The sequence below is a fragment of the Patescibacteria group bacterium genome (genome assembly GCA_041667185.1).
GTDB lineage: Bacteria > Patescibacteriota > Patescibacteriia > SG8-24 > SG8-24 > JBAYFM01.
In genome coordinates this window covers 1-57,671 of the sequence record JBAYFM010000007.1, presented here as the reverse complement: position 1 = coordinate 57,671, position 57,671 = coordinate 1, and the positions used below count along the sequence as shown (strand labels likewise).

General features: G+C 58.2%; 42 protein-coding genes, 4 tRNA genes and 1 rRNA gene (1 of these 47 running past the window's edge). 19 read left to right on the top strand and 28 right to left on the bottom strand.

Annotated features, from left to right (window positions below; genetic code table 11):
* On the bottom strand, nucleotides 1-531 hold the 5' portion of the coding sequence (locus WCT10_03405; protein ID MFA6603863.1) for a hypothetical protein. 207 nt of this gene lie to the left of the window's left edge; the window shows 531 of its 738 coding nt (coding positions 1-531); the start codon lies at nucleotides 529-531; its stop codon lies off the left edge, out of view.
* A 690-nt stretch (nucleotides 532-1,221) separates the two neighbouring features.
* On the opposite strand from WCT10_03405, the gene WCT10_03400 reads away from it, so the two are divergent.
* The 6 genes from WCT10_03400 (at nucleotide 1,222) to WCT10_03375 (ending at nucleotide 13,069) form a co-directional block, all read left to right on the top strand.
* A complete protein-coding gene (locus WCT10_03400) occupies nucleotides 1,222-4,743 on the top strand; it encodes a DNA-directed RNA polymerase subunit beta (GenBank protein ID MFA6603862.1) in 3,522 nt (1,173 codons plus the stop codon).
* 24 nt (nucleotides 4,744-4,767) lie between these two features.
* Nucleotides 4,768-8,691 (top strand): DNA-directed RNA polymerase subunit beta', encoded by a 3,924-nt coding sequence (gene rpoC, locus WCT10_03395; protein ID MFA6603861.1) that lies wholly within the window; start codon nucleotides 4,768-4,770, stop codon nucleotides 8,689-8,691.
* Nucleotides 8,692-9,131: 440 nt separating this feature from the next.
* Complete coding sequence (locus WCT10_03390; protein MFA6603860.1) at nucleotides 9,132-9,854, top strand: YebC/PmpR family DNA-binding transcriptional regulator; 723 nt, start codon at nucleotides 9,132-9,134, stop codon at nucleotides 9,852-9,854.
* 1 nt (nucleotide 9,855) lies between these two features.
* Entirely contained in the window at nucleotides 9,856-10,371 is a 516-nt protein-coding gene (gene ruvC / locus WCT10_03385) for a crossover junction endodeoxyribonuclease RuvC (protein MFA6603859.1), read from the top strand.
* The gene (locus tag WCT10_03380) at nucleotides 10,368-11,615 is read left to right on the top strand and encodes a hypothetical protein (protein MFA6603858.1); all 1,248 of its coding nucleotides are present in this window, start codon (nucleotides 10,368-10,370) and stop codon (nucleotides 11,613-11,615) included. Before ruvC ends, WCT10_03380 begins: the two co-directional genes overlap by 4 nt.
* A 236-nt stretch (nucleotides 11,616-11,851) precedes the next feature.
* Nucleotides 11,852-13,069, top strand: coding sequence for an AAA family ATPase (locus tag WCT10_03375; protein ID MFA6603857.1), 1,218 nt, complete (start codon nucleotides 11,852-11,854; stop codon nucleotides 13,067-13,069).
* A 658-nt stretch (nucleotides 13,070-13,727) separates the two neighbouring features.
* Here WCT10_03375 and WCT10_03370 read toward each other — a convergent pair.
* From WCT10_03370 to WCT10_03350, 5 genes are all read right to left on the bottom strand, one after another.
* A tRNA-Gly gene (locus WCT10_03370) sits at nucleotides 13,728-13,801 on the bottom strand.
* Nucleotides 13,802-13,830: 29 nt separating this feature from the next.
* A tRNA-Pro gene (locus WCT10_03365) sits at nucleotides 13,831-13,906 on the bottom strand.
* A 33-nt stretch (nucleotides 13,907-13,939) separates the two neighbouring features.
* Nucleotides 13,940-14,014 (bottom strand) — tRNA-Phe (locus WCT10_03360).
* A 30-nt stretch (nucleotides 14,015-14,044) separates the two neighbouring features.
* Nucleotides 14,045-14,578, bottom strand: coding sequence for an MgtC/SapB family protein (locus tag WCT10_03355; protein ID MFA6603856.1), 534 nt, complete (start codon nucleotides 14,576-14,578; stop codon nucleotides 14,045-14,047).
* 118 nt (nucleotides 14,579-14,696) lie between these two features.
* Nucleotides 14,697-14,773: transfer RNA gene (locus WCT10_03350), tRNA-Ile, on the bottom strand.
* Nucleotides 14,774-15,072: 299 nt separating this feature from the next.
* Between WCT10_03350 and WCT10_03345 the strand changes: the two genes are divergently transcribed.
* The 3 genes from WCT10_03345 to WCT10_03335 all read left to right on the top strand — a co-directional run bounded on the left by WCT10_03345 (nucleotide 15,073) and on the right by WCT10_03335 (nucleotide 16,584).
* Nucleotides 15,073-15,807 carry a hypothetical protein gene (locus WCT10_03345; GenBank protein ID MFA6603855.1) on the top strand — a complete coding sequence of 245 codons (735 nt, stop codon included), beginning with the start codon at nucleotides 15,073-15,075 and terminating at the stop codon, nucleotides 15,805-15,807.
* Entirely contained in the window at nucleotides 15,794-16,045 is a 252-nt protein-coding gene (locus WCT10_03340; GenBank protein MFA6603854.1) for a hypothetical protein, read from the top strand. Before WCT10_03345 ends, WCT10_03340 begins: the two co-directional genes overlap by 14 nt.
* 110 nt (nucleotides 16,046-16,155) lie before the next feature.
* Nucleotides 16,156-16,584 (top strand): hypothetical protein, encoded by a 429-nt coding sequence (locus tag WCT10_03335; protein ID MFA6603853.1) that lies wholly within the window; start codon nucleotides 16,156-16,158, stop codon nucleotides 16,582-16,584.
* 337 nt (nucleotides 16,585-16,921) lie between these two features.
* Here WCT10_03335 and WCT10_03330 read toward each other — a convergent pair.
* The 8 genes from WCT10_03330 to WCT10_03295 form a co-directional block, all read right to left on the bottom strand.
* A 16S ribosomal RNA gene (locus WCT10_03330) occupies nucleotides 16,922-18,427 on the bottom strand.
* A gap of 594 nt (nucleotides 18,428-19,021) precedes the next feature.
* On the bottom strand, nucleotides 19,022-20,275 hold the full coding sequence (gene pncB / locus WCT10_03325) for a nicotinate phosphoribosyltransferase (GenBank protein ID MFA6603852.1): 1,254 nt from the start codon (nucleotides 20,273-20,275) through the stop codon (nucleotides 19,022-19,024).
* Nucleotides 20,276-20,373: 98 nt separating this feature from the next.
* Nucleotides 20,374-21,756, bottom strand: a complete 1,383-nt coding sequence (locus WCT10_03320) for an NAD(+)/NADH kinase (GenBank protein ID MFA6603851.1) — start codon at nucleotides 21,754-21,756, stop codon at nucleotides 20,374-20,376.
* Nucleotides 21,757-21,874: 118 nt separating this feature from the next.
* On the bottom strand, nucleotides 21,875-22,615 hold the full coding sequence (locus WCT10_03315) for an isochorismatase family protein (protein MFA6603850.1): 741 nt from the start codon (nucleotides 22,613-22,615) through the stop codon (nucleotides 21,875-21,877).
* Nucleotides 22,616-22,751: 136 nt separating this feature from the next.
* Entirely contained in the window at nucleotides 22,752-23,447 is a 696-nt protein-coding gene (gene trmD, locus WCT10_03310; protein ID MFA6603849.1) for a tRNA (guanosine(37)-N1)-methyltransferase TrmD, read from the bottom strand.
* Between the two features lie 105 nt (nucleotides 23,448-23,552).
* A complete protein-coding gene (locus WCT10_03305) occupies nucleotides 23,553-23,885 on the bottom strand; it encodes a sigma-70 family RNA polymerase sigma factor (protein MFA6603848.1) in 333 nt (110 codons plus the stop codon).
* A gap of 175 nt (nucleotides 23,886-24,060) precedes the next feature.
* Nucleotides 24,061-24,828, bottom strand: coding sequence for a sigma-70 family RNA polymerase sigma factor (locus WCT10_03300; protein MFA6603847.1), 768 nt, complete (start codon nucleotides 24,826-24,828; stop codon nucleotides 24,061-24,063).
* Nucleotides 24,829-25,110: 282 nt separating this feature from the next.
* Complete coding sequence (locus tag WCT10_03295) at nucleotides 25,111-25,887, bottom strand: sigma-70 family RNA polymerase sigma factor (protein ID MFA6603846.1); 777 nt, start codon at nucleotides 25,885-25,887, stop codon at nucleotides 25,111-25,113.
* Between the two features lie 160 nt (nucleotides 25,888-26,047).
* Here WCT10_03295 and WCT10_03290 point away from each other — a divergent pair, with 160 nt between their 5' ends.
* Nucleotides 26,048-26,803 carry a Rieske (2Fe-2S) protein gene (locus WCT10_03290; protein ID MFA6603845.1) on the top strand — a complete coding sequence of 252 codons (756 nt, stop codon included), beginning with the start codon at nucleotides 26,048-26,050 and terminating at the stop codon, nucleotides 26,801-26,803.
* Between the two features lie 107 nt (nucleotides 26,804-26,910).
* Here WCT10_03290 and WCT10_03285 read toward each other — a convergent pair whose 3' ends face one another.
* Together WCT10_03285 and WCT10_03280 are read right to left on the bottom strand one after the other, a co-directional pair.
* Nucleotides 26,911-27,795 (bottom strand): radical SAM protein, encoded by an 885-nt coding sequence (locus WCT10_03285; GenBank protein ID MFA6603844.1) that lies wholly within the window; start codon nucleotides 27,793-27,795, stop codon nucleotides 26,911-26,913.
* On the bottom strand, nucleotides 27,792-28,055 hold the full coding sequence (locus WCT10_03280) for an Ada metal-binding domain-containing protein (protein ID MFA6603843.1): 264 nt from the start codon (nucleotides 28,053-28,055) through the stop codon (nucleotides 27,792-27,794). Before WCT10_03280 ends, WCT10_03285 begins: the two co-directional genes overlap by 4 nt.
* Nucleotides 28,056-28,291: 236 nt before the next feature.
* Here WCT10_03280 and WCT10_03275 point away from each other — a divergent pair, with 236 nt between their 5' ends.
* Complete coding sequence (locus tag WCT10_03275) at nucleotides 28,292-32,269, top strand: PAS domain S-box protein (protein MFA6603842.1); 3,978 nt, start codon at nucleotides 28,292-28,294, stop codon at nucleotides 32,267-32,269.
* A 166-nt stretch (nucleotides 32,270-32,435) separates the two neighbouring features.
* Here WCT10_03275 and WCT10_03270 read toward each other — a convergent pair whose 3' ends face one another.
* Nucleotides 32,436-32,999 carry a PAS domain-containing protein gene (locus tag WCT10_03270; protein ID MFA6603841.1) on the bottom strand — a complete coding sequence of 188 codons (564 nt, stop codon included), beginning with the start codon at nucleotides 32,997-32,999 and terminating at the stop codon, nucleotides 32,436-32,438.
* 239 nt (nucleotides 33,000-33,238) lie between these two features.
* On the opposite strand from WCT10_03270, the gene WCT10_03265 reads away from it, so the two are divergent.
* Nucleotides 33,239-34,759 (top strand): PAS domain S-box protein, encoded by a 1,521-nt coding sequence (locus WCT10_03265; GenBank protein MFA6603840.1) that lies wholly within the window; start codon nucleotides 33,239-33,241, stop codon nucleotides 34,757-34,759.
* 63 nt (nucleotides 34,760-34,822) lie between these two features.
* On the opposite strand, the gene WCT10_03260 is transcribed toward WCT10_03265, so the two are convergent.
* Nucleotides 34,823-35,170, bottom strand: coding sequence for a KH domain-containing protein (locus WCT10_03260; GenBank protein MFA6603839.1), 348 nt, complete (start codon nucleotides 35,168-35,170; stop codon nucleotides 34,823-34,825).
* A gap of 330 nt (nucleotides 35,171-35,500) precedes the next feature.
* On the opposite strand from WCT10_03260, the gene WCT10_03255 reads away from it, so the two are divergent.
* Nucleotides 35,501-35,815 (top strand): hypothetical protein, encoded by a 315-nt coding sequence (locus tag WCT10_03255; GenBank protein MFA6603838.1) that lies wholly within the window; start codon nucleotides 35,501-35,503, stop codon nucleotides 35,813-35,815.
* Between the two features lie 129 nt (nucleotides 35,816-35,944).
* On the opposite strand, the gene rpsP is transcribed toward WCT10_03255, so the two are convergent.
* From rpsP to WCT10_03235, 4 genes are all read right to left on the bottom strand, one after another.
* The gene (gene rpsP / locus WCT10_03250; protein ID MFA6603837.1) at nucleotides 35,945-36,268 is read right to left on the bottom strand and encodes a 30S ribosomal protein S16; all 324 of its coding nucleotides are present in this window, start codon (nucleotides 36,266-36,268) and stop codon (nucleotides 35,945-35,947) included.
* Nucleotides 36,269-36,419: 151 nt separating this feature from the next.
* Nucleotides 36,420-42,578, bottom strand: coding sequence for a PAS domain S-box protein (locus tag WCT10_03245; protein MFA6603836.1), 6,159 nt, complete (start codon nucleotides 42,576-42,578; stop codon nucleotides 36,420-36,422).
* A 174-nt stretch (nucleotides 42,579-42,752) separates the two neighbouring features.
* The gene (locus WCT10_03240) at nucleotides 42,753-45,065 is read right to left on the bottom strand and encodes an AAA family ATPase (protein MFA6603835.1); all 2,313 of its coding nucleotides are present in this window, start codon (nucleotides 45,063-45,065) and stop codon (nucleotides 42,753-42,755) included.
* A gap of 289 nt (nucleotides 45,066-45,354) precedes the next feature.
* Entirely contained in the window at nucleotides 45,355-46,368 is a 1,014-nt protein-coding gene (locus WCT10_03235; protein ID MFA6603834.1) for a hypothetical protein, read from the bottom strand.
* 122 nt (nucleotides 46,369-46,490) lie between these two features.
* On the opposite strand from WCT10_03235, the gene WCT10_03230 reads away from it, so the two are divergent.
* Nucleotides 46,491-47,450 (top strand): bifunctional oligoribonuclease/PAP phosphatase NrnA, encoded by a 960-nt coding sequence (locus WCT10_03230; protein MFA6603833.1) that lies wholly within the window; start codon nucleotides 46,491-46,493, stop codon nucleotides 47,448-47,450.
* Nucleotides 47,451-47,620: 170 nt separating this feature from the next.
* Here the strand turns inward: WCT10_03230 and WCT10_03225 are convergent, their stop codons facing one another.
* Complete coding sequence (locus WCT10_03225; GenBank protein MFA6603832.1) at nucleotides 47,621-48,400, bottom strand: serine protease; 780 nt, start codon at nucleotides 48,398-48,400, stop codon at nucleotides 47,621-47,623.
* Between the two features lie 170 nt (nucleotides 48,401-48,570).
* On the opposite strand from WCT10_03225, the gene clpP reads away from it, so the two are divergent.
* Complete coding sequence (clpP, locus tag WCT10_03220) at nucleotides 48,571-49,173, top strand: ATP-dependent Clp endopeptidase proteolytic subunit ClpP (protein ID MFA6603831.1); 603 nt, start codon at nucleotides 48,571-48,573, stop codon at nucleotides 49,171-49,173.
* 65 nt (nucleotides 49,174-49,238) lie between these two features.
* Here clpP and WCT10_03215 read toward each other — a convergent pair whose 3' ends face one another.
* From WCT10_03215 to WCT10_03195, 5 genes are all read right to left on the bottom strand, one after another.
* The gene (locus WCT10_03215) at nucleotides 49,239-50,222 is read right to left on the bottom strand and encodes a cation diffusion facilitator family transporter (GenBank protein MFA6603830.1); all 984 of its coding nucleotides are present in this window, start codon (nucleotides 50,220-50,222) and stop codon (nucleotides 49,239-49,241) included.
* A gap of 159 nt (nucleotides 50,223-50,381) precedes the next feature.
* Nucleotides 50,382-50,801: a hypothetical protein gene (locus WCT10_03210; GenBank protein MFA6603829.1), complete on the bottom strand. Its 420-nt coding sequence runs from the start codon at nucleotides 50,799-50,801 to the stop codon at nucleotides 50,382-50,384.
* Between the two features lie 59 nt (nucleotides 50,802-50,860).
* Nucleotides 50,861-51,127 carry a hypothetical protein gene (locus WCT10_03205; GenBank protein MFA6603828.1) on the bottom strand — a complete coding sequence of 89 codons (267 nt, stop codon included), beginning with the start codon at nucleotides 51,125-51,127 and terminating at the stop codon, nucleotides 50,861-50,863.
* A gap of 875 nt (nucleotides 51,128-52,002) precedes the next feature.
* Nucleotides 52,003-53,940, bottom strand: coding sequence for a VanW family protein (locus WCT10_03200; GenBank protein MFA6603827.1), 1,938 nt, complete (start codon nucleotides 53,938-53,940; stop codon nucleotides 52,003-52,005).
* A gap of 65 nt (nucleotides 53,941-54,005) precedes the next feature.
* The gene (locus WCT10_03195; GenBank protein ID MFA6603826.1) at nucleotides 54,006-54,446 is read right to left on the bottom strand and encodes an Hsp20/alpha crystallin family protein; all 441 of its coding nucleotides are present in this window, start codon (nucleotides 54,444-54,446) and stop codon (nucleotides 54,006-54,008) included.
* 180 nt (nucleotides 54,447-54,626) lie between these two features.
* On the opposite strand from WCT10_03195, the gene WCT10_03190 reads away from it, so the two are divergent.
* The 4 genes from WCT10_03190 to WCT10_03175 all read left to right on the top strand — a co-directional run.
* The gene (locus tag WCT10_03190) at nucleotides 54,627-55,577 is read left to right on the top strand and encodes a hypothetical protein (GenBank protein MFA6603825.1); all 951 of its coding nucleotides are present in this window, start codon (nucleotides 54,627-54,629) and stop codon (nucleotides 55,575-55,577) included.
* A 142-nt stretch (nucleotides 55,578-55,719) separates the two neighbouring features.
* Nucleotides 55,720-56,487 carry a slipin family protein gene (locus WCT10_03185; GenBank protein MFA6603824.1) on the top strand — a complete coding sequence of 256 codons (768 nt, stop codon included), beginning with the start codon at nucleotides 55,720-55,722 and terminating at the stop codon, nucleotides 56,485-56,487.
* Between the two features lie 150 nt (nucleotides 56,488-56,637).
* On the top strand, nucleotides 56,638-57,165 hold the full coding sequence (locus WCT10_03180) for a DUF333 domain-containing protein (protein MFA6603823.1): 528 nt from the start codon (nucleotides 56,638-56,640) through the stop codon (nucleotides 57,163-57,165).
* Nucleotides 57,166-57,189: 24 nt separating this feature from the next.
* Nucleotides 57,190-57,671, top strand: a 482-nt coding sequence (locus tag WCT10_03175) for a hydrolase (protein ID MFA6603822.1), incomplete at its 3' end; no start/stop codon positions are given.

The following is a 57,671-nucleotide window of genomic DNA, read 5'->3' as shown; positions in this document are numbered from 1 at the left end:
ACAGTTGACTGGCAGTCCGCAGACCAGTTGGTCGTGGTGCTCGTTGTGTCTCGCGGCGGGGAACTGCGCCAGGTCGGCGTTGTACGCCATCTGGACGTAGTCCCGGGCGTAGCGGCGGATGATCTCCTCGCGGTTGAGGCGAGCATTCTCGATGCGCTGCTGGCGGTCCGCTGCGTGGCGGGCGGCTTCGCGCTCCTGCTTCTTGGCCTCGACCCACCGGATGGTATCCAGCCGCTGGGCGCTGATGGGATCATGACCCGTCAGCTTCGCGAGGGTCCGGACGAGCGGGTAGACGCCGCAGCCGGGCTCGCGCAAACGCTTGCCGCGCTCGGCGGAGATCTTTTCCGCGCAGTCCTGGCAGCGCACCTTCTTCGCGAGGATTTCCTCGCGGGTGGCGGCGGCCGGGTCGAGGGAGACGTTGAACATCTTTTCGGCGGTCCCGGTGTTCTCGCAGTTCACGGTGCAGCACTTGAACGTTTCGGTGGTCGCGGTGCCTTCACCCCGACCGGTGTTGCTGGACTCTCGGCTCATGGCCTTCCTCCTTGGTTGGGGATGAGACAAAAACGTCCTGCCCCTGATAATGGTTGCGTCACCTTTTGTAAAGAACAGATGACTGCTGAGTAGACCATATTTTGGCGTTCTTGTCAATCGTCGTTGACACTGTCCGGAGCTCGCCGTTGCCGGAAAAAATTACGGAAACGCATCAAAAATCGCTCTGGCTGGACAAAAGACCAGTGATGGTCGTGGAGGCGAAAAATAAAACTCAGCTTGTGGATAAATCAGGACCAGATATTTATATATGTAAAGCCTTTATTTTATTCATTTTTAGCCTAATTTATTATCAGGTCGATCTGTCAAGTTGACAAAATTATGCCTCTTGGCCTTGACGGATTGCCATAACTTTGCTATCTTCATTCGGAACACCGCTACCCTTTTTGGGGGTTGGTCGGCGCGCAATTCCGCGCAATCTGGCCAATAAATTCGCGGTCGAACAGTCCATGTTCGCCAACAAAAAATCGTGATCCAGCGGAAACAATAAACGCCCCTGTCGTGAAGTCAATTTCAAGCCCAAAGAATTGGCAGGGGGGTGTTTTTTTACTGCCGTCGAAAATTTGAGGCCCTGAAAATGGAAGTCAGGATCCGCCGGCGCGTCCGGTTTCCAAACTCAGGTTCTTAAACATTATTTCGAAAAAATTAGCCAGGTAACCCATCGCACTGCCTATGATCTTCAAACGCCAGAGGCCGAAGAGCGAGGTGCGCAAGATGTTCACGAACATCGTGGACGCCATGCCGCAACCGGATCTCATCGAGATCCAGAAGAAATCATACGACTGGCTTTTCAAAGAGGGTATTCGGGAATTGTTCGAGGAGGTCTCGCCGGTCAAGGATTTCATCGGCCGCGACCTGGAGCTGTACTTTTTGGATTACTATTTGGACGAGCCGAAATTCGAGGAGGTCGTGACCAAGGCCAAGAACCTCACTTTTGAGGCGCCGCTGCGCGTCAAAGCCCGGCTCATCAACAAGCGCACCGCGGAGACCAAGGAACAGGAGATCTACCTGGGTGATTTTCCGATCATGACCGACCGCGGCACTTTCATCATCAACGGCATCGAGCGCGTGGTCGTCTCGCAGCTCGTCCGCTCCGCCGGCGTCTTCTTCACCACCGAGAACAACCGCGGCCGCAAGTATTTCGGCGCCAAGATCATTCCGAACCGCGGCGCCTGGCTCGAGATGGAGACGGACAACTCGAACGTCATCTGGGTCAAGATCGATCGCAAGCGCAAAGTGGCCGTCACGTCGCTCTTGCGCGCTTTCGGTTACAGCACTGACGAGGAGATTCTCGGATTGTTCACCGACGTCGACAAACATCCGTCCATCAAATACATCCAGAACACCATCGACAAGGATTCCGCCAAGGATATGGACGAGGGCCTGCGCGAGGTTTACAAGCGCATCCGCCCGGGCGATCTGGCTACGGCCGACAACGCCAAGTCCCTCATCTACTCGATGTTCTTCAACTTTGACCGCTATGACCTGGGCAAGGTCGGCCGCTACAAGTTCGCCCAGCGTTTCGGCCTCACACAGACCGAGGCGGAGATCGAGAAGCCGGAGACCCGCATCCTCAAGAAAGAGGACATCGTGACCATCGTCAAGGAAGTCATCCGCCTGAACATCACTCAGGAGGATCCGGACGACGTGGACCATCTCGGCAACCGCCGCGTCCGCGCCGTGGGCGAGCTCGTCCAGAACCGCTTGCGCGTCGGTCTCTCCCGCATGGAGCGCATCATCAAGGACCGCATGTCCACGATGGACATCACGACGATCACGCCGTCGAAGCTCGTGAACGCGCGGCCGATCATCGGCGTCGTGCGCGAGTTCTTCATGTCTTCCCAGCTGTCGCAGTTCATGGACCAGGTGAATCCACTCGCCGAGCTCGAACACAAGCGCCGTCTCTCCGCGATGGGCCCCGGCGGCCTCTCCCGCGAGCGCGCCGGGTTCGACGTCCGCGACGTACACCCGACCCACTACGGCCGCATCTGTCCGATCGCGACGCCGGAAGGTCCGAACATCGGCCTCGTCGGCCATCTTGCGAGCTACGCGCGCGTCAACGAATACGGTTTCATCGAGACGCCTTATCGCGTCGTGTTGAAAGAGGTCAAGAACGACGGCAAGAAAGCCGCCGGCGAGATCGCGCGCGGCGACATCAAGGATCCGAAGAGCGGCAAGACCATCATCGCCGCCGGCACCGAGATCTCCAAGGACGACGCCGCTAAGCTGGCCAAGTTTTCGCTCGATACGATCCCGGTCAAGACCCGCGTGACCAAGGAGATCGAATATCTCAACGCTTTCGCGGAAGAGAAATCCATCACCACCACGGCCACGACTCCGATCGACAAGGATGGTTATTTCCTGGAACAGAAGGTCGCGGTCCGCAAATTCGGCGAACCGTCCGTCGACATCGTCGACAATCTCGACTACATGGACGTCTCCTCGAAGCAGATCGTCTCGGTCGCCACTTCGCTCGTGCCGTTCCTCGAACACGATGACGCTAACCGCGCCCTCATGGCGACGAACATGCAGCGCCAGGCGGTCCCTTGCATCAAGGCGGACGCGCCGATCGTCGGCACTGGCCAGGAATTCCGCGCGGCTTTCGATTCCGGCCACGTCGTCGTTTCTGATATCGACGGCGAGGTGACCGCGGTCCAGTCTGATTATGTCGAGATCACGGGCGATAACGGCGAGAAGCGCGATTACCGCCTGAACAAGTTCAGCCGCTCCAATTCCTCCACCTGCATCAACCAGCGCCCCGTCGTGTCGCGCGGCCAGAAGGTCGCGGCCGGCACCATCATCGCCGACGGCAGCGCCGTCGATCGTGGCGAACTTGCGCTCGGTCAGAACCTGCTCGTCGCCTTCCTGTCCTGGGAGGGTTACAACTACGAGGACGCCGTCATCTTGAATGAGCGCCTGGTCCAGAATGACCGCTATACTTCCATCCACATCGAGAACTACCTGATCGACGTGCGCGAGACTAAGCTCGGGCCGGAGGTTATCACGTCCGACATCCCGAACATCAGCGAGGAGAAACTGAAGAACCTCGACGAGAACGGCATCGTGCGCATCGGCGCCGAGGTCGTCTCAGGCGACATCCTCGTCGGCAAGATCACGCCGAAGGGCGAGACGGAACTGTCCGCGGAAGAGAAACTCCTCCGCGCTATCTTCGGCGAGAAAGCCCGCGACGTGCGCGACAGCTCCCTCTATCTTGAACATGGCGAACACGGCAAGGTCGTGGATATCAAGATCTTCTCGCGCGAGGCTGGCGACAAGCTGCCCCCGGGCGTCATCATGACCGTCCAGGTGGCCGTGGCCGATCTCCGCAAGATCCAGGTCGGCGACAAGGTCGCCGGACGCCATGGCAACAAGGGCGTCATCTCCAAGATCGTTCCGGTCGAGGACATGCCGTTCCTCGGAGACGGCACTTCGGTCGACATCATCCTGTCGCCTCTCGGCGTCGTGTCCCGCATGAACTTGGGCCAGATTCTTGAGACCCATCTCGGCCTCGCTGCGAACTCGCTCGGTTATCACGCCTGCACGCCGGTCCTGAACGGCATCACCGAGAACCAGATCCGCGAGGAACTGAAACGCGCCGGCTTCCCGGAGGACGGCCAGATGCAGCTGTACGACGGCCGCACCGGCGAAGCGTTCGATAACAAGGGCACGGTTGGCTACATCTACGTCATGAAGCTGAACCACATGGTCGAGGACAAGATCCATCAGCGCTCCATCGGCCCGTACTCGCTCATCACCCAGCAGCCGCTCGGCGGCAAGGCGCAGTTCGGCGGCCAGCGCTTCGGCGAAATGGAAGTTTGGGCCCTCGAAGCTTACGGCGCCGCGCACACCTTGCAGGAGATCCTGACCATCAAGTCCGACGACGTGCCCGGCCGCTCCAAAGCCTACGAGTCGATCATCAAGGGCGAGCCGATCAAGAAGATCAACGTGCCGGAATCTTTCAATGTCCTCGTGCGCGAACTCAAGGGCCTCGGCCTCGACGTCGAGCTCCTGAAGGGCAAGCAGCGCATGGACCTTGACGAGGTCGGCAAGTCGCGCGGCAACCTGCCCGGCAGCGAACGGCCGCAGACGTCGCTCGTCGAACCTGACGGCGTCGAAGAGGCTTTTAAGGAAGAAGCTCCGGTCCTGGCTGTCGCTCCCGAAGAAGAGAGTCGGCCCGCGGCCGACGAGATCTAATTCATTGCCTTGATCATCCCGCATATGAACATGAATTCTCTCGCCGACCAGACGACCAAGATCCAGGATTTCGACGCCGTGCGTCTGACCCTGGCTTCGCCTGAGACCATCAAGAAGTGGTCCTATGGCGAGATCCTGAATCCCGAAACCATCAATTACCGCACCCAGAAGCCGGAGAAAGGCGGCCTCTTCGCCGAAGAGATTTTCGGGCCGTCCAAGGATTGGGAGTGCTACTGCGGCAAATATAAGAAGGTCCGCTACAAGGGCATCATCTGCGACAAGTGCGGCGTCGAGGTAACGAACTCGCTCGTGCGCCGCGAGCGCATGGGCCACATCGAGCTGGCTTCGCCGGTCTCGCATATCTGGTTCCTGCGCGGCGTGCCGTCGAAGATCGGTCTGGTGCTCGATCTCTCGGTCCAGAACCTGGAGAAGGTCATCTACTTCGCCAACTTCATCGTCACCGAGGTGCGCGAGGACCTGAAGACCGAGCTCGTCGAGCAGATCCGCACCGAATACAAATCCAAGAAGAAGCAGATCGAGGCTGAGTACAAGCGCCTGGTCGAGATGACCAGTAAGAACACGGATGCGACCGACAAGGAGAAGAAGCTGGCCGCGGCGTTCGAGGCCAAAGCGCAGAAGCTCAAGGATCTCGACGAGGATTTCCGCAACGTCGACAAGGAACTCAAGGAACTGAAGCCATTGAAGATCATCCCGGAGAACGTCTATCAGGAGTGGTCGCTCAAGTACGGCCACCTGTTCGAGGCGAGCATCGGCGCCGAAGCCGTCCGCAAATTGCTCACCCGGATCGACATCGAGGCGTCAATCGCTCAGATGGACGCCGAGATCGCCGACGAGCCCCAGGGCGCCAAGTACGACAAGCTGGTGCGCCGCGTGAAGCTGTTCCGGTCGCTGAAACTCAACAACATCCGCCCCGAGTGGATGATCATGACGGTCGTTCCGGTCATTCCGCCGGATCTGCGCCCGATGGTGCCTTTGGACGGCGGCCGTTTTGCCGCGTCCGATCTGAACGATCTCTATCGCCGCGTCATCAATCGCAACAACCGCCTGAAGAAACTGCAGGAGTTGAACGCTCCGGAGGTCATCACCAGGAACGAGAAGCGCATGCTGCAGGAGGCTGTGGACGCGCTCATCGACAACTCCGCGCGCCAGTCCAAGACCGTGCTCGCCACGACCGGCAAGAAGCGCCAGCTGAAGTCCCTCGCCGACATTCTCAAGGGCAAGCAGGGTCGCTTCCGCCAGAACTTGCTCGGCAAGCGCATCGACTACTCCGGCCGCTCGGTCATCGTCGTCGGCCCGAGTCTCCATCTCTACCAGTGCGGCATTCCGAAAGGCATGGCCCGCGAGCTTTTCAAGCCGTTCGTCATCGCGAAGCTCATCGAGCGCGGCTTCTGCCACAATATCCGCAGCGCCAACCGCTTCATCGAAGCCGATCATAGCGAGGTCTGGGACATCCTCGAGGAGGTCACCAAGGACTCGCTCGTGATGCTGAACCGCGCTCCGACCCTGCATCGCCTCGGCATCCAGGCCTTCCAGCCGGTGCTCATCGAGGGTAAGGCCATCCAGGTCCATCCGATGGTCTGTCCGTCCTTCAACGCCGACTTCGACGGCGACCAGATGGCCGTTCATGTGCCGCTCACCGAGGAAGCCAAGGAAGAGGTCCGCACCCGCATGCTCTCGACCATGAACCTGCTGAAGCCTGCCACGGGCACTCCGATCATGCGTCCGGACAAGGATGTGGCTTGGGGTATTCATTACATGACGAATCTTCTGGCGCCGCAGCAGGGCCGCGAGACGCCGCGCGCTTTCGGCAATCCGTCCGAAGCCGTGCTGGCCTACCGCCTGCGCAAGATCGAGCTGCGCGAGAAGATCCTGGTCCGCCTCACGCCGGATACCAAACCGATCGAAACCAGCGTCGGCCGCATCTTCTTTAACCGCGTTTTGCCCGTTGATTACGGTTATTTGAACGACCAGCTCGACGCCAAGAAATTGACCGAGATCGTTCGCAAGTGCCTGGAGATCTATGGTCGCGATAAGACCGTCGAGGTGCTTGATGGTTTGAAAGAGATCGGTTTCCATTACATCACTCGCTCCGGTTATTCCTGGGGCATGGCTGATCTGCCGTTCATTCCTGAAAAGAAAGAATTGATCGCCGATGGCGACCGTCGCATCGAGGAGGTCGAGGGACAATATCAGGAAGGTTTGCTGACCCAGTCCGAACGACACTCCAAGATTGTCGCGGTTTGGACCGAGATCAAGGATCGCGTCACGAAACTCTCCAAGGAGAAGCTGCCTAAGCATGGTTCCGTCGCTTCGATGATCGATTCCGGCGCTCGCGGTTCCTGGGGCCAGCTGACGCAGATCATCGGTATGAAAGGTCCGGTCGCCAATCCGGCCGGCGACATCATCGAGCTGCCGGTCAAAGGCAACTTCAAGGACGGCATCGACGCCCTGGAATACTTCATCTCTACGCATGGCGCCCGCAAAGGTTTGTCCGATACCGCGCTTCGTACCGCTAACGCCGGCTACCTGACCCGCCGCCTCGTCGACGTTTCTCAAGATGTGGTCATCAAGGAGGATGATTGCGGCGACAAGGAAGGCATCATGATCAACGCCAAGGAATCGGAAGAGATGAACGAGAAGGTCGTTGCGCGTCTTTTGGGACGTATTGTCATCGAGGACCTCAAACATCCGAAGACTGGCGAAACCGTGGTCAAGGCTGGCGGACTTGTTGATGAGAAAGCCGCCGTGAAGCTCGCTGACGCCACGCTCGACAATATCCGCGTCCGCTCGGTGCTCACCTGCTTGCTTTCGAAAGGCGTTTGTAAGAAGTGCTACGGTTGGGACCTGGCTTATAACAAGGAAGTCGAGATCGGTGTAGCGGTCGGCATCATGGCTGCCCAGTCCATCGGCGAACCTGGCACGCAGCTCACCATGCGCACGTTCCATACGGGCGGCGTGGCCGGAGCCGATATCACCCAAGGTTTGCCGCGCGTTGAGGAACTTTTTGAAGCCCGGCCGCCGAAGCGCAAGGCTTTCATGAGTGATGTTGCCGGCAAAGTGACGGTCGAGGATATCGACCGCCGCATGATCGAGGGTCCGGAGGGCCAGAAATTGCTGGCGCCGTTCGTCGGCCACAAGATCGTTCGCGTGGGTTATTCTGAAGAGGATGGCGAGACTTACAAGCACAACACCCAGGACAAGCCGAGCGTCAAAGCCGGCGAGTCCGTTGAGGCCGGACAGGTCGTCATCGTCAAGGTTGATGGTCGCGAGATCGTGGCCAAGGCCGCCGGCACCGTCCGCTTGGAGAAGCGCGTCGTGAAAGTCGTCCGCGAGACTCAGAAGGTCAAGGAGTACATCATCCCGCCGGGCTATGTGTTGTATGTGAAGAACGGCGACACGGTCGAAGCCGGCCAGCAGCTCACCGAGGGCAACCTGGATCTGCACCAGCTCTACCGCCTGCGCGGCAAGGACGCCGTCATGAAGTACATCCTCAAGGACGTCCAGGCCATTTACACTTCGCAGGGCCAAAAGCTCAATGACAAGCACATCGAGATCATCGTCAAACAGATGTTCTCGCGCGTGCTCGTGAAGGACGCCGGCGACACCGACCTTTTGCCGGGCGAAATCATCGAAAAGTCCCAGCTCCTCGACGAGAACCGCGCCTGCGCGGAACGCAAGGGCAAGCTGGCCACGTTCGACGAGCTCTTCCTCGGCATCACCAAGGTGGCGCTCTCGACCCAGAGCTTCCTCTCGGCCGCTTCCTTCCAGGAGACCGCGCGCGTGCTCATCAATGCCGCCATCACCGGCAAGATCGATCCGCTCGAGGGCCTGAAGGAGAACGTCATCATTGGCCGCATGATCCCGGCCGGTACCGGTTACCGGAGCAAGAAGGATCTCGCCATTGATCCCGCTCCCGCAGCCGCCTGAGCCGAAGAGAAAATATCAAGGTTGGAAAAACCGCCGAACCCCGCCCTCACCAGGCGGGGTTTTGGTTATACTTCGGAGTGCTGGAGTGCTGGAGTGCTGGAGTGCTGGAGTGCTCCTGCACTTCCCAACTTCTTAGCCAGTCCGAGCTACCAAGCGGCTCCGTCTTCGGATGCTGCTTTAAAAAGAGCATTTTGTCGGGCTTGTATCGGGGCTATATTGAGCGAATTTAGGGCAAGTGGTAGACTCTTTAGGAGTTGGAGAGTGCGGAAGTGAGGGAGTTGGGTAGACAAGATGTCTTCGTCACTCCAGCACTCCCGCACTTCCCAACTCCTCAACTTTTTCTGAAGTGCAGAAGTTTTGAAGTACTGGAGTGCTGAAGCTTGATTTCAAATCTTCAGGACTCCCGCACTCCAGCACTTCCCAACTCCCCAACTTCTCATATGTCCAAACATTCCAAATGGGCCAAGGTCAAACATCAGAAAGGCACCACTGATTCCAAACGGGCCGCGGTTTTCACCAAGCTCGCCCGTGTCATCACGGTCGCGGCCCGCGAGGGCGGGAGCGATCCGAATTTCAATTTCAAACTGCGGACCGCCATCGAACTGGCGCAGGCCGGCAGCATGCCCAAAGACAATATCGAACGGGCCATCAAGCGCGGCAGCGGCGGCGCGGAGGGCGAGAATATCGAAGAGGTCACCTATGAAGGCTATGGTCCGGGCGGCGCGGCGGTCGTGGTCGAGGCTCTGACCAGCAACCGGAATCGCACCAGCTCCAACATCAAACATATCCTGTCGGTCCACGGCGGCAATCTCGGCAGCGCCGGATCGGTGCTGTGGATGTTCGTGCGGAAAAGTGTTTTGCGGATCGAGCGCGCTCAGCCGCTCGGCGAAGCCGAGGAGCTGGCGCTCATCGACGCCGGAGCCGAGGATATCGCGGCCGACGCCGAGGGGCTCGACGTCACTGGTCCGGTCGAGGCTTTGAATGGATTGCGCGAGGCGGCGGACAAACTCGGACTGAAGGTCGTCGGCGCCGGCCTGGAATGGCTGCCCAAAGAGATGCTGGCTGTGGCTGATCCCGAAGCGCAAGCCAAACTGGAAGGCTTGTTCGAAGCTTTGGACGACGACGAGGACGTGAACAATATCTATTATAACGTCGACATCTGATATGCCGGTCTCGGCCGAGTCTGTGACGCTCATCGGGATCGATCCAGGCATCGCTGATGCCGGTTTCGGCGTGATCGAACAGTCGGCCGGCCGACCGCGTTGTCTGGCTTACGGCAGCCTGAAGACGCCGGCCGGGATGCCGGGCGGCGAGCGGCTGCGGCGGCTGCACGAGAACTGCGGCGCGCTCCTGGATAAATATCGCCCGGCCGAGGTCGGCATCGAAAAACTTTTCTTTTCCAAGAATGTGAAGACCGCGATCGCCGTCGCCGAAGCGCGCGGCGTCATCAGGCTCTGCATCGAAGAGCGCGGTATACCGTGCCGCGAGTTCTCGCCCGGCGAGGTCAAGGACGCCGTGAGCGGTTACGGCGCGGCCGGCAAGAAACAGGTCCAGGCCATGGTCAAAGCCCTGCTCGGCCTCAAGGAAATACCGAAGCCCGACGACGCCGCCGACGCGCTTGCGCTTGCTATCACGCTCGCGAACACCAGTCGGTTGGCGGCCAAGATCTCGCGTCTATGATGAATGATCGCGCCGCGCTCGCCGCTCAGCTTCGTTATTGGGGCGCGGCGGCTTTTTTGTTCGCCCTCGTTTTTTCCCTGGTCGGACTACTGCTTCCGCCGGCGCTTTTTTCCGATGGCGAATTTTTTGATTCCGGTCTGCGGCTCTTGCGGGACGAGCAGGAGATGCGAGTTTATTTCGAACGCGGCCAATGGCTGGCTGACGGCGGCCGTCCGTACAGCGCGGCGTCGCCGCAGGAATATCCGCCGGCCGGCGTCTTATTCCTGGCCTTGCCGCGGCTGTTCACTTCCAACCCTTTCATCTATCAGGATATTTTCGCTCTGTTGACGAGTATTCTGTTCGGCTTGCTGGTCTGGCTCACGGGGAAGATCCTCATTTCGCTCGGACGGCCGCTTAAATACTTGTGGTTGTTTTTTCTCCCCGGGGTCATCTATTTTTCAGTCTGGCGTTTCGATATCCTGCCGGCGGTGCTCGTCGCCGCGGCGGCGCATGAAGTGATCAGGGGTCGTCGCGTCCTAGCGGCTCTCTGGCTGATCCTGGGCGGTCTGGTCAAATTTTATCCAGCTTTCTTTCTTTTGCCGCTGCTCATGCTGGCGGCGCAGAGCGCGGCCGGGTCCAGTTCGGAGCCTGGCCGCCGCCGCGTCCTGGTGGCGGCAGCGGCGGCGCCGGTCGTCCTCCTCGGCGGCATCCTGATCTGGGCTGGTCCGGACGCTTTCCTGTCGCCGATCCTGTTCCACCTGGGACGGACTTTTGAGATCGGTTCGCTCGGCGACATCAGCTTGTGGGCGGCCAGTTTCCTCGGCGGCGGTTCCGTTTGGTTCGCGGTCATCCTGGCCGGAATATTCTCCTTGTTGCAGTTCATTCCTTTCATTTTTCTGCTGGTCTTCGGTCGGATCGCTGACGCGAAGGCTTTCATCCGCGCCTGTCTGTTCCTGCTGCTGCCGTTCATGCTTTTCAACCGTTTTGTTTCGCCGCAGTGGGTCGTGTGGTTCATACCGCTCGCTGTCCTAGTCTCTGATAAGCGGGAAACGGTCGCGCTGGTCTTGTTGGGCCTGACAGCCTATCTGCAATTTCCGATCCTGTTCGGTCTGGATCCTTTCGCCTGGACCTACAAGTTCGCGAGTGGTCTTCTGCTGGCGGTGATTGCCTGGCTGGCCTGGCAGAATCTGATAGCCATGAAGAGAGATGGTGCGCTGGTATTCGCGGGCAATAGAAAGATACCGTTGATCCAGCCAGTCGGGTGAAAGTTGATCCGTGGCGTCGGCATGAAAGCGCGGATCGGTCCTTGCCGGCGGCCTAGTTTGATTGGCTATCGCAAGTGATATTTTCGCAGGGTTGGGCCAAAAAATCGTTGTCCGAGCGGATATTGACCTTTCTGCTCCTTTTTGTTTAGATGAGGCCAGCGGATAAATGTGTTCGTTGACATATAAAATCGGATCCGGTGTCCGGATTTCGCAACCGTCAGCTAGGGAGGCAGATCATGTCCACCAAACCTCTGCTCGCTCATGATGAAAGCCTGTTCACCGAGCACGTCTCGTCGGACGCTTTCGGTCCCAAGACGAAGCGGATCTACGACTTCCTGACGAGCCGAGTCATCGGCCAGGATCGCGCGGCTGAACGTCTGGCCCGCAGTTTTGCCATCTATCATGCCGGCCTCAAGGATCAGGTGAAGCCGATCAACGCGGTCATCTTCGCTGGTCCCACCGGCGTCGGCAAGACGCTCATGGCCCAGGAATTGGCTCGTGCGCTCATCGCCGATCAGGCGGATGCGCCGCTCACGTTCATCGACTGCACCACGTTCACCGAGCATCATCAGCTCGCCGAACTCATCGGTTCGCCTCCGGGTTACGTCGGTTTCGACGGCACGCCCAAGCTGGCTCAGATGAAGATCGATGATTTTCATTTCTGGATGAAGTGGCGCGAGCATGTGCGCGCCAATCTGAATGGCGTCGATCCGGACTTGGATGCGAAGAAGATGGAGCGTCTCCTCGCGGAATTCTACCAGCGGAACAAGCCCTACTTGTCCGTGGTATTGTTCGACGAGATCGAGAAAGCCCACCGGACGGTGCACAACGCGCTTTTGCGCATCATCGACGGCGGTCGCCTTTCGCTAGCGAACGGCGACATCACCGACTTCTCGAGTTCGGTCATCATGCTGACCTGCAACATCGGCGGCCAGCGTTCGAACGAGCTCTTGTCGGGAAACGACAAGACGATCGGTCTGCGTCCGCCGACGAGATCGGAAAAGGACAATGCCGATGAGATCGATGCCGCCATCTACACGGAGACGTCGAAGCTCATCTACAAGTTCTTCCCCGCGGAGTTCGTCGGCCGCATCCGGACCAACATCATCGTCTTCCGGTCGCTCGATCGAGAACAGAGTGCCAGGGTGCTCGAACTCATGCTCAAGAAGGAGCAGGATAAGCTCACCGGCGTCGCGGCGAATAATGTTCCGGTGCAGCTCCGCTTCAGCGACGGCTACAAGGAGTTCCTGCTCGACGAAGGCGTGAGCCGCGAGTACGGCTTGCGCGAACTGCAGCAGATCGTGAACAAGCATGTCGCGCTGCCGCTCGCCAACGCCATCGAAGGCGGAGAAGTCGAACCCGGTGACGAACTCATGTTTCGCGTGGATGAGTTCAACAAGCCCGGATTGTACCGCAAGCACCGTCCCGTTCTGCTGTCTCCTGGCAGCAAGTGAGTCCGGATCTTTATCAGACCGCAACGCGGCCCCTCCATGGAGGGGCCGCTTTTATAATTCTTATACAAAAAATCCTCATGCTAGGTGAGGATCTTTCATTTCTATTTACTGAGCGGGTGATGGGAATCGTCGACCTCGTCTAGGATCGGAAATGATTCGGTTGACCCTGGGCGGCCCTTGCCGCCCGTGCGTCGCTGCGCCGGCTCGCGGCGTACCCCACGTGGCCAGGTTGGAAACCTGGAGCTCTACGACGTCGGTCCGGCGCAGCCGGACCATTACGGATGCGCGGCTAAGGCCGCCACTTCTCGCCGCAAGCACGCATAACTTTTCCTTGGTGTATCAAGCGGGCTTACCATTGAGCTACAAAAAATCCTCACACCGGGTGAGGATTTTTTGTGGAGCGGGTGATGGGAATCCGGCTCACCCGGCGGCGCTGGAAAAGTTCTCATGTGCGCCGCCTCCTTCGGTTTCGCTCGTATTTAATCGGAATCACTCGCGAAACCCTGGGCGGGTGCGTCCCGCCCGTGCGGCGCGACGCCAGCTTGCGCCGCACCCCGGTTCCTCGGACGTGCCATACTAGGCACGTCCTCGGATACCCTTCGATTCCCATCACCCGTTTGGTATTGAAAAAGCTCCGCCTGTGGCGGAGCGTTTTCAGTGGAGCGGGTGATGGGAATCGAACCCACGTGGCCAGGTTGGAAACCTGGAGCTCTACCATTGAGCTACACCCGCGTAGATGAAACCGATATTCATATGAAATTTGGTCGGGGCGGAGAGACTCGAACTCTCAATCCCTTGCTCCCAAAGCAAGTGCCTTAGCCATTAGGCCACGCCCCGATGACGTCATCTTATCAAAAAATCGGCTTTCCGTGGTGCCGAGGGCCAGGATTGAACTGGCGACACGAGGATTTTCAGTCCTCTGCTCTACCACTGAGCTACCTCGGCGTCACGGAAAACCGATTTACTTCCGCTGTCTCATGATTCCCGTCCTGATGGATCCTCATTGTCATGGTTCGTCTTTTCATCCGCCTCTTCGTGAGCCTTGATGTCCGTCGGGTAGTTCTTGGAATGCCGGCGGATGTAAGTGACCATTCTGCCCAGGACGAAGAAAGTGAAGAAAACCAGGAGGGTTGCGAGCAGGGCTTCTAAATACAGACCCATACCCACAGCAATGCCTAGTCCACTCACCACCCACAAGGTCGCGGCGGTCGTGAGGCCGACGACATTGCTGACACCGCGGCCGGACGGTCGGAGGATCGCTCCAGCGCCGATGAAGCCGATGCCAGTGATGACCTGGCCGGCGATACGGGTCGGGTCGACGGGAGCGTTGACGAACAGATCAACGGCTCTGAGGCCGGCAATTGTCATGACGGTCGAACCAAGACCCACCATGATGTTGGTGCGGAGTCCGGCCGGCTTGGCGTGATACTCGCGTTCCAGGCCGATGAATCCGGAAATGGCCGTGATGACGACCAGACGAATCACAACGTCCAGTTCAGTGATGGGCATAATTTTGGACCGACACGCTCTCGAGAAATTATGGTCGCGTAAGCCTTTGAACAGGCGGCTTGCCAACCTGCGGTTTCCGCGCTTGCCTCGCAATAATCGGCAAACATTTTAATCTCTCTGGTGGGCGTAGATGGATTCGAACCATCGACCTTCACATTATCAGTGTGACGCTCTAACCAACTGAGCTATACGCCCATGAGAACGCCCACCAGAGAGATTATAATGAACTGCCGATTCTGTACTGGGTCAGTGCGGCGCTCTGATCAACTGCCTACCTCCGCAGCCTCCCGAGGGGCGAAAGGGGAAGCTATACGCCCAAAATAACGCAAAAACATCTTAACGATGCGGGAAAAATATAGCAAGAAGTCCGGAGTTTGGCAAGGCGGGGTCGACCTTATTTCAGCCGTCCGCCACCTTGACTTTTAGGCTGAATACTGCTAGTTTGAGCGGGCGTTCTTTTATAGCTGACGTCACGAAAGCGAGGAGTTTTACCCATGACCAACGTCGATTGGGCCCTGATCGAGAGGGTTTCGCAGCGTTTTAGCCAGATGCTGGGCATCGCGAACGTCGAGCAGATCCGACGGCTGCATGACAATTTTCACCTGATCCGCGCGGTCATGGATGGCCGGCTGGAACAGTGTCTGAAGGAGTTCGTGCCGATCCAGCCGCCAAACGAAACATCCGCGATGGCCGACTGGAGCCGGGTGTGCGAGCGTCTGCGGCAGTATTCCGTAAGAGCTATCGATGGCCTGGCCCTCGAATCGCTGCTTACCCCGGAACTCAGGTGTTCCGCCGAGCTTTTGGCCAGCGGATCATGGACGATGGCGGCCGGTTCGGAATCCGGATCGGTCGTGCGTCTCAAGTTGCTGCGTTTCGACCTGGAGACGAGTTTTCACGACGTGGAGAAGATGCTGCTAGCCAAAGAACTCGTTCCCGCGAGTCTGACGCAGCTCGTCGCTTTCGCCGCCGAGCACGCGGACGACTTGCCGGATCGGTTGATGGCCACGGGCACGCTCGCCACGATCAGCGCCGCGAGTGCCGCCGACGCCGCGGCCGATCAGATCGCTTGTCCGGTCATCCAAAGGCTCGCTGACGGCAGTGGTTTCGAGATCGGACTCGAGCGCCTGTCGGGTCTGTCGACACCCTCGTTCGAAGCCGGCCGCATCTTTCTCGCCGCTCGGTATCCCCGGGCCGCGATCAATAAGGGGTGCGGCCATGCCCAGGTCTGAACTTCAGCGCCGGGTCGATAACCTCTTGAAAAGTTTTCCTGGCGGTTCGGGGTGGCGGAGCTGGCACGGCCGGATCTGTCACGAGGTCATCGTCCGTTCCGATGCCGGCGACCTGTCGCTCACCAAGAAGGCTTATGCCGCGGCGGCTGCCCGTCTGCGGCAGGAAGGTTTCAACGCCCGGTATGAAGAGAACATCGAACGCAGCCATTATCGCATCGGCGTCGCCATCGGACGCTGAAACCGCCGCCGTCTCTTGTCAGGGACGGCTTTTTTATCGGTCAGCGCGCTTGACTGTCGGCCTGGTCCGTGTTGAGATGGCGGCAGATCTTTGGAAATAAGGAGGTTCAGATGGCCGACAAAAGACCTGTCGAGACTTTTAGGATAGAAGATCTCGAATTGATGGATATGTTGTTTGAGCAGGCGGAGAAGAAATCCCTGACCGTTCTGCTGGGCCTGCTCGCCGAGTTGAACCGCGATCAGATGGCGTCTCGGATGCCAGGCTTCAGACTCGAGATCAGGAAGACCAGCATCAGACGCAAAAAGATCAGCCGCCTCGATCAGGCGATCCTGCTCTGGTACGACGCGCTTTATGCCCTGTGCGTGAGCGCCACCCGCTACGGCCGCCGCGACGCCAGGTTGTACCTGTCCGTTCTTGGCCGATGTCCGTCGGATGCGATTGTCCAGGCCGTGGCCTATTGGCTTCGGGATTCTGGCTGCACCGTGCGGCTCAAGGATCGTTTGTCCGACTCCCGCCTCATCACCGTGAACTACAAGTAGTCTTGAGCCTCCGCGCCTGCGGAGGTTTTTTATTGTCGCCGAGCCGCTGTCGTTGTGCTGAAATCCCGCCTCGCGGTCGGGTGTACGATCATGGATCACCGCTTTCCTCCTTCGCCTACGGGCTACGGAGGACAGGTTGCGGGAACGAAAAAAGCCCCGCATGACGGGACTTTTTCGCTTTGGCGATCTGAACGAGATAGCAGAGGAATCTAACGTCTGAGATTGGCGCCCAGCAAGTAAACTTGCCAAGCGAACGACCTAGGAGCACCGCGTTTGTACAACGCGATGTTCTGTCGTCAAGGAGGCATATGCTCTCCTCGACGAAGTGTCTCCCTAGAAAGGAGGTGATCCATCCCCAGCTTCCGCTAGGGATGCCTTGTTACGACTTCGTCCCTATCGCTGGCCCTACCTTCGACATGCGATCGCATATCTTCGGGTATTACCAACTCTCTTGACGTGACGGGCGGTGAGTACAAGACCCGAGAACGTATTCAACGCGCCGTGGCTGATGCGCGTTTACTAGCGATTCCAGCTTCATGAGGTCGAGTTGCAGACCTCAATCCGAACTGAGAACGGTTTTGATGGGATTTGCTCCACCTTACGGTTTGGCGGCCCATTGTACCGTCCATTGTAACACGTGTGTCGCCCAAGGCGTAAGAGCCATGCTGATTTGACGTCATCCCCACCTTCCTCCTGGTTATCCCAGGCAGTCTGTCGTGAAAAACAACACGACACGAGGGTTGCGCTCGTTACCCCACTTAAGGGTACACCTCACGGCACGAGCTGACGACAACCATGCAGCACCTGTGCAACACCCTCGAAGGAGCCCTACTTTCATAGGGTTAGCAGTTGCATGTCAAGCCTTGGTGAGGTTCCTCGCTTACCGTCGAATTAAACCACATGTTCCACCGCTTGTGCGGGTCCCCGTCTATTCCTTTGAGTTTTAGCCTTGCGGCCGTACTCCCCAGGCGGAGTGCTTATCGCGTTAGCTTTTTTTGACGACACTGGGAGGGTCGATACTCCCAATATCCAGCACTCATAGTTTAGGGCATGGACTACGCGGGTATCTAATCCGCTTCGCTCCCCATGCTTTCGTCCCTTAGTGTCAGGAGTGTTCCAGTAAGCTGCCTTCGCCTTTGGTGTTCTTGCCGATATTAACGCATTTTACTACTACACCGGCAATTCCGCTTACCTCTCCCACCCTCGAGCTCGCCAGTTTCTCCCGCAGCCCCCAGGTTGAGCCTGAAGATTTGACGGAAGACTTAACGTGCCACCTGCGGACGCTTTACGCCCAATAAATCCGGATAACGCTTGAGGTCTCTGTATTACCGCTGCTGCTGGCACAGAGTTAGCAACCTCTTATTCCCAAAGTACCGTCAGCCGAAGCTTCGTCCCTTGGAAAAGCAGTTTACGAGCCAAAGCCCTTCATCCTGCACGCGGCGTCGCTCCATCAGGGTTTCCCCCATTGTGGAATATTCATGACTGCAGCCACCCGTAGGTGTCTGGGCAGTGTCTCAGTCCCAGTGAGGCGGGTCGTGCTCTCACACCCGCTACTCGTCATAGCCTTGGTGAGCTTTTACCTCACCAACTAGCTGATAAGACATAGGCCCCTCTCAAAGCGCCTTTTGGGCTTTATTCGTCCCCCTTGAAGGGGAAGACCACATCCAGTATTAGCCCCGCTTTCGCGGGGTTGTGCTGAACTTTGAGGTAGGTTACCAATGTGTTACTCACCCGTTTGCCACTATCAAGCCAAATCCTTGCGGAATCAACTTGACCGTTCGACTTGCATGCCTTAGTCACGCCGCCAGCGTTCATCCTGAGCCAGGATCAAACTCTCAGAAGAAGATCATAGACCTGGCAGGTACTATGCCTTCCATAGCTTCCGTAACCTTACGGTTCCCGAAAACTCAACTAAATAGACGTTAGGTTCCTCACCCGTCGCTATTCGCGACGAGTTTGCTATCTCGTTCAGATTGTCAAAGTTCTCTGTCCGGTCTCTCTTGACCGGTGCTGCGCATTTTAGGCCAAGTCGCGATATGCGTCAAGGGCCTGCGTGGCAGAAATAAAGAGAGCGCTTCGTTGACCTCTTTTTGAGGGGTTCGAATGCTCTGGGAGGAGTATAGGGTAAGAGGCGAAACATGTCAAGGGATATGCAAGGTGGTTGTGGGGATTAACTGGTGATAAATTTTTTGGCGGCATTAGGGGCGGAAGTGCGGGAGTGCTGAAGTGCGGGAGTGCTGAAGTGCGGGAGTGCTGAAGTGCGGGAGTGCTGAAGTGCGGGAGTTTGCGTCGGGTCTCCCCGACTCCTCCACTCCTGCACTCTCCCAAACTCCGTCTCCGTATCTCCCTGACTCCGTCACTTCGTTTGCGAGCGACGTGGCGGAGTAAAAAAAAGAGGCGCGGGGTGCGCGCCTCTGGTGGGTCGGGAGAGAAGATGTCAGTAGCGACATTCTTCGTTGGTGCCGCCTTCGTAACCGAAGATCCGTTTGAAATGTTCGACTTCGTCGGATGGCCCCATCGCCTTGGCGAGGTTGTCCGAGAGTTTCACGGTCGGGTAGCCGTTCACGCCAGTCACTTTGACCACGAGCGAGAGTGGATCGGGGCCGCAATCGTTCGTGAGGTTCGTACCCCAACCGAAGGCGGTCTTGATGCGGCTGCCGAAGACCGCTTGCAGCGACTCGATCAGATCGAGATCCAGTCCGTCGCTGAAGACGATCGTCTTGGTCCGGGGGTCGATCCCCAGGTTCCGATAGAACTCGATCGCGGTTTCACCGAAGACGAAGGGGTCGCCGGAGTCCTGCCGCAGGCCGCGCCACTTGGCTGCCTGTTCGGGAGTGAAATCGCGGAAGAAGAAACCGGTGCCGAACGTGTCGGTCAGCGCGATCGAGAGCGCCTCGCCGTAGTTGCGCCACCAGCATTGCAGGACGGCATTGTGCGACGAGCGGATGGCCTCGTCTTCATCCGCGAAGAAGCCGGAGTATCCCGCGCCGCGGTAGATGCCGGAGAAGACCATGAACATCTCGTGGGCGAAGGTGCCGATCGGCTGGAGGCCGAGACGGCGGGCCAGGTCCACGTTCGAGGTGCCGATCATCTGCTGCGGGATGCGCGTGGCGAGTTTGACCGCGGCCATTTCCTGCCAGGCGCGGCTGAAGCGGCGGCGCGTGCCGAACTCGATGAAACGGATGTCCGGATGCTGTTCGAGACGCCGGATCTTTTCGTCCAGTCGACGCCATCCTTCAAGATGCGCGAGGCACAGCCGACTGCGACCGCTCGTCGCGTCAGGACCGGTGGTCAGGCTGGCGTAGTACAGCTCGTTCACGATCGAGAGGATCAGTGTCTCCCAGAAGATGGCCTCGTGCCAGGGTCCGGAAACCTCGATCCGGAATTGCCCGTCCGTTAACGCGAGGTCGTAGGGCGGCAATGTGAACGTACGCAGGAATTGGAGGAAGTCCGGCTGGAAAGGTCCGAGTCTGGAGAGATAGCCGAGCTCTTTGGGCGTGAACCGCAGTTCGCGCGCGGCGTCGAGTTCGCGCCGCAGGTCGGCTTCGGCGATGTGGTCCGCCAAGCGGACTTTTTGGGTCCGGTTGGTGAAACTGTAGGTCACCGGAACGCGATGAAAGAAATGCCGCCAGGCCACCTGGGCCATGGTCAGTTTGTAGTAGTCGAGATCGAGTAGCGATTTGATGATCATCGCGGCCTCCTATGCTGGTGCGGATGCGTTGTCAAAGAACGGCTTAAATTAAATAAAAATCAGCGCTTTTGTCAAGCGCTGCCGGCCGGCTATCGTCGTCAGCTGGCCGAGGTGAAGAAGAAATCGGCCAATTTGGCGGCCATGTCGCGTTTGGGGGAGAAAGCCACTTCGACCGCAGCGATGCGGCTGACGCGGGTCTTCACCCGGGAGACGACGCCTTTTTCCAGGCCGTCGACGAAGGCGCGGATCGGACGTTTCTGCGGATTCAGGGATTCGAATTCGACCGCGGCGTCGAGCGGCAGCGAGGCGGATTTGAAACCGAAAGGCGCGGTCACGTTCGAGCCGACGAGTGTGATCTCCTGCGCGCCGACGAGCAGCGGCTTGCCGCCCATGGCTTTGGCGTAGGCTGTCGAGCCGGAAGCCGTGGCGACGAGCGCGCCATCAGCGACGAGTTTCGGGATCTTGATCTCGTTGTTCACTTTGACCTGGATCCAGGCCGCTTGGCCGCTCGCGCGTTCGACCCAGGTGTCGTTCACGGCGTAGCTGCTGTCGGCGAGCGCACCGTCCGCGTCGAAGACCTCGGAGTAGAGGAGCGGCAGCTGGTGGACGTGTTTCTCCGATTCCAGGACGTCGGGGACGCCGTTCTTGTCGAGGTCGTTCAGCAGGTGACCGCGGTGGCCGGCGTTCAGTCCGATGAACGGGAGCCGCAAGCGCCAGTGTCGGCGGATGGCGCGGATCATGGTGCCGTCGCCGCCGATCACGATGATGCAGTTGGGATTTGCCGCGTCTTCGAGGCGCTGGAGGGAGGTCGCGAGTTCGACCGCCACCGGATTGCGGTCGTCGGCGACGATGAGCGCGCGCGGGTCGAGCTTCAGGCTGACCGAACGCTGCGGCGTCGTGCCGCGGTACAGGTTGTAGCGGTTGATGTAGCTCTCGACCTCGGGCGTGACCAGATCGGAGATGGGCTGGCGCTTGAAGGTCCGTTCGCGGATCTCGGAGCTGGAACTGGAGTGTTCGGAACGGAAGAGCTGGCTGTGCGGCGGCAGGTCGGCCGGGTCGATGTCGTAGCCGGCGCGCTGGATGACGGCAAAATTGGCGTTGTCCCAAAGTTCCGGGCCGCGTTCCCAGTGGTGGATCTCGGAATTTTTGGCGCGGCCGCCTTTGACGAGGTCCGTGCCGACCACATGCCAGATCTCGCCTTCGCGGCTGAACATCCGGTCCAGGTCAATGGTGCGCGTATAAGTGTCGAGTTCCAGATCGAAAAGTTCCACGCGGACCTTCGGCAGGCCGCGGAAAGCCAGGTCGGCCATGACCGCGCGATGGACTGGTTCGATGTCCACCACGATCGGTTTGTCCGGGCGCGGGCCGCAAGGCACGACGATGATCTCGTCGAAGTGCTGGCTGAGCGCTTCCGCGACGGCGCGGTGGTGGCGGCCGGCGGGATTGAAGCTGCCGCCGAAGATGGCGATTTTTTTATTCATAAGATCCAGTTCAATCTGAATGTTACTCGGCCGCGGGCAGCGAGTAAAGAAAAGAAAAGCGGTCGAAGAAAAAGGACGGTCCCGGCAAGGGTCCGTCCTGGTAGAGATGGAGCGGTGGTCAGAAAGCGATGAGGTCTTCCGACTGGATGAGCCGGACGCCGGCTTTGAGAAAAGCCGCTCTCATGGCCTCGACGGTGCCCGGCAGCGCGACCGCGCGCGTGGCGTCCTCGATGACGAAGACCTCGAAGCCGTAGTCCCGGGCGTCGAGAGCGGTGAAGCCGACGCAGAAGTCGAGGGCCAGGCCGGTGAGGAAAATACGCTTCACTCCGTCCACGTGCAGCAGCTCGCCCAGTCCGGTCGGATGCCGCAGATTATCGCGCAGGCCGGAGTAGGAGTCGCACCTCGGGTTGGTCCCTTTGATCAGGACGAACCGGTAGTCGCGGCGGACCAGGTCGGGATGCAGTTCGGACTCAGGCGTGCCGATGAGGCCGTGGTCCGGCCAGAGCGTCTGGGTTTTGACCTGAGCCAGATAGCTCTGCAGATCGGGGAGACGGAAGTGGGCGCCGGCGGCGAACCGATTATCGGCTGCCGTCCAGCTCGCGACCTCGGCGGCTGTGAGCTGGGAATATGGAGCCAGGCCTTTGTACGAACTGGCGAGCGAGATGTGGCCTCGCGGATGCTTGTCGAGGGTCGCGTAGCGCTGTCTGGGCGGGAACAGCAGGTTGAGGCGTTGGACGAGCGGGATGATCTCGTCGCCGCCGGCAACCGGCAGTCCGCCGCCGGGCATGAAAGTCGGCTGGAGGTCGATGTTCACGATGGCGTCAGTGGCAAGGTCGATTCGAACGGCGCGGTCCGTCATGATTCGCTCCTTTGTTTTGGCAAGGAACTGCTTCTGGCCGCATCCTACTTAGCCGTCGGCGTCTTGGCAAGTCGGCCGGGCTTCCTGGCTGATTTCAGCAAAAAAAGGCGCAGATGCGCCTTTTTCATGTTTACGGTCATTTTTTGGCGCGGCTTTTCGCGGTACGCCACGCGGCGATCTTCTTATGGTCGCCGGAGAGCAATATCTTGGGAACTTTCCAGTTCACGCCTTTTTTCGGGGAGAAAATTTCCGGCCGGGTGTATTGCGGATATTCGGTGACGCCTTCTTCGGCGTGGGATTCTTGCACTAGGGATTCGGCTTTGCCCAAGACGCCGGGGACTTGGCGGGCTACCGCGTCGACTACGACCATGGCTGGCAGTTCGCCGCCGGTGAGCACGTAGTCACCGATCGAAATTTCCTCGTCGGCCAGTTCGGACGCGACACGTTCGTCCACGCCTTCATAGCGGCCGCAGAGCAGAATAAGCTGCTTGTATTTGGCGAGCCGGACGGCTTCTTTGTGGGTGAATTTTTTGCCCTTGGCGGACAACAGGACGACGCGCATCTTGTTCCGTTTCTTCGTATCTCCGTCTCTCCCTGACTTCCCAACTCTTAAAGCCCTCAACGCTTTGAAGAAAGGGCCGACCGCCATGACCATGCCTGGTCCGCCACCGAACGGTCGGTCGTCGACTTTGCGGTGTTTGTCCTCGGACCACTGGCGCAGGTCGTGCGCCCGGATATCCAAAAGGCCGCGCTCGACGGCGCGTTTGATGATCGACTCCGAGAAGTAGCTCTCGAACATCGAGGGGAAGATGGTGAGAAGGTCGAAGCGCATAGCAAATTTACGTTAACATGAAGCGCGGGAGTTGGGGAGTCCTGGGGAGACGGAGCGGCGAAGATAAAATGAAACGCGGCCGAGCTAGGCTCGACCGCGTTGGTCTCAGAAGAGGTCTCTCGAAAGATGCTGACGGAGTTTGTCGAACGCCTGGGCTTCGATCTTGTCGATGTTTGCGTACGTCATGCCGTAGATCTTGGAGATCTCGCGCTGGTCCAGGTCGCCCCAGAAGCGCTTGACGATGATGCTCTGTTCCCGAGGCGTGAGTCTGTTGAGCGCCTTGGTGACGATGACCTCAGCTTCAGAGCGGGCGACGGCGGTTTCGGGCGACGACGCGGCGTAGCGTTCGTCCGCGCCGGTATCGGCGAGCGCGCATTCGAGCTGGTAGGTGTTGTCGTCGAACGAAACCTCAAGCATTTCTTGTTCGTGATTGGACATGATGATCTCCTGGTTGGAAAAGAGCTTCATCCCGTTACTGGCGGGACCGTATAATATAGCTTATTTTACGTTTTTTGTCAAGCTTGGCGGCTGTGCGCCACTAGCCTTATTTGGAGCCTTAAATTACGGATTTTGATAAGAAAAAGCGGTCGAGCTGAGCTCGACCGCGTGCGGGTCAGAAGATGTCCTTGTTTTGGAGCAGACGCCGGAGTTTGCCGAGCGCCTTGGCTTCGATCTGGCGAATGCGCTCGCGTGACAGAGTGTGGGTTCCGGCGATATTGCGCAGGGTCAGCTCTTCGCGAAAACGTTTTACGATGACGTATTGTTCTCGGGGCGTGAGCTGGCTGATCGCCTCAGTGATGATGTCCGAGACCTCGGCGCGAGCGACGGCTGTTTCTGGCGACGCTGTTTTGCATTCGTCCGCGCAGGTATCGGCGAGCGTGCATCCGTTCTGGTTGGAATCGTCGCCGGACGACAGTTCCTGGTCGAGCGAGACGGGCGAGAAGTTGTCGAGGCCGGCCTTGGTGAGGCGGTTGTCGTTTTCTTCTGCCGATTCCTCGTCGCGCAGGTTCTTTTGGACTCTGATCGGTACGCGGATCGTGCGGCAATGATCATCCAGGTAGCGGGCGATCAGCTGCCGGATCCACCAGATGGCGTAGGTGCTGAGCCGATTACCGCTCGTGACGTCGAATTTCTTGATGGCTATCTGCAGGCCGATGGCGCCTTCGCTGAACAGATCCTCGAGTTCGACGCCGCGGCCGGCATAGCGCTTGGCGATGCTCATCACGAACTTGAGATTGTGGCGCACGAGCGAGTCGAGGGCCTGGCGGTCGCCTTGCTGAGACCGGCCGATGAGTCGGAGTTCCTCTTCCCGATCGAGCATGGAATGACGCAATAATTTGCTCAGCGATTCAGAGATCGGCGATCCTTGATGATCGGTCATGGCGTGTTCTCCTGATTGTAAAGGGCGAGGTCCTACATTGTTGAGAAGTCAGGGAGTAGCGAAGATACAAAGTCCGCTGATATTTCGCTGACTCCGGCCACGTCGCTCGCAAGCGACATGACTTCGTCTCTCCGTCTCTCCGTACGGCAGGACCGCATAATGTAGCGCGTTTCTCGTCTTTGGTCAAGCTGGGCGACTGTTTGTCATCAGTCCGTGGCGGGACCTTAAAATTGTGGCTTTTGATAAGAAAACGCGGTCGAGCTGGGCTCGGCCGCGTCAGATTCAGAAGATGTCCTTGTCTTGGAGCAGGCACCGGAGTTTGCCGAGCGCCTTGGCTTCGATCCAGCGGACGCGCATGCGCGTCAGGCCGCAGATATCCGAGACCTGGTTCTGGGACAGTTCATCACAAAAACGTTTTTTGATGATGTCCTGTTCTCGTGGCGTGAGCTGGCCGAATGCTTCGGCGAGGATGGCTGCAACTTCGGAGCGCGCGACAGCGGTTTCCGATGACGTCGTTTCACGTCCGTCTACGCAGATATCGGCGAGCGTGCAGCCGTTTTGGTTGCCGGCGTCGTTGGAGGAAATTTCCTGGTCGAGCGAGACGGCAGAGAAGTTGCGGAGGTCGGTTTTAGTGAGACCTTTTTTGCCGTTTCCCGCCTCCTCATCCCGCAGGTTCTGCTGAGCGTTGATCGGCACGCGGATCAGGTAGCGCTGGTTCGCCAGATAGCGGCCGATCACTTGTTTTATCCAGTAGTCGGCGTAGGTGTTCAGATTCGCGCCGCGAGCGGCATCGAATTTCATGATGGCCTTGTGCAGACCGATCACACCTTCGCTGAACAAGTCTTGCAGTTCGACGTTGTAGTCGGCGTAGCGTCGGGCATAGCGCCCGGCCACGCGCATCACTAATTTGAGGTTGTGGTGCACGAGCGAATCGAGCGCCTGGCGGTCGCCTTGCTGGGCCCGGCGGATGAGTCGAAGCTCCTCTTCTCGGTCGAGCAGGGAATGTTTCAAAAGTTTGCTCAGCGATTCAGGGAACGTCGATCTTTGAGGGTTGGTCATGGCACGTTCTCCCGGTTGTAAAGGACAATGTCTTGCATTCGGCAGGACCGCATAATATAGCTTATCTAGCGTGAACGGTCAATCCCTTTCAAGCGGCGGTGGTTGGAGCATTACCGACCCTCGGCTATAATGGAGACATAATTTCAAACTCGCGTTGTTTATGGTTCGCAACCCACTCAAGAAGATGTTTCAGGCCTGGGTTTGTCCGGGCGGAGGTTGCGATTGCGCCGCCAGCGAGCCTGTGCGCGTGGCCGCGGTCAAGGATATCGCCGCCGATAAGTCGTATTGCGCCGCGATCGGCGGCAGGAAAATATCCATCGTGCGTTCGGGCGATCGTTTTTTCGCCCTCGATAACGCTTGTACCCACTTGGGCGGCCCGTTGTGCAAGGGCGTGGTCAAGGATGGGATCGTCGTTTGTCCCTGGCACGGCTCCGAATTCAAGGCGGAGACTGGCGAAGCGATCAGTGGTCCGGCCAAAAAGGCCGTCAGCACGGTTGAACTCGAAGTTCGCGGCGACGATCTTTATGCTCCGCCGCAGAATAGTCGTCCGGCTGTGAAACCTCAGGCGATCGCGTTGGTTTTTCATCCGGAATTCGATCGCGAGCGGCCTTTCCGTTACGAGCCGTTCGTCAAAGAGGTGGTCGAAGGATTGAAATTCCCTTTCAAACTTCACGGCGTGCTGTCGGCCATGCTTATCGCCCAGGATGACGACGAACTCGACTTCGACCTGGGTGGCATTCACGCCACCGAGGTTGATTTGAAGAAAATGACGGCGCTCATGGACGCGCTCAACGCCAAGTGGGGCACGTCCGTGACCTACTGCTTGTATCACTCCAGCCAGTTTCCCGGCGACATGCTCCTGAATGTCCGCGGTTTCCAGGCGACGTCGACCGTCGCGAACGACATCAAGTTTTGAACGCGGATCCGTCGCGCCAGAAAACTTTCATCGCTTTGCGGCGGCGCCCGGGAATTTCGGCCGTCAATAAAAAAATCCCCGTCGGCAGTCGCCGGCGGGGTTTGTGATCATGTCGGTTTTCGTCGCAGGACGAGTTTCTGCAGCAGACAGCCGCCGCCCCTCGTCTTTTCGCAGCGTTGTTCGCCGAAGCGCAGACCGTCCGTGACGCGGTTTTTGCAGATGTCGAACGGACAAGTGATGAGCCGTCCGTCGGGCAGGACGTTGCCGAAGCGGCAGCGGTTAGGCGGTTCGGCCGTTCGGCGCGGGCCGCCGGCAGCGATCACGCCGCGCCGGGAGATATGCAAGGTCAGCCGTCCGCGGTAAGCGTCGATCGTCCGTTGGACGGTCGCCGCATAATCGCGAAGAGGCAGGGTCGTCGACGTATCCAGCCAGAAATCGCTGCTTTCTTGGATGTCACGGATGCTCGAGATGAACGCCTCGGTGCAGCCGAGGGAGCGCTCGACGTGGTCCAGGAACGGCAGCAAGTCGCCGGTGTTATTCCGGCTCGTCATGAAGACCGGCATGATCACTGGTCCGAGTTTCGGCAGGGCCAGCGCCGGCTTGAGTCCGCCGGTCAGGCCGTCGACTGACAGCCTGACCGAAACGCCGGCCAGATCTTTCGGCGCGAGCGCCATCAGCCGTCGGCCGTTGGTGTAGAGCGTGGTCGGCAGGCCGAGGTCGCGGTTGAATGCGAGCATGGCCGGCAGGTCGCGATGTAGCGTCGGTTCGCCGCCCAGGATGATGACCTTGCCGATGGATGGGCGATATTGCTCGACCGTCCGGCGGTAGAAATCCAGGGTCATCGCTCCGGCGTTGAAGTGCTGTCGGAAGAAACATTCCGGACAGCGGCGGTCGCAGGCGGCCGTGATGAACATTTGCAGCGTGTTGACTGGTTGTCGCTGTTCGAGCTGCCAGAGATCGGGATCGAAACGCAAACTGAACATTTTTGTCATCGCGGCCTCGTTTTTCGGTTAGGGGTTGTGTAACGATCCGACGGCGTCGGCCGGCAGTTCTTGCATGGCCGGTAGCCGGCGGCGATAGCATCGTCCCAAGTGAGAAAAAAGACGCGGTTCTCCGGCTTCATCCGTCGGCCTGAAGCGCAGTCCAGCCGGCCGAAGATCTTGCCCAACCTCCAGCCGGCGTAGCGCCACGGTTGCCGGCTCGAGATCGTGCGGCCGTCTTTTTGGAGCTTATAAGTCCGCTGTCGGTTCATGAGCACGCTCCTGTCGCTGGATTTTCAAAGAACAGCCGAGCTTAGCAAGCGCCGCTGAAATAATCAACACCTCGGCGGTCGCCGACTGATCCGCCGCCTTTTTACGCCGAATTGAGAGCTCGGCGCTCGGACCGCCGGCGTGCGGCATTTGGTCCGAATAACGCCGTTTTTGAACTGTCCAAGGCGGTGATTTATTGATATAATTATAAAATAAAGATCGGTCAGACAGTCCAAATATGTTGTCCCTATTCAAGCGCAACGGCGCCCCGGAAAATAAAACGACAACAGCGGCGGTCAATCATGCGCAATCCGCCGCTACGGGTTTGTTGGCCGAGTGTGCTGATCGGTATCGGTTAGTTTTTAATACCGCTCAGTCTGGCATCGCGATCGTTGATGCAGACACGGCGCGGATTGAGGATATCAACGTCAGTTTTGAAAAAATGTCCGGTTGCCAGCGAAAAGATGCCGTGGGCCGTAGTCTTTGGGACAAACAGTGTTGTCTCCGCACCTTGTTCGCTGATAAGGCGGAATTCGCCGATTTTATCCGCGAGGGAGTATTGCACCAGGCTGCTCGAAGCCTCAAGACCCACAAAGGAGAGCTTATTCCGGTTGAAGTCGATGCTAATGTCTACGACGAATGCGGTCGGAAGATGATTCGTTTCGTGCCGCGCGACATCACTGAACGCCAGCGAATCGAGGAAAATCTGCGATCGAGCGAGGAGAGATTTCGCCGCATCTTCGAAGAGGCTACTGTCGGTATCGTGCTGTCCGGACTGGATTTTAAATTCATTCGCGTCAACCGGAAGTTCTGCGAGATCGTCGGCCGCTCCGAGTCGGAACTGTTGAAACTGACGTACGCGGATATCACGCATCCCGATCATATTGCCGCTAATCGCCAGGGTATCGGCGATCTCCTCAAGGGGACGTTACGGGAGTACAACACGGTCAAACGTTATTTGACCAAGTCGGGTCAGGAAATCTGGGCTTCAACCCACGTCAACCTTATTCGCGACGCTTCCGGCCAGCCGCTTTATTTCCTGACGATGATCCAGGATATCACGGCGCAGCGGACGGCTGAACTTGTTTTGATCAAGGAGGCGGAGCGGGAGTCTTTCCTCCTCGATGTTTACGGCCGGGCGGCCAAGATGTCGGATCAGGAACTTTATGAGTTCGTTCTTGATCGCGTGGTACGGCTGACTGACAGCGCTGTCGGTTTCTTCCATCTGGTGATCGATGGCCAAAAGGAGATAATTCTGAATACTTGGAATAAAGAGGCGTTGAAGAGCTGTCGGGCTCCTGATGTCGGCCATCGTCCGATCGAATCGGCCGGCAACTGGATGGACGCGATGCGGCAAAAGAAGCCGGTAATCTACAATGATTTCGCCGCTTCGCCCAACCGCAAAGGGTTCCCGAGCGGCCATGTCGAACTGAAGCGCCTCATGAGCGTGCCGACGTTCGAGAATGAAAGTTTTCGGATCCTTTTCGGGGTCGGAAACAAGCAGAAACCGTATAACGAGCGCGATATTGCCCAGGTCCAGCTGGTAGCCGCTACTTTGTTCAAGATCATCCGGCAACGCCAGGTGGAAAAAGATTTGCGCGAGAGCGAAATGGCCTATCGCCAGGTATTCGAGGGTTCTCAGGAGGCTTTTATCCTTCTGGATGGCATGACCATTGTCGATTGCAATGATGCCACCTTGAAGATGTTCGGCACGACAGAACGGACGCAGATCATTGGCAGGCGCCCCGACGAAATCTCGCCATTGCAGCAGCCCAGCGGACAGGATTCGCAAACGGCCGCGCGGGAAGCGGTTGATCGCGCTTTGAAGCTTAAATTTTTTCGGTTCGAGTGGATGCATCGGCGGATGGGCGGCCAGGATTTTTTGGCCGAGGTTACGCTGTCGTCGTTCGAGGTGCATGGCCGGTTCAGATGTCACGCATTTTTGCGCGACCTTTCTGAACGCGAGCAACAGGCTAAGATGTTCATGCAGGCGTTCAACACCGCGCCGCTCATGATGACGCTGGCGACCGTTGATGGGGGTGAGTTCATCGAGGTCAACGAGGCTTTTACGCGCATCACCGGGTATTCCCGTGACGAGGTTCTTGGCCAGACGGAAGTCAAATTAGGGATTGTAAGCGCTGAAGATCGCCAGCGGGTGGTCGAGACCCTGCGTATTTCCGGCCGTGCGCATGGCATGGATACGGTCATATGGCAGAAAGGTGGCAGTCGCCGCATTTGTCGGCTCACGACCGAGCCGGTTACGGTGGGCGAACGAAGGCTGCTGCTGACGATTGCCGAGGATGTCACCGATCAACAGGAGAGTGAGGCTGAAGTTAAGAGGGTGCATGAACAGATTCGTCGTTCGGAAGCCGACCTGCGCCAGGCTCAGAAGTTCGCCAAGATCGGCAGTTGGCGCTGGCATGTCCAAGCCGATAAGCTTGAGTGGTCGGACGAGATGTACCGGATTTTCGGCATCGACAAAGCCAAATTTACGGGTCGGTTGACTGATGTAATGACCGCAGCTATCCATCCTGACGATCGCATGCGGGTTGAGGTCGCCAATCGTTCCGTGATTGAGAAGGCGCAGCCGATGCCGATGGAGTATCGCATCGTTCATCCTGACGGCGCTGTTTTCACGGTTTGGGCCGAGGCTTTTGAATTTATCCGCGATGCCGCCGGCAAGATCAGCGTCTTGTCCGGGATCGTCCAGGATATTACTGACCGTCGTCGGGTTGAGCACAAATTTACTGAAGCGCGCCAGCGGTTTGTCGAATTGTTCAATAGCTTGCCGGTTTGCATTTATCGCAATACGCCCGGACCCAAAGGCAGTTTCATCGAAGTGAATCCGGCGATGGTGGCGATGTTCGAAGCCGATTCGAAAGAAGAGTTGCTGAAGATCAGCGTCTCCGATCTTTATGTTGACCCCGCCGATCGTCTTTTGATCAGCGAAAAGATCAAGAAACTCGGTTTCGTTAAGAGCGAGGTTGTCCGGCTCAAGACGCTCAAGGGTCGCAAGATCTGGGGCGCGGTGACTGCCGTATTGAAAAAGAATGAGATCGACAAAGAATATTTTGATGGCGTCATCGAGGATGTGACGGCTCGGGTTGAGGCGGAGAGCGCCTTGCGGGCCAGCGAGGAGAAATACCGCAATTTCATTGAGAACACCCAGGATATCATTTATGCCGCCGATCCATCTGGCGTCCTGACTTATATCAGTCCGCAGGTCAGCATGTATGGTTATAAGGAAAGCGATCTGATCGGACGTAGCTTCACGGAGTTCGTGTCCGCGGAGTTTTTCTTCGAGGAAGATCTGGAGCGGGCTCGGGTTAATTGGTCGGAGTTCATGAAGACCGGCGTATTCAAACCGTTCAGTTTGCGGTTCAGACGCCGGGATGGGCAATTCGTCTGGGTGGAGGCGTCTGGTTCGCATTATAAAAATTCCGACAATAAATTAGCCGGCACGATCGGCGTGGTTCGCAATATCCACGAACGCAAAGTCGCTGAAGAGCACGCCTACGAACTTGATACTATCAAGAATAAATTCGTGCAGGTCGTGTCTCAGCAGATGCGTACGCCATTGAGCTCGGTTCGTTGGGGGCTGGAACAGGTTTTATCCGATAAAATGGGGCCGCTGACCGGCAGCCAGCGGCAGATCTTGAGGATGTCTCTTGAGGCCAATAAAGAAGCGGTTGGTCGCATCGCGGACCTGCTTTTGGTCATGGATATCGAAGCCGGACGCCTGCGGTTGGAGCCGGAAAAAATCATTCTTGAAGATCTGGTACGTTCGGTTTGCGCGAACAATAAACAAAAGTTCGAACTCAAAAAAATCACGCATGAACATACGTATAGTGATGACCAAATCAGCACGGTAAATGTTGATCAGGAGAAGTTCCGGGATCTGTTCGGGCGGCTCTTGGATAATGCCATCAGCTATACGCCCGAAGGCGGTCGGATCACTACTCGGATCAAAAAGGAACAGAAGACGGTGCGCGTGGAGGTCACCGATACCGGCATCGGCATTCCGACTGGCGAGCAAGAGCAGTTGTTCCGGCGTTTTCACCGTTTTAGCAACGCCGCTATCATCAAACCTGAAGGATCCGGTATCGGACTTCATATCGCCAAGAGCGTCATCGAAGCGCACGGTGGCAAGATGGGGTATGAAAGCCAGGAAGGTAAAGGCAGCACTTTCTGGTTCGAGCTGCCGCTGGCCGGGTGACGAATATTCCGGGACTGTCCCGGAGGCTGGGGCGCGGCGTTGAAATAAGCCATTTTTTTGTTGATGTACGTCCCCATCCTGTCTCAGACTGTATTCAAAACGCCCCCGGCGATTGCCGAGGGCGTTTCTGGTTTTGTTATTAGATCTCCAGGCTGGCGCCGCGGATCTATTGTTTGCCCGGCCGTTTCTTGACTCCGCTCTCCAACACGGCGATGCGCTCCTCGAGGGTTTTGGTCCTTTCGAGCACGCGCTCCTCGAGCTCTTTCGAGTAGGCTGTGAGCTTCTCTTCGAGCATACGCTGCTTCGTCACGTCTTCCATGGCCAGAACGATCATCTTCAAAGATTTCTGGTTTTTTTTCACCGGCTCGAAGACTTCGCGGGCGTTCATGAGCATGATCTTTTTGCCCACGACCGGATAATCGTGCTCGACCTCGAAATCGCGGAAGAACGATTCTTTGGGCAGCACGTCCTCAAGCAGCCTCCTGAGCGCCGGGATATTCCACTGACCGCCGCCCAGTTGGTAGACGAGTTTTTTCTCGGTATCCCGCGTCATGGTCTGAAAGGTCCGATAGAAAGATTCATTGGCCGACAAGACGCGCAGATCCTTGTCCAGGATCAGGAACGGCTCCCGCGCGGTGTCGACGACGTGGCGGATGTAGGTCCAACCGGTCTCCCAGACGGTTTCGGCTGAAATTTGCAGTTTATTGGCCAGTTTCTTGAATTTTTTCACAATATTTTTTTGATTAGCGGTCGTTACCGCTTAAGCATACAGGTTCGTCCGGATTATGAACAGCTGGCGCGCCGCGGGTAGGGGGGGGGGCGTCCGTCCGGGAATGTTTTTCAAACTTACAATAATTGCAAAAAAACTGTATAATAATATCAGCGTTTTTCATCAGTTTTAACGATTGCAATGTGCTTAATAAAGCGAAGTCGGCAAGATCGGCCTCATTCGGCAGATCGCGAACCAAGATGCTTAAAAAGACAGCTTTTGAACAGGTGCAACAGCTGGTTTTCAAAGCGACCAGTGACGGCGTCTTGTTGGTCGATGCTGAGACTGGTTCGATAGTCGGCGGCAACTCGAGTTTGCTGAAGCTGCTGGGTTTTACCACAAAGGAGTTGTCGCAGAGGAGGGTGTGGGAGATCGGATTTTTGAACGGTCCCTTGCGTAACCGCAGGTCTTTTGGCGTATTGAGATGCGGCCATTCGTCCGGCAGTAAGTTCTGGACGATCCGGACCCGACAAGGACGGCGTTTCGATGCCGCCTTAGAATGCAGTTTTTTCCGCTTTGAAGGCGTCGGTTTTTTACAATTCACCATCCGCGACTTGACCGAACGCCGCCGTCTGGAGGCTATCTTGTGGGAGCGCGAGGAACGTTTCCGCAAACTATTCGAAAACAGCCAATTGGGCGTCGTGCTGCTTTATCCGGACCTGCATGTCTGTGAGATCAACCAAGCCTTCACCCGCATCACCGGATACGACGATGTGGATATGAAGCGGCTGACGCTCCGGGACATCACGCACCCGGAACACCTATCGGCCGACCGAAAGATCATGCGGATCGCGCGAAATTGCGTTCAGGATGATTATCATGCGGAGAAACGCTACATAGGCAAGCGGGGTCAAGTGGTTTGGACGAATACGCACATCGGCGCCGTGTGCGATGAGGGTGGCCGGCTGAAATACTATCAGGCGATTATCGAGGATATTACCGAACGTAAACAGATCGAAGCCAGACTGGCGGAACAAAATATCCGCGATTTGGAGAAAGAAAAGACGATCCAGAAGCTGAAGGACGAGTTCATCTTTATTGCTGCGCATGAGTTGCGGGCTCCGGTGACGGCTATCAGCTGGTCGCTGGAACTTTTGAAAGAAGTCCAGACAAAGCCTGCCGCTCAGCCTGCTGACCTGACGGAATATCTTGGCACCATCAGCGAGAACACCGCCAGGCTCAATAAGCTGGTTTCCGAACTGTTGGAGGTCTCGCGTCTGGAGTACGGCACCTTTAAGGTTGTTTCGGAGAGATTCCAGCTCGCTCCCGTCCTTGAGCGGGCCGTCGCCGCCCTTGGGACGCTGGCCGCGGAAAGATCGGTCAGCATCAAGGTCATGCCGACAGCGGCCGGGTCGATGGTGGCTTATGGGAATCCGGGGCGTGTTTACGAGGTTCTGATAAATCTGCTCACGAACGCCATCAAGTACAATCGCGTCGAGGGCAGCGTCACGATTCGTACTGCGGCTGGCGGCGGAGAGTTGCATGTCAGCGTCGAAGACACCGGTTTTGGGCTCAGTCCCGACGACATCACGAAACTTTTCAAGAAATTCTCCCGCATTGAGACTGCTGAGACCGGCGAGGTCGCCGGCACCGGTCTTGGACTATTCATCGTCAAGCAGACCGTTGAACGGATGGGGGGTAAGGTTTGGGTGAAAAGCGCCGGCCGTGGACAGGGGTCAGTTTTCGGTTTTAGTCTGCCCCAAAAAGTTAAGCGGTCGTAACTCCGTTTTTCGAGAAGATCAAAAAGCCCGGCTGGGAGCCGGGCTTTTTTGTTTGTGGTGATCTTAGATCTCCAGGTCGACGGCTGAAGTGTCAATCGGTTCAGCGGCGGCGGGAGCGGCCTGCTGCTCTTCGGAGCGGCGCGGCGGGCGGCGGCTGCCTTCCGGTTCAAAGACCTTCAGGTTGACGCGCGCATTGTTCTTCGCGCCGACGATCTTGAGGAGCGTCCGGATGGAGCGGGCGGTCTGTCCCTGGCGGCCGATCACGTAACCCATGTCTTCCGGGTTGACGTGCAGCGTGATGAGGACGCCGCGCTCATCGATGGTCCGATCGGTCCGGACATCATCCGGATGACCGACGATGGCCCGTACAACGTATTCGACGAATTCCTGATCCTGAAACCGTTCTGCCATAGCAGTTGTTGGCTTTGCCCTTGCCTCACGAGCTTGGGCGGGTGCCTATAGAGATTTAACGCGCGCTCCCTCGGCGGGAACACAGAGCCCTTGGACAAAGGGACCATAAAAATTATAAGCAAGCCTCGCGGCCGTGTCAATGGATTTTGCGGCTTAAACAGGCTTATCCGGATAAAAAAGCGCGGCGCTGGGCGCAGCGTGGGGGTGTGATTCGGCCGGTTTTTTGGTATTTTTCGGTTCAGACGCCATGACCGACGATTATTTGACGGTGTCAGAGGAGGATATTAAGATACTGTCATTATCCAGCCCTTTTGAATCAGGAGGTTCAGCATGAGGAACGAAGATCGGAACGGCAGCCAGGTCGGCGACGGAATGAACAATGATGATCATCCGCTAGCGCAACGGCTGCGCGAGATCAGCGAGCGTCCCGAGGAACATTATTGTCATGATGTGGCCGAGTTCAACGCTTGCTGCATGGTCGGCGGCAACTTTGACCGGATGCTGGCCGAGGCGCATCTCGCTCGTTACGGCAACTACGGCCGCAACGGCGGCACGGCCTGCGACGTCATCGAAGGCCCGTGCGCGTGCGGCGCCTGGCATCTGCTCGATGATCCGTTCGGTCACGGCAAGATCCGGCGCCGCTGACAGAAGACCTCGTCTCATGACCCGCTCGTCCAGCGGGTTTTTTTATTTTCAGACCGGCGGGAGTCTCCATCATCAGCCGCGCCGCGAAATCAAAAACGGCCCGCCATGGGCGGGTCGTTTTTCGAATGCTTATTTCTTTTCTTCAGCCTTCTTTTCCGGCTCGGCGGCGGCATCTTTGCGCTTCGGATCAACGGCATTCTTCCGCTTCGCGCTCTTGATGATCTTGGCGTTGATGAGCAGATTGTGGACGGTATCGGAAGCGACAGCGCCCTTCGAGAGCCAGAATTTCACGCGCTCGGCGTCGAAGTCGACGGTCTTGGGGTTGGTGCGCGGATTATAGCGGCCGATGATTTCGAGGGCTTTGCCCCAGGGATCGCGCTTCTTCTCCTGGACGATCAGGCGGTAGCTCGGCTGTTTCTTCTTTCCGACGCGGGTAAGACGGAGGACTAACATAAGCGAAAAATATGTTCGGTGCGATGATAAAATTTTTTCGGTCGGAACGGTAGGGTCTGAGCGGACCCGCGTCCCTGCAGCACGTTAGAGTCGTGCCGTCAGAGTGCCAGAATCCGGACCAGGAGTCAATATCAGTCGTCCGGGACGCCGTTCATCTGTTTTCTACCAGCGGCAATTCGAACCAGAAAGTTGAACCTTGGCCATCGCGGCTTTCGAAACCGATTTGTCCGCCGTGCTGTTCTATGAAGTATTTGGCGATGGAGAGGTTGAGTCCCGAGGCGTTCGGCAGCATGGTCGGGGCGTTTGAAGCTCGGTAGAAACGGGAGAATATCCGGAGCTGCTCTGCTTTAGGTATGCCGACGCCGGTATCCTTGATACTGAAACGAATGAAAGTGCCATGATTCTCCAGCCGCGCTTCAATGCTGCCGCCGTTGTTGGTATAGGCAATGGCGTTATCTGCCAAGGTCGTCAGGACCTCGCGGATTTTTTCCGGATCGGCTTTGATCGCTGGCAGCGGTTTGGATGGCGGTTTGTAGGTCAGGGTCAGTTCTTTGCTGGCGCAACGGGGAATGAGGGACGAACGGACCGAGTCCCACAAAGCATCGAGAGCCATCGGTTCGGGATTCAGGAGCGCCCGGCCTTCTTCAATGTCGAGCGCGGTGAGCATTTGGCCGAGCCGACTGATGACCTCAACCTCGGATTCGTGGGCCAGGCGGATGATGCTTTTTTGTTCCGGTTGGAGTTTGCCGACTTCGTCGGTCAGCAGGGCTTCGAGGTTCCAGCGGATCGCGGTCAGCGGCGTCCGGAGTTGATGGGAGACGATTTGGACGAATTTGCGGCGGAGCAAGTCAGCCTCGCGGACCTTGGCGTTGGCCGCGGCTTTTTCCAGCGCGTCGCCGATGATTTTGCCCAGGTTGGTCAATAAATTTGTCTCATCTTCAGACCAGTATTTCGGACCAGTGGCGTAGAGGCCGATGAAGCCGATCGCCCGCCCACCTTGTTTTATCGGCGCGGCTGCGAAAGCTCCGATTTCGGGGCTGACGCGGATCGTCCGCGCGTCGACATTGGCCGACAGATGGGAAATATCGGTCAGAGTGGCGGTTGTGTCGGAGTCAATCTCGCCGAAAAGCCAATCACCCGGCGCAAGAGGCAGATTCTGCATGGTAGCGATGATTGGCGACAGATTCGGTCGGTGGTATTCCTGGATCCAGGACAGATTGGTTCTCTGCGGTCCGAATTTGGCGAAAGCGGCACGTTCAGCGCCGGCGAACAAGGCAATCTTTTCGAGGGCTGTCGAAGACACGCGGTTAAGTTCCGATTCTTCGACCGAGGCGAACTTGACCGTCAGATCGGTGATGATCTTTTCCGCTTCCGAGCGCCGCAAGCGACTCCGTTCCGTTTCTCGGCGGACGTGGGCGTTGGCGTAGATATCGGCGAACATTTTCAGCAGGATGGCATCCTCCGGCGGCCAGGTATAGATCCCTTTGTAAGTCGAAAAACCGACGAGTCCGATGACCCGATAACCAGCCAAAATAGGCGTGAAAATAGTCGAGGTCAGGCGTTCGTTGCAGAGGCGTTTGAGCTCTGGCCGAGCTTCACTCGGCAGCTGGTTGATATCGCTGACCTGGATAACGTCGCGGCGGTTGAAGTTGGAGGAGATCCAGGGGAAGTCGGTCAGCTGGAATTCGCGACGCTCGTGTCCGGCCGCGTCGTCTTCATTGGCGATGAAGCGCTCGATCAATCGTTTGGAATCATCGGATATCAGGTAGATTTTGGCGCAATCAGCATTTGTCAGCCGCGCCAGTTTATTCAGGCCGTTGTTGACGATCGGGTCGAAATTTTCGGTAGCGGCTTTCAGGAATTCAGTCGAGATGTTGGAGATAAGTTTTTCCGCGACCGTCTTTTTGACGATCAGATCCTCGTTCTTTTTGCGTTCGGTGATGTCGCGCATGACGCCGAAAGCTCCAGTCGCGCCTTTTTTCGGATCAACGACGGCGCGGCCGTTTTCTTCGACCCAGTAGATCTTGCCTTCGGGATTGACGAGGCGGAATTGGAGCGTCGGCAAGGCGAATCCGTGTCGCGAGGTGATCGCGCGCTCGAATTCTTTGGTGACGAGTTCGCGGTCTTCGGGAGAGATGAATTCCAGCAAGGTGTGACCGATGATCTTTTCCGGATCGAAACCGAATTGGGCCGCCTGCGGACTCACGTAAGTGATGATGCCTTTGAGGTCTGTCGAATAAATTACATCCGAAGTGTTTTCGAGGATGGCGCGATAGCGTCGTTCGCTTTCAGTCAGCTTGGCTTCCAGCTGTTTGAGGCTGGTAATGTCCATCATGTACAACCGGATGCCGCTGTATTGATCCGAGCGGCTGGTCAGCGCCAAGTACCAGCTATTGTTTCTGACCACTTCAACCGCAGTTGTTTCCGGCGCGTTTTCGTTCAGAATCGATTCGACTTCCGGTAGGACCTCATGAATATTGAGTCCGACGCGCAGCGGGGTCAGCAGTCTGGAAGCGGCCGGGTTGAGATAAGTGATGGCGCCGTCGAGGTTGAATTCGATGATCGGCGAGGGGTTGTTGCCGGGAAAAGTGGCCAGGTAGTCTCGGTGCGCTTCGGTTTTTTTAATATCGGTCAGATCGAAGATCACGCCGCGCAGACCTACGGGCTTGCCGTTCTTGATGATCGGGCTGGTGTAGGCCAGAATCGGTATGGTCGAGCCGTCTTGACGGCGACCTAGATACTCATTGCCGGTGTTGATTTTGTCTTCCAGCCGTAAGCCGATATTTTTGGAGACCTTGGCCAGATCCGAAGGAGCGATCAAGTCGGCGATGGTCAGCGTTCTTGAGGGCTCATGGTCATAGCCCATCATTTTGAGTCCGGCCTTGTTGCAATAGGCCAGCCGACCCTGCAGATCGAGCTCGATGATCGCCTGGGGCGCCAGGTCGGACAGTTCGCGGAAACGCTGCTCGCTTTCGGTGGTTTTTTTCTGAGCCCGGGACCATTCGAGGAGACCAGTGATGTTGTTGGCCAATTGTTCCAGGAGAAAGAGATCGGCTTCCGACCAGGTTCGTTGCGTTCGAACCGTGCTCATACCGACGAAGCCGATCACGCTGCCGCGCGATTTGAGCGACAGACCGACGTATGATCTGGCTTCCTGCATTGTCGACAGTGTTTTTTCAGCGGCCTGATTAGCCGGTATTTTGCCGGAGTCGTTGACGATCAGGGTTTCGCCGTTCAGGAGCTGTTGGACCCAGAGCGGGGTTTTATCGGAAGGCAGGCCCTCGATCTTATCGGTGATCGGTCTGATGCCGGCGGCGCGCCATTCGCGGATGCTGGCCAGAGGGGTGTCCTGTTCGGAGAGGGTCACCACATACGTTCGATCGACGCCGGCAAAAACGCCGACGCGCGCGATGATCTTGTCAATCACGGTGTCGACCTTGGAGACCGTGGTCGAGAGGATCAACGAAGACAACTCGGTCAGCAGCCGATGAATGGCGTCGTAGCGCGCTTTTTCCATCTCGGCATTGTGGCGTTCGGTGATGTCGCGCAACACGCCGACGACGGCGGGTTTGTTCGGTTTGTCGGTGGGTACGACGCGGGAGACGGTTTCCATCCAGACCGGCTGGCCGTGTCCGTCCCGAATGCGCCATTTGATCGTATGCGTGTTTTTGTCGCGCAGCAGAGCCACGAAGTCCTTGGCGACCCATTCACGGTCTTCGTCCCAGGCGTACTCGAGGAATGAGTGGCCGACCATCTGATCGGCGTCCAGGGCATAGCGTTTGGTGCCGGGGCTAATGGTGATGATCCGTCCATCCGCGGCGATCCAATAAAAAACATCGTTGGCGTTCTCCATGATGAAGCCGTATTTTTCGGCCAGCTCTCGGCCGGTGCGCTCGGCTTCTTGTTGGGCCAGACGAGTGCGGAGGTTCGTGATGCCAAAAGCCAGGTTCGCGGCCAGCCGTTCCAACAACTCGATCTCGTTCTGGTTGAATGGATCGGCCTCGTTGGAATAGATGGCCAAGGCCAGTTCAACTTTGTCGCCGATCTTGATCGGCAGCGCCAGATCAGCGGTCAGATTATGCTGCTTGATCCGGTCAGACCAGGGTTTGAAGGCATCATTTTTCAACAGGTCCAAGGCGATCTGCCGGCGGCCGGAGCGCAACGCCAGACCGATCGGGGTCTGGCCGAGTTTGTTGTTTCCCCAGGAGACGCCGAGATTCACGGTGTAGTCTCGTTCTGCTCCGGCGGAAGCTGCCGCTTCGATCGTTTGGTTCTTGTCTGCCAACTTGCGGCCGATCCAGGCCAGGCGGTAGCCGCCGATTCGACAGATAATGTCGCAGACCTCCGTTAATAACTTTTGTTCGTTGGTTGCCCGCATGATCGCATCCGCGCCTCGGTTGACGACTTCGAGAGCCCGGTTTTTTGCGGCGGTTTCGTTTTCCAACCGGCGTCTCTCGGTGACGTCGAGGCCGGATCCCAGGATGCCGAGTATCTGTCCGTGTTTATCGCGCAAGAGCGAGCTTCGCCACGCGATCAGGCGTTCGCCAGAAGGCGTCGCAATATTGATCTCTTCGTCCGTCGTCTGGACTTGTCCGGCCAGTAATTTTTGCAGGTACTCCCGCATTTTCAATTGTGTTTCCTTCGACAGGGAAATCTGCGGCCATTCCAGACCGACCATTTTTTCCGGGGTCTGACCGAAGAGTTCGGCGCCGCGCCGGTTGATGGCGGAGATGTGCCCTTTGAGATCAAGGGCCACCAGGATGATGGAGGCGAGTTCAAAATAGTTCTTGAATTTTTCCCGTTCGTTTCGGAGCGCATTTTCCATTTCGCGCGACTCGCTGATGTCGCGGACGGAGGACAGGACCATGTCCACGCCGCCGATCTTGATGATGCGGGCGTGGATGCTGGCCGGGAAAATCGATCCATCGCGGCGGCGGTGCTGCACTTCGAAAGAAGATTCGCCGGTTTTCAGCAGCTTCTTAATGCGTGTTTTCAGGAGCGCACTGCTTTCGGGCGCGTCGATGTCGGTGCCGATGTTCCGTCCGATGAGTTCGCCAGGTCTGTAACCGCGCTCCAGGCAGGCCTCGCGGTTGACGAAAATAATCTTGCCGTTGAGATCGTGGATGAAGACCGATTCCCCGACCAGATCCAGGGCTTGGGAGCGGAGGTGAAGTTCGCTGTGGGCGGCTTGCTCGTTCGTGATGTCGCGACCCGAACTGATGGTCATGGTCGGCATGCCGTCGGGGCCGTTCAGGGTCGTGTTGCGCCAGGCGATCAGCCGCTCTTTGCCGTGACGCGTAACGATCATGTTGATGCGTTCGTCGGAGTCAGCGCGATCGGCGATAAGTTTGCGCTGATAGTCGGCGAGCGGCTCGCGGATATTTTTCGGAACGAAGTTCTCGAACCAGTTCAGGCCGATGAGGTCTGTTTCCCGGGCGTAGCCCAGGATACGGCAAGCCTCGCGGTTAGCCGCCAGAATGAGTCCGTTAGGATCCAGGGAGATGAGAAGTGTCGCGGCCAAGTCGAAATATTGGCGGAACCTCAGTTTTTCCTGTTCCAGCGTCCGCTGGAGCTGACGATGCTCGGTCGCGTTGCGGACGACGCTCAGGATGAATGGTTTGTCGCCGATTTTGATGGCGCGCGAGTTGACATCGATGGGCAGAGGGGTGCCGTCTTTCCGCAAGTGGAATCCGCTGAACGATGCTTGTCCGCCTTTGGCCGACAAGTTGCTCAGTCCTTTGGTCACTTGAGGGAGGTCTTTTTTTTCATGCAAGATCTTGATGTTTTGGCCGATGAGCTCCGCGCAGGTATAACCATGTTCTTGGCAGGCGGTTGCATTCGCGTAGACGATGTCGCCGTCCGGCTGGAGCAGGAAGATAGAGTCCGCGATCGAGTCCAACATCAGAGCTTTCATTTCCAGATCGGCCATGGCGGCCAGATGACCGCTGAGGTCGCGGGCGATGCCGCAGAGATATTCCGAAGTGCCATGACGGAACAAGTTCGTCGAGATCTCGACCGGGATGACGGATCCGTCGCGGCGGCGATAGGAACTGCTGACGACCTTGCTGCCCGACTTCTTCAGCTCCGTCCAAAGCCGCTGTTGGGCCTGGGTGCTCAGCGTCAAGTCGATATCTTGCAGGTTTTTGGCCAGTAATTCGGTTTCGGTGTAGCCCAGGGTTTTAATCATCGCTTTATTGGCGAAGATTATTTTTCCTGTTGATTCAGCACAAAAAACTATATCGTCGGTCTTTTTAGCGGTCAGAGCGGCGAGTTGAGGCTGTTTTTTGACCTGGAGCGGCCGTTTCGACATTTTTGCTGGCTTAGTGCGGATTATATTACTTTATTATAATTTTATCATTTTTTATCCTCCTTTGACAGAGGTGTTTAGGCGGCCAAAATTCATTATTTGGGTTATTTTGAAGCCGAAGATATGACGAAAAACACCCCAGTAAGGGTGTTTTGTTCGTCTTGTCCGGCAGTTTGGTCAGGCGACGGCTTTTTGTCGGTTCTGATTCTGGAGCTCGCTCACTTCGTCGAGGTTCACGGATAAGAGAAGCGAGGTCTTGTCGTCGCGCATGGTTACGCCATAGAGGACGTTCGCGCGTTTCATGGTGTAGCGGTTGTGGGTGACGACGATGAATTGCGTCTTTTCGGCGAGCTCGGCGAGAATGCTGGCGTATTTGTCGGAGTTGGCCTCGTCGAGCGCGGCGTCCACCTCGTCAAGAACCACGAATGGCGACGGGTTGGAGACCATGATGGCGCAGATGAGCGCGATGGAAACGAGCGTGCGCTCGCCGCCCGAGAGTGTTTCGACGTTCTTGATCTTTTTACCAGGCGGGCAGGCGTGAATGTCGATGCCGACGATGCGCTCGCCTTGTTCGTAGGCCGGCAGCGTCTGGGCGGACGGTTCTTTCTTTTTGAGGGCCTCTTGTTCGCCGGTTTCGGAGCCCGCAGCCGCGGCGGTCGGTTCATCTTCTTCGGCTTCTTCCTGTTCCGACCACATCTGGACCAGTTCGGCTTTGCCGCCGTTGAATAACTGCTTGAAGAAACGGTCGAAATCTTTGTTGATCTGGCGGAAAGACGTTTCCCAGCGCGTCTTGATCACGATGTCGAGTTCGCTGATGACACGCTCCAGATCCTCGATGGCCTTGCGGAGGTCGGCGATCTGGGCAGTCAGGAATTCATGGCGGGTATTGGTCTCCTGATATTCGCGGACGACCTCGGGGTCGATGCCGCCGATGAGGTTCAGCTGGTACTCGAGCTTCTGCATCTGCGCGAAGAGCTCGTCGGCGCTTTCCGTGCCGGTCTGGATGAAGCTGGTTTTGACATGCTCTGCGCGTTCGCCGAGTTTGACGGACATCTCCTGTTCGAGAGCTTCGCGGCGGGTGTCGAGTCGGGCGAGTTCGATGCGTTCATCGTTCAACTGGCGTTCGAGCGCGAGCGCTGACGAGATCTTTTCCTGCAGCCCGCGCTGGAGCGAGAAGAATTTTTCTTTTTTCTGGCGTTCGCCGCGGTTATATTCCTGCAGGGCGTTCTGGACCTGGCGGATCTTCTCATCGATGGCGGCGATGGTCCGGCCGATCTCCTCGATCTCTCGGAGCAGGGCTGGATCCTGTTCGACGGGTTTGATTTCCGGAACCGGTCGCTCCAGACGATCGCCGAGAGAAATGGTCGCCGTCTGGAGAGATTCGAAAGCCGGCACGGTGGCCTGGGCCGCCGCGAGGTCAGTGGCGTTTTTTAGCTCAGTTATGGCCTTATTTTGCTCTGCGCCGATGGTCTTCACTTCGCTGATGATCTTCGAGAGCGGCAGGGTCGTGGCAGTTTGTTTGCGCACCTGCTCCGCGACTTCGAGCTTGCCGCGCAGTCCCACCTGGCGGTCGCGCAAGCGGTTGCGTTCCTCGGCCAGTTTTTCGTATTCGGTTTGCAGCGCGGTGAATTCGTCCGAACCCTGCTCCTGCGCCTCGAGTCCGCTGAGTTCGCTCTGGGCGTCCTCAAGAGTGGATTCGCGCTTCTTCCATTCCTCGTCGAGTCTGCCGACCGTGGCCTGGCGGCTGTCGATCTGGGATTTCAGTTCCAGCCATTGGCGGCCGTAGTATTGGTGCGCGATGGCGTGCAACTCTTCCTCGATGGCGGCGCGGGTTTCGAGGCGCTTCACCTGCCGGGCGAGCGAGCGCAGCCGCGGTTCGATCTCGTTCACGAGCATGTCGGCCTGGTTCAGGTTCTCGCGCGTGGCTTCGAGTTTGGCCACGGAGTTCTGGCGCTTCAGCTGGAACTGGCGGACGCCGGCGGCCTCGTCGAGATATTCTTTGCGGGCGAGCGGCGTGGCGGTGAGGATGGCGTCGGCCATGCCCTGGCCGATGACGGAGTAGGAGCGGGCGCTGAATTGCGCCTGCGCCAAAAGCATCTGGATGTCGGCGAGCCGCACCTTGTTCTTGTTGATGAGATATTCGGATTCGCCGTCGCGGTAGACGCGGCGCGCGATGCTGACTTCGGAGAGATCGAGCGGGATCTTGCCATCCTCGTTGTTCAGGACGAGCGAGACCTCGGCGAAGCCGGAGCGGGCGCGTTTCTCCGAACCGAAAAAGATGACGTCCTCGGCTTTCTTGCCGCGCAGCAGTTTGGTGCTCTGTTCGCCGAGCACCCAGCGGAGCGCGTCAGCAACGTTTGATTTGCCGGAACCGTTCGGGCCGACGACCGCGGTGATGCCTTTGGAATTCGCGGACGGCGGCAAAAAATCCAGCTCCGTCTTTTCAGCGAAGGACTTGAAACCGATGATTTCCAGTTTCTGCAGATACATAATCAGGAGGCGCCGGCGGGATGATGGTTCTGGTCCGGAAGTCCGACCTTTCCACAGCGCCTCAAAATTGTAGCAGTTTGAGGCGGAATCGCAATGCCCGAGGGCGACTGGTCGGACGATCGGTTTTTGCGGCCCGTCCCCATTCCCCAGCACTAGGTAGTGCGGGGTGCAGGGGATTCGCTTATATTGATCTATCTCTGGCCCTGGGCCAGAGATTTTTGACGGAGTCACGTCACTCGCGAGCGACGTGATGGAGGCGAAAAAAAGGACCGCGAGGCGGTCCTTGAGCTTATTTTTTGGGTTCAGCCAGTTGTTTGGGCGGCGGCGTCAGCTGCTTATCTGAGCTTTCCGCGGCCGGCAATGCCTGTATCCGCATGATGTTGGCAGCGTCCGCGGCGGCTTCGCGGCCATAGCGTTCGCCTGTGAGTTGTAACAGGACGTCGATGAGCGCTTCGGCCAGCTTTTCGCTCACCGCGATCTCGTCGCGGCTGGCGTAGTGGCGTTCGTCGTAGCCGTAGGCGATGGCGTCGTCGCGGGCGTCGAGCAGCGAGTCCCGGATGCTTTCGGGTTGTCCCGCGGCGAAACGCAGGTAGGCTGCCTTGGCCAGTTCGCGGAACGCTTCGCCTCGGGTATACCACAGCTTCGTGGCGGGTTCCCTGTCCGAGGATTCCTTTTGGGTTTGGGCGTAGATCCAGATCGTACCGACCGAGCAGCACAAGCCTTCGCAGGTCCGGTACGCGGCGCGCAGGCCGAGGAGATCGATCCGGGCTTGCGTGAGCGGCAGGTCGGGCTGTTCGGAGGCCGGATGTTCGCCGAGGGTCTCGAGCAGATCCTCGCATTTTTTGACCTCGTCGTCGCGATAGAGGTGACGTCCGGTGGCGCCGATGACCGGCAGCTGGTCCTGGACGAGCGCGATCGTGGCCGCCACGAGCGTGCGGGCGGCTTGCGGGTGCCGGCGGGGCGACTGATCGCTGTTCCGGCGGTCGGTGCTGAAGGATCGGTGATCGCGGAATTCGGCCAACAGATGGCTGTAGCACGACTCCCATTCCGGCGGCGGCGACCAGCTGAGAGCGCCGTGCCGCCAGTTGCGGCCGGCCTCTCGGAGCGTGTAGCCCAGTGTCGTGAGTTCTTGGCCGCGGATGCGGCCGGCGCCGAGGCGTCCTTGCCAGATGAGTCCGGCGCTCATGAGCAGCGAGCCGGCTTCTTCGAAGAATGGCGCGGCGGCCAGACGAGAGACGTATTCTTTGCGCAGGATGTCATCCCAGTTGATGCCATACTGTCCGGCTCGTTCGTATTTTCCCATGATTCGACTCCTCTTGATCTGATGTGAAAGAACATCGCATTATAACCGAACCGATCCAAAAGTCAATCCGCAGCCGCCCCTTGACCGTCATTGGGGTAAAGGATACATTAGTCCATTCCCATATGGATATCAGATTTTCATTCGATAGCGCTCGGGAAGCGCTGGCTCGGGCCAAGAAGATACTCGCGGTCACTCATCAGCGTCCGGATGGCGACGCTTTGGGTTCGTCTTCGGCATTCGTCAATTATTGCCTGGAACAGGGGATCGAGGTCGCGGTCTATTGCGCGGATCCCGTGCCGGAGAAATATAGCTTTTTGGCCGGCGCCGAGAAGTTCACGACTGACACATCTGTTTTCGCCGCGGATCATGACTTGTGCGTCGTTTTCGACTGCGGCGGCCTGAATCAGACTGGCGTGGTCGACCTGATCGCCAGTCGTCCGGCCCGGACGCGGCTCATCGGATTCGATCATCATCTGGTGAACGACCGTTACGGCGATATCAATGTCGTCGACCCGCAGGCTTCCTCTGCCAGTGAGGTATTTTATCGTTTCCTGAGGCATATCAACGCTGAAATAAGCGAAGACATCGCCACCTGTCTGTTGACGGGCATCTATTATGATACGACCGCTTTCTCCAATTCCGCGACGAATCGTTCTGCGCTGGAAGCGGCTTCCGACTTGCTGCGCCGCGGGGCCGACGCCAACCTGATCACGGAACGCGTTTTTCGCAGCCGCCCTCTGTCGTCTCTTCGGTTGTATGGCACGGCCATGGCGCGGCTCAAGCACGATAAGCGGCTCGACATCGCTTCGACCGCGCTTTTCCTGTCGGACTTCGAACCAGGCAAGGCACAGGAGGCCACGGACGATCTGTATAATCTGCTCGGCAGCATCCTCGACGCGGGGGTTGTACTGGTCCTCAAAGAGGGTCCGGGCGGCCAGGTGCGGGGGAGTTTCCGCGCCGCGGCTGATGTTGATGTGTCGTCGGTGGCCAAGGCCTTGGGTGGTGGCGGACACCGCAAAGCGGCCGGGTTTTCTGTACCGGGAAAAATCTGCGAGGGGGAGAATTGCTGGCGAGTGGAGTAGTGGGAGGGGAGTTATATGAGAGACGGAGTCATGGAGAGACGAAGCCACGTCGTTCGCGAACGACGTGACGGAGTCAAAAGGACGGGGACCGCGGTCCCCGTTTTTTGGATTCCCGTCTCTATCTAGGATCGCAACTTAAGAAAAAACGGCTCCGAGGGGAGCCGTTTGAGTCAGTGCTTGGCCAGTGGAGCTGCCTGGACGGTAATCTTCAGGTCGGTATCGTAAGCCAGGACTTCGCCATCTCGGGGCGCGTCAGCGGAAGTCAGATATTGGACGCCGCTGGATTCGAGTAGTTTGCGGGCGTACTCGACCGAGGCTAGGACGCGGGTCACGGTCGGTGGGATGTCGCCGTTGCTCATCCAGAAGGCCATGCTCATCACGCCGATGAGTTTGCCGGAGCGGGCCAGGAAGATGCCGGAGCCGGAAGTTCCGGGACCATCAGGCATGTCTACCAGGATCGCGTCTTGGATAACTACGGTACCGTCATCTTTGGTCAGGCCGTAGTCCAATTTTTGGACGTAACCGCGGCCGACCATTTCCCCGAAACTGTAGGGATAGCCGACGTTGTAGACTTCATCGCCCGGGTGAACAACGGCCGGATCTTCGAGAACGGCCGGATGGTCGAAATGCCGGTCGATCTTGACGACGGCCAGGTCGTGATCAGGATCGAGGCTGATGAGTTCAGCGGGGTAGGTCTGGATGATGCCACCGCCCTCTTCGATGGTGATCTCGAGATCGCCGGCCACGGCGACGTGGGCCGCCGTGAGAACGTGTCCTTCGCGGCTCACGACCACGCCGGAACCATGCCCATTGAACGGGCTGTCCAGGCGGTAGGTCGCCTGCCGGTTCTCTTGGATTTTGAAGACCTCGGGGCCGTGTTGCCGGAAAGCGCAGGCGGGCAGACAAATGAAAAGACAGAACGCCGCCAGATAAGACGAAGATATCGACATCGAAGTGCGCATTTCGTACCCCTTTCGCACGTCTCGTTGACAAGGAACAGTGTCCGCACCTTAGCAGACGGTCCGGGAACGTCAACCCGGCGATTTTTTATCGGTTTGGTCGGGGTTTGCCAGCCGGGGCGACCGCCTATATAATGAAAGCGCTAAATAGCCTATTTATTATGCCTAAAAATCCCTACGAGCTGAGTTCCCAGATCCTCATCCCGACGGTCATCGAAAAGACGACCTACGGCGAACGCGCTTACGACATCTACTCCCGCCTGCTCAAGGACCGGATCATCTTCCTCGGCGACATGATCAGCGAGGATACGGCCAACATCGTCATCGCCCAGCTCCTGTTCCTCGAGTCCCAGGACAAGACCAAGGACATCAAGATCTACATCAACAGTCCGGGCGGTTCGGTCACCGCCGGTCTCGCCATTTACGACACCATGCGTTATATCAAGCCGGACGTGGCGACGATCTGCGTCGGCATGGCGGCTTCCATGGCAGCGGTCCTTTTGGCCGCCGGCACCAAGGGCAAACGTTTCGCCTTGCCGAACGCCGAGATCATGATCCACCAGGTCATGGGCGGCGCCGAAGGCCAGGCCACGGACATCAAGATCCGCGCCGAGCGCATCCTGAAGATGAAGGACCAATTGAATCGCATTCTGGCCGACAGTACCGGCCAGGCTTTCGCCAAGGTGGAGAAGGACACGGACCGTGATTATTTCATGAGCGCGCCGGAAGCGCTGAAATACGGCATCATCGACAAGATCTTCTGAGGCTGGACGACCGCGACCCGCCGATAGAGGCGAAAAAAACGCTCCCGAGGGGGAGCGTTTTGTTGTCAGCGGACGATCTCGATGTCGACCGAAGCGACTTCCGGTACGGAGGATCTGATCGCGGATCGGACTGACGCGAGTTCCTTGGTCAGCTGGTCGAGCGTCCAGGTCACCGGGTCGCCGGCGAGATAGGGTCTCGCGGCCGGGCCGGAGCACCAGCGCCAGACGAAGCCGTCAGTCTTGAGCCTGAGCTGCAGATGGCAGTGGACCCGGTCGGCGTCGAGCATGACCGCCGTCGCGGCGACGACCACGTCGACCGCCGGGTGAACGGCCGCGATCAGGATGATCCTGGCGACGGTCTCCGGCCGCGCGGTCTCGCCGACGAGCAGCGACCGGTTGCGGTTGATGAGAAAGAGCGAGGAGGTCGCGAGCAGCGCGGCGATCGCGAGCGAGAAGCCCGCGTCCCAGAGCGGTTGGCCGGTCAGCGCGAACAGGCCGAAGCCCAGGAAAGCCAGGAGCACCGCGAGCGCGTCCACGCCGTTCTCAATCAGGATGCCGAGCGTCACGGTGTCGCTCGTGCCGCGGATCTTGGCCGCGAGGGTCGCGCCGCGTTCCTGCCGGATCTTTTTCCAGGACAGGAACAGGGTGAAGCCTTCGGCGCAGAGCGCGAAACCCATGATGCCGAGCGACCAGGGAGAGTAATCGGGGCGGTCGCCGGTGATGATGGTCTTGAGCCCGTGGTAGGCGGTCAGTCCTGCGCCCAGGAGCAGCATCATCTCGGCCGCGATGAGCGACCAGAAGAAGGTCTCGCGGCCGTGGCCGAGCGGATGGGCGGCGTCCTTGGGCAGGCGGCCGCGGCGCAGGCCGAACCAGAGCAGGATCGGATTCAGCGAGTCGGCGGTCGAATGGGCTGCTTCGCCGAAAAGCGACGGCGAGCCGGTTAGGAAATAGGCCAGCCACTTGGCCAGCGTGAGCGTCGCGTTGACGGTCAGATTCACGGCCACGGTCCGAGCCGTGCCGTCGTGGTCATGATGATGGTGTCCGGCCATGGCCGACCTCCGGGGTTCTGGGGTTATAAAGAGCACTCCCAGTTAATCCTAGGCCGCGGGTTTTGGCAATGTGGCCTCCCTCGGCTGGCGCGGAAAATGAAAAGACCCCCGCTGCAAGCGCAGCAGGGATCTTGGTGTCTCGTCTTCGAAAGTTCGAGATCACTCCTTTTCGACAGTGTCGATAACGGCCTGCTCCAGCGGCAGGGGTTTCGGGACGCTGTGGTCGACATCCGCCGAGTCGTCGTAGACGTAGGAGTAAAGCAGCATGTCGGCCTGACTGACGCGCTCAGCGAGCTCGTCGCAGACGGCGGGCGAGATGGTCCGCTCGATGATCGTGCCGTGCGGCAGCTTGATGGTCACGACGAGTTCGATCCCGTCGCCGCGCGCGATCACTTGGGCCGTTACTGGTCCGCTCGTGAGCGTCTGGCCGATGCTCTCTTTCTTGTGATAGGCCGCCCGGAACAGTCCGACGTTCAGGTAACCGCCTTCACGCAGGCCGATCTTGATTCCGCCACCTTCGGGGTAAGCGAAGACCTTCAGGTTCTCATCACTTTGGACTGGCAGGATGATGGGATGCATGAGATGTCTCCATTCTTTCTTGCAGCAGGTTCAGGGTTTCAGTTCGCACTAGTATCATATCAGTTCGGCAACAGCGAGCATCGTTCATTGGATGCCGCGAGCCGGTCTTGAACACCGAAGATGGCCATCGTATTCAGCGCCATATCCGGGTGACCGTGGTCCAAATAACGGCGGATCGCCAGTTTGGCGGCCCGGCGGATCTTGTCACCGCCGAGTTTGAACTGCAGGGCGATCTGCGCCGCGAGGAAAAATGACTGGCTCGACATGGCGAGCTCATAGGCGCTCTGCGGCGTTTCGCCGCGCGGCAGCGTCAATGGTTTCATCATGAGACCTCCTCGGTCTTCTTGGCGAAGATGATGGAAGGATTTGGAGGCGGCAGCAGGAGTCGAACCTGCACTGACCCGGACGACCTTGGAAGGCCCCGCTACCCGCGAGTTTTTTGTCCGGCACCGCCTCAAGCTTGTGAAAGAACTCGACCCAGCAATATATCATAAAAAGGCCGCCATGTCAATCGTGGCGGGGGTTGAGGAAGAGACGGAGTAGGGAAGTTTGAGAGTGCAGGAGTGCGGGAGTTTTTGTCGGGTCTCCCCAACTCCTTCACTCCCGCACTCTCTCGTTCATTGGATCAGGGAGAGATGGAGATGCGTCGTTCGCGAACGACATGGCTCCGTCACTCCGCCTCTCCCTGACTCCGTCTCTTTTATGACTTCTCCCGATTTTTGTCACCCGATCAGTTGACACGACAGCCGTTGATTTTAGCCTTGATTGCCATGTTTAAGCATATTTTTTCGCTAAATTGATTGACAATTAGGCATTCAGACCCTTGACACGCGGGGCATCTTCTGCTAATCTACAACGTTACGAAGTCAGCAGAGATCTTTGACCAACACCTCAGAGAATCGCGCTCACGACAAGCATGGGGGTTACGCCGAGGGTACACCGGGTTTCGACTCAGTGACACCTCAGTATAATCTTCTTGAGCGCGACTCCCTGAGGTGTTTTTGATTGCCGTGAAAGAATACGGTAGTCGGTGAAAGATGAGGGCGAAAGAATGATATATATCATGAAAGCGGGAGCGTCAGGCCCCCGCTTTTGTTATGGTCGCACTTTTAGGATATTTCATCGTCTCTCCGCCACGTCGTTCGCGAACGACGTGGCTCCGTCTCTCCTGCACTCCTGCACTCTCCGATTTCCTTCCCCATCAATTCCCCGCGGCCCCGGCGGCGTCGATCGATGGCAGGCTTGGCGCGGTATTCGCGGCCGGCGGCGCGTTCGGGTCGATGCCGACAAGGCAGACCTCGCCCCAGGGGCGGTAGTGGCTCTTGAAGTCGGTTTTTTTCACTTCGCCGTTCGAGGACGTGACGGTATAAGTGAAAGAAGTGTCGGCTCCGGGATGCGGACTCTCCGTGCATTTGGTCTGGCCGGGTTTCAGATCGGTCGTTTCGATAAGCTTCTTTTCCGGCGGCGGCACTTCGTTCCAGACCTTGACCGGACCCTGCTCGGCTTTCCGCCCGTCGAGGACGCCCCAGAGCGTGAAGGTCACCCGGTTGCCGTCGATCGCGGTCATGAGCAGGACGGTGTTGCCGGTGTCGTTCCGGAATCTGAAGTCCGGCCAGGGATCGTAGATGGTGGCGTCTTTGCCCGGCCCCATGTAGTTTCCTGCGCCGTCGCGTTCGTAGTAGGGGACGCGATAGGAATGGTTCTGCCGCATCGTGACCGGCAGGCCGGCGTTCATCACGGCGCGGAAAGTGGTCGTGCCGATCTGGCAGAGCCCGCCGCCGTATTCTTTCACGGTCTTGTCCTGTTTGATGACCAGTTCCTGCAGGTAGCCGTGCTCGCCGTCGATGGGGCCGAGCGCCTGGAGCAGGGAGAATTCTTCGCCGGCCGGAATGATGATGCCGTTCAGGGAATCCGCGCCGACCTTGATGTTGGTTCGGCGGTTGGTCGGGCTGTTCTTGAAATTGGAATCGCCGACTCCGATGATCTCCTTGATGCCGAAGGGGTTGGCGGCGGCCGTGGTGATCCGCGGCGGGACCGCGCGGAACGGCAGGATCAGGGCGTCGGGGCTCACAGCAGCTTCGTCGGCGCCGAACAGCCGGGTTTCGATCAGGATAATCGAGGCCTCGGGGTCGATCTCTTCGCCGTCGAGGCCGGGCTCGAAGACGGCCACGCGACCGGCGGCGGACATCTCGAAAGCGGCATTCTTTGGTTCAGTGCGCAAGCCTCCGCCGCGGGTTTCGAGGTATTTCGCGACCTTGGTCCGATCGAGTCCGAGTCTGACCGCGGAACCCTGGCCCGCGGCCGGATCGGTCACGGCGCTGATCCAGTCGGCGGCAAGTTGCCGGGAAACGGTCCAGGTCTCTTCTTTGGCCTTGAGGCGGAGCGGCGCGTGTTCCAGGGCAGCGGCGATCTGGTCGCGCAGCGGCTCGATGTCGCCGACGGTGACAGTCGGCTGGTCGGAGCGGATTTTCAGGACGATGACCGCGTTTGATAATTCGCTCAGGCGTTCCAGAGTTTCGCGGTAAGCGCGCTCCCCATCGATGGTCTCGCCGGCCGTTTCTGGTTCGACGGTCACCAGCGGTTCGGCGCCGTCGAGTCTGATGGAGAGTCTGGCGTCATTGGCCGGTTTGACGGTCTCGGCAAAAGCCCGGGCGAGCTCCTCGTTCAAAGTGTCTTGGTCCAGTTTGACGGCTAATTCGAACGCGTGTCCGAGGAAGTAGGCGCTGATCTTGTTCAGGGCTGCTTGGACCGGTTCGGTCTCGCGGCCGACGGCATAAGCCTGGATGATGGCGTCGTCGATGCCAAAGCTGGCGATCGGCTGGCGATCGGCGCGGTTCGGTTCGACCGCCAGCAGCGCGAAACGCTGGCCGCGGATGCCGTAGTTCAGCCGGAGCGCGGCGATCTTGGACGCGAGCAGTTGCTTGGCTTCGATCGAGGTCAGGCCGCCGACGTCCACGGAATTGATGGACACGCCCGGCGCGATCTTGTCGTCCGCCGGAGCCGCCACGAGTCCGAGGATCCAGACTCCGGCGATGACCAGCAGGAGCGCGAAAAGCGCCGCGTATCTCGCGAAGCGCGATGATGCCGAGCGGCGGTGTTTGGTTGTTCGGGAGGCGGATCGGTGTTCGCTCGCGGTCATAGCGGTTCAGCGGGGGAGGGTTCGCGGCGCGGGTCTGTTCCCGGATCGGTTCCGCTCCCTGAACATCATTTGATATTGATCTTCTTCAGGCGTTCGACTTTCGGCAGCTTGATGGTCAGGATGCCGTTCTTCAGTTCGGCGGCGATCTTGTCCGCGTCGATCTCGGCGGGCAGGATCAGGCTGCGCGAGAAACTTCCCCAGTGGCATTCGCGGACCAGATAACGCGTGCCGGACTCGTCGGTGTGCGCGTGGCGGCTGCCGCGGATCGTGAGCATGTCGTTGTGGATGGAGACCTCGAGATCCTCCGGTTTGACGCCGGCGATGGTTGAGCGGATGACGATCTCTTTGGCGTTCTCCGAGACGTCGACCGCCAGCTGCCCCTCGCCCTGTTCATTGGTCCAGGATCGGTCGGGAGCCGAGTTCTCGGTCGCGGCGGCTTCGGGGAAAAGCACGAGCTCTTCGTCATCGCCGCGGCGCTGTCCTTTGAGCGAGATGGTGAGGGCCATATTTGCGGATATTCTTCGCTTAATTCAGAAACAGTATAGCATTGGTTTTAGGCCAGAACAAGCATCGGGTTTTCCCGGCCGGTCATTGACCAGGCGGCCATTTCATGCTAAGGTGCGCCGTTGGTTCTTTGGGTATTTTTGCGCGTACTTTACAACTTTTCAGACCAGGAGGAGACAACCATGGCATCACAGATCAAGATGATCTTCGCGCCGGGCAAGGAAGTCTCCTGGGAAGACTTCAGGGACTATCCGCCGCGCAGCATCGCAGTTGACGGTTTTTGCAAGGGTGGTCCGCAGTTCGACCAGGATCGCATCGTGTTGAACATCAATCATCACGAAGGCGTGGATCGGATCGCGACGCGCTCGAGCTGTCTGCAGGCTATGCTGCTCGTGAAGCTCGGTTTGTTCGACGGTTTCGTCGACGAGAACGGCCGGCCGTGCGCGACGCTGTACCTGAACGATTGCGATCAGGATGTGGCACTCGCGACCTACATCCTGCTGCATCCGGAACAGGTTGACCGTCCCAAACTCAAGCACCTGGTCCGCATCGAGGACCTGATGGACATGTCCGGCGGCCTGTATCCGACCCGCAAGCGGCTGCATCTCATGAAGCAGCTCAACTGGATTATGCGTCCCTATACCAAGGCGCGGGCGAACGGTAAACTCCGCGAACTCGATGCTAAAGGCATGGAGACCATCGTCAAGGAGATGCACCGGCGGATCCGGCTGACGCTGTTCAACGGTTCGACCGAGGTTGATGTCGACACGGACTACGACGTCGTGTCCGAACACGACGGCTGGGTCATGGTGCGCGAACGCGGCGAAGCGGCGCGCATCGGCATGGCCGAGAACAAGGTCAAAGCCTTCGTGTCGATCATCGCGGAGTCCGCGGATCGCCGGCATTACACCATCGGTCGATTGTCCCAGTTCATTCTGTTCCCGATCCCGAAGCTGTACGATGATCTGAACAAGGCTGAAGGCCTCGGTTCGGAAGCGAAGCATCGCTGGGGCGGCAGCGACACCATCGGCGGTTCGCCGCGCGAGGTGGGTAGCTGTCTTACGCCCGACGAGGTCGCGGCGGTCATCGATCGCCGTCTCGCGAAGCTGCGCAAGTCTGCCGCGTCGAAGTGAGGCCTTTTGTCAGCCGAACGCTCCGGAGATCTTCCGGAGCGTTTTTTTATTCGCCTCGCGGATCCGCCGCCAGCGGCCGCTTGTTGGCGTTTTCGCGCGATGGTATCCTGACGGTGGTTAATCATCATCTAAGATCGAAAATATGGGCTATCTTCCCTGGATCGTCGGCGCGGTCATCTTGTTCCTGATGACCCTCAAGCAGGTCAATCAGTACGAACGCGGCGTCAAGTTCACCATGGGCCGGTTTTCGGGCATTGTCGGACCGGGCTGGCGCGTCATCATTCCGGTCTTTCAGTCGATGCGCAAGATCGATATGCGGCTCAAGGCCGTTGATGTGCCGTCGCAGGACGCGATCACCAAGGATAACGTCTCGGCCAAGATCAACGCGGTCATCTATTATAAGGTGATCGACGCGGCCAAGGCCGTGATCGAGGTCGAGAACGTCTATTACGCCGTGCTGCAGCTGGCGCAGACGACCATGCGCAACATCGCCGGCGAGGTGACGCTCGACGAATTGCTCTCGCAGCGGATGGTGATCTCCGACAAGATCGAGAAGAGCGTCGATGCCGCGACCATTGGCTGGGGCGTCGAGGTGACCTCGGTCGAGCTTAAGGATATCAACCTGCCGACCGATATGGTCCGGACCATCGCCAAGCAGGCCGAGGCCGAGCGCGAGCGACGAGCGGTCATCATCAACGCCGAGGGCGAGGCTTTGGCTGCGGAGAATTTGGCCAAGGCTGCGCGGGTGCTCGCGGAGACGCCCGGCGCCCTGCATCTCCGGACGCTTAATTCCATCAACGATATCTCTTCCGACGCGTCCAATACGATAGTGTTCACGGTGCCGCTCGAAATAATGCAGGCCTACACCGGTTTCAAGAACGCTGCCGCGGCCGCCAAGAAGTCAGAGTAGGTTGGTTTTCGACCGCGATGATCAATAAAAAGGCGCCGCTTCCCGTGAAGCGGCGTTTCAGTTGTGTGCCCGTCTTGTTCGCCGCGGCCGCTCGCCCGCGTCGTCCGTTCATGATAAAATCAAGGCCTAAGCAATTCGCCAAGCCTCGTTATGAATCGTGAAAGATTTCAATCATTCATCATCCTGGTCCTGACCGTCTGCGTGGTCATCCTGGGCGCCCTGGTCAGTCGGCAGAATTTGACCATGGCCGAACTGTCCCAATCGGTCGTCACGCTCTCCTCGAGTGTCTACGATCTCGCGATCCAGAAGAGGGACGAGATCCTGAAGACCAGCGAGAAAGCCATGCTGAAGGTCGCTAATCAGGCTTCGACCAATTGCGTCTCCTCCGGCGGCGCGCTGCAGATCGCCGAGAAGACTGGCGGCCAGTATGGCGTCTGCGTCTTTCCGGACGGCAAGCAGTGCGAGGAGTGGGCGATGTTTCGCGGGGAGTGCGCGATCGGCGGCGTTGATCTGAAGGGACTCGCGGAACCGGCGGATATCTATTGCGCCATCACCGGCCACGAGGCAGTGAAGAGCGCCAAGGCGGGCCAGGCCGGCACTTGCAAGATCAACGGTGTCGAATGCGCGGCTCAGGACTACTACGACACCGGTGAGTGCAAAGTCTCGATCGTCAAATGACGTCTTACCGGGATTCTTTATAATATGGACAAACTCAACGAACGGGCGGAGACAGGCTGTTGCGAGCGTTTCGACCCCGCGCCCTGGGATGGCCGGGAGATCGTCTGGCAGGACAAACTTTTCGTCCAGGATCGGGTGCGGAGCTTCCTGCATATCCCGCTGAATTTCGGCCAGGTCATGGTCCGCAACATGGAGAAGATCGCCGCGGCCGATGCGCTGGCTTCGGAATCGGTCATGGTGACCGACGAGAACTCACTTTGGGGAGCCGACGTCTACATTGCCGTCGCCAAGGAAGTCCCCGGATCCAAGATGGTCCGCTTGTCTGGAACTTTTCTCGCCAAGGTTTTCGAGGGTCCGTTCAAAGAGATGGGAAACTGGATGAAAGAGATGGAGAAGTTCGTCGCCAGCAAGGGCAAGAAAGCGAAGCGGACGCTGTTCTTCTACACCACCTGCCCGGCCTGCGCCAAGCATTACGGCAAGAATTACGTGGTGCTGCTGGCCGAGAT

Coding starts and splice junctions, on each gene's coding strand:
- WCT10_03400 (MFA6603862.1), top strand. CDS start 1,222: ATGATCTTCAAACGCCAGAGGCCGAAGAGCGAGGTGCGCAAGATGTTC.
- rpoC (MFA6603861.1), top strand. CDS start 4,768: ATGAACATGAATTCTCTCGCCGACCAGACGACCAAGATCCAGGATTTC.
- WCT10_03390 (MFA6603860.1), top strand. CDS start 9,132: ATGTCCAAACATTCCAAATGGGCCAAGGTCAAACATCAGAAAGGCACC.
- ruvC (MFA6603859.1), top strand. CDS start 9,856: ATGCCGGTCTCGGCCGAGTCTGTGACGCTCATCGGGATCGATCCAGGC.
- WCT10_03380 (MFA6603858.1), top strand. CDS start 10,368: ATGATGAATGATCGCGCCGCGCTCGCCGCTCAGCTTCGTTATTGGGGC.
- WCT10_03375 (MFA6603857.1), top strand. CDS start 11,852: ATGTCCACCAAACCTCTGCTCGCTCATGATGAAAGCCTGTTCACCGAG.
- WCT10_03355 (MFA6603856.1), bottom strand. CDS start 14,578: ATGCCCATCACTGAACTGGACGTTGTGATTCGTCTGGTCGTCATCACG.
- WCT10_03345 (MFA6603855.1), top strand. CDS start 15,073: ATGACCAACGTCGATTGGGCCCTGATCGAGAGGGTTTCGCAGCGTTTT.
- WCT10_03340 (MFA6603854.1), top strand. CDS start 15,794: ATGCCCAGGTCTGAACTTCAGCGCCGGGTCGATAACCTCTTGAAAAGT.
- WCT10_03335 (MFA6603853.1), top strand. CDS start 16,156: ATGGCCGACAAAAGACCTGTCGAGACTTTTAGGATAGAAGATCTCGAA.
- pncB (MFA6603852.1), bottom strand. CDS start 20,275: ATGATCATCAAATCGCTACTCGATCTCGACTACTACAAACTGACCATG.
- WCT10_03320 (MFA6603851.1), bottom strand. CDS start 21,756: ATGAATAAAAAAATCGCCATCTTCGGCGGCAGCTTCAATCCCGCCGGC.
- WCT10_03315 (MFA6603850.1), bottom strand. CDS start 22,615: ATGACGGACCGCGCCGTTCGAATCGACCTTGCCACTGACGCCATCGTG.
- trmD (MFA6603849.1), bottom strand. CDS start 23,447: ATGCGCTTCGACCTTCTCACCATCTTCCCCTCGATGTTCGAGAGCTAC.
- WCT10_03305 (MFA6603848.1), bottom strand. CDS start 23,885: ATGTCCAATCACGAACAAGAAATGCTTGAGGTTTCGTTCGACGACAAC.
- WCT10_03300 (MFA6603847.1), bottom strand. CDS start 24,828: ATGACCGATCATCAAGGATCGCCGATCTCTGAATCGCTGAGCAAATTA.
- WCT10_03295 (MFA6603846.1), bottom strand. CDS start 25,887: ATGACCAACCCTCAAAGATCGACGTTCCCTGAATCGCTGAGCAAACTT.
- WCT10_03290 (MFA6603845.1), top strand. CDS start 26,048: ATGGTTCGCAACCCACTCAAGAAGATGTTTCAGGCCTGGGTTTGTCCG.
- WCT10_03285 (MFA6603844.1), bottom strand. CDS start 27,795: ATGACAAAAATGTTCAGTTTGCGTTTCGATCCCGATCTCTGGCAGCTC.
- WCT10_03280 (MFA6603843.1), bottom strand. CDS start 28,055: ATGAACCGACAGCGGACTTATAAGCTCCAAAAAGACGGCCGCACGATC.
- WCT10_03275 (MFA6603842.1), top strand. CDS start 28,292: ATGTTGTCCCTATTCAAGCGCAACGGCGCCCCGGAAAATAAAACGACA.
- WCT10_03265 (MFA6603840.1), top strand. CDS start 33,239: ATGCTTAAAAAGACAGCTTTTGAACAGGTGCAACAGCTGGTTTTCAAA.
- WCT10_03260 (MFA6603839.1), bottom strand. CDS start 35,170: ATGGCAGAACGGTTTCAGGATCAGGAATTCGTCGAATACGTTGTACGG.
- WCT10_03255 (MFA6603838.1), top strand. CDS start 35,501: ATGAGGAACGAAGATCGGAACGGCAGCCAGGTCGGCGACGGAATGAAC.
- rpsP (MFA6603837.1), bottom strand. CDS start 36,268: ATGTTAGTCCTCCGTCTTACCCGCGTCGGAAAGAAGAAACAGCCGAGC.
- WCT10_03245 (MFA6603836.1), bottom strand. CDS start 42,578: ATGTCGAAACGGCCGCTCCAGGTCAAAAAACAGCCTCAACTCGCCGCT.
- WCT10_03240 (MFA6603835.1), bottom strand. CDS start 45,065: ATGTATCTGCAGAAACTGGAAATCATCGGTTTCAAGTCCTTCGCTGAA.
- WCT10_03235 (MFA6603834.1), bottom strand. CDS start 46,368: ATGGGAAAATACGAACGAGCCGGACAGTATGGCATCAACTGGGATGAC.
- WCT10_03230 (MFA6603833.1), top strand. CDS start 46,491: ATGGATATCAGATTTTCATTCGATAGCGCTCGGGAAGCGCTGGCTCGG.
- WCT10_03225 (MFA6603832.1), bottom strand. CDS start 48,400: ATGTCGATATCTTCGTCTTATCTGGCGGCGTTCTGTCTTTTCATTTGT.
- clpP (MFA6603831.1), top strand. CDS start 48,571: ATGCCTAAAAATCCCTACGAGCTGAGTTCCCAGATCCTCATCCCGACG.
- WCT10_03215 (MFA6603830.1), bottom strand. CDS start 50,222: ATGGCCGGACACCATCATCATGACCACGACGGCACGGCTCGGACCGTG.
- WCT10_03210 (MFA6603829.1), bottom strand. CDS start 50,801: ATGCATCCCATCATCCTGCCAGTCCAAAGTGATGAGAACCTGAAGGTC.
- WCT10_03205 (MFA6603828.1), bottom strand. CDS start 51,127: ATGATGAAACCATTGACGCTGCCGCGCGGCGAAACGCCGCAGAGCGCC.
- WCT10_03200 (MFA6603827.1), bottom strand. CDS start 53,940: ATGACCGCGAGCGAACACCGATCCGCCTCCCGAACAACCAAACACCGC.
- WCT10_03195 (MFA6603826.1), bottom strand. CDS start 54,446: ATGGCCCTCACCATCTCGCTCAAAGGACAGCGCCGCGGCGATGACGAA.
- WCT10_03190 (MFA6603825.1), top strand. CDS start 54,627: ATGGCATCACAGATCAAGATGATCTTCGCGCCGGGCAAGGAAGTCTCC.
- WCT10_03185 (MFA6603824.1), top strand. CDS start 55,720: ATGGGCTATCTTCCCTGGATCGTCGGCGCGGTCATCTTGTTCCTGATG.
- WCT10_03180 (MFA6603823.1), top strand. CDS start 56,638: ATGAATCGTGAAAGATTTCAATCATTCATCATCCTGGTCCTGACCGTC.